Consider the following 57,422-nt stretch of genomic DNA (forward strand, 5'->3'; position numbering starts at 1 on the left):
TTGCGACCGTCTCCACGACCAACATCCCGCGCAAGCCTCCCGTTCGAGCCGGAAGGCATTGTGGATGACTTGTCCTGGGGGTCCCGTTTGGACGCCGATCACCCCGAGAACGGGGTCCTTATTCCACGCCTAATCACAGCCAGCGTCCGCTTAATGGGCGAAGATGGCCTCCTCACCGGCCATGTCGAGAGCGTTGCGGGCGGCATCGAGGACCGCGAGCGTTCCGCAGGGGCGAATTTGCTCGCCAACGTCAACCCGACCTTTGCGTGGGTGCGGCTCGCCCAACGCATCCCCGTGCGGATCAAGTTAGAGCGGGTGGACGACCAGGCGCGATTGGTCTCGGGTCGGACGGCGACGGTGTCTGTCGACGCGCCGGGCACCACCTCGACCTTCCGTTTTCTAGAGGGCTGGCGCCAAGCTGAGGCATTAGCGGACCGCTCGGTGCGGTAGGAATCCCCCTAACTTGCTTTGGTCGATAGCCACAAGCTGGCTTGCCGCTGAAAGGCTTGGGCAACAGAGGGGGTGAAGGGGTATTTCTTGCCTCACCGCCGAACTTACCCGTGGTACGCCGACTCGCCTTTTATACGGACGAGGTAGTCGACGATCACTTTCGCGTCGTCAGGCGTGATTGGCGCCTTATAAGCAGTGATCATTTTGTCCACGACCTTGTGCCATTCCTCCCGAGAGAGGGTCGGCTGGTTAAGGGTATGGTCGGCTGAATGACAGGCCACGCAATTGGATGCGATGACGTCAGAGCCAGGTCCTTCGGGGAAGCCGACATCGTCGCCGAAAGGCAGGTCGACTTCGAGCTTCGAATGAAGGTCCAGTGGTGTCGCGGCCAATGCCGCCGAAAGCCCTGCGGTGATACCAGCCAGTGATGCGGCGAGAAGTACCGTGCGTGTGCGTCGAGTCATGGTGCTCTTCCCTCAAGCCGCGACGAGATCGACGGTCTCGACCTGGTTGGCCAAGTACCCTCCCGGGTTCCAGACGCGCTGCATCGGCTGCATAACCCGATCGGTGTTGGTGCAACGGGTCATCACGGTGCGCGCGCCGCGTCCTGGCAAGCTGATCGTGGTCTGCCACTGTCGAAACCCGTAGGTGCCTTCGTCCCTTCCCAGCATCGTCGGTTGCCAACTCCGACCGCCGTCGAGTGATAGGTCCACCGCTGCGACACCGTGGTCGCCCCCGAACGCGATGCCACGCACGAGCTGCGGCGCACCAACTGGGATGGTCTCGCCGGGCTTGAGATTAGTCACGAACGAGCGGGGCAGGTTCCGGGTAATCGGAATCATGCCGTAGCCCGTCTGCTCGGGCCTGACCGTATAATTGGGGGTGTCCGGTACGCGATAGCTTCGTGTCGTCCAGACGCTGGGATCGGAGTGATCCATCACCTCTATGTCGTTGAGCATCTTGATCCAGTAGACCGCACTCCAGCCGGGTACGATGAGCTTAAGCGGGAAGCCGTTCAGCATCGGAAGCTGTTCGCCGTTCATTGCGAAGGCGAGCATCACCTCGCCGTCGCGAGCGTGATCAAGGCTCAGAGATTTTACGAACTTCGGCGCCTCTGGCAGGACCGGCTCGTCGAGGCCACCGAACAAGACATGCCCGGCGCCGGACTTCACGCCGGCACGGTCAAGGACATCCTTGAGGCGCACGCCGGTATAGAGGGCGTTGCTCATCGAGCCGTTCGCCCATTGCGCACCGGCGGCCCGCGGTCGGGCGTAAAGGCGCGAATTGCCGGCGCACTGGCTGACCGCCGCGATCTCGAAGCGTGGCAGGTCGTACATCAGTTCCTGAAGTGACAAGGATTGCGGCCGCTCAACCAAACCATGGATCTTGAGGGCAAACGTGTTGACGTCGACGCTCGTCGGGAAGGTCGCCCAGTGCCAGCTGACGAAGTGCTGGTTGTTCGGCGTGAACACGCCCTGGTCGAAGACGTCGAACGGCGTCTCCAGCCACGGCGGCCGCGTGCGCTGGACGATCATGCGTCCCTTCTCAGGATAGGTGGTCGTCATGGGCCGGGTGCTGGGACCACCTGGCACGTGGAAGTCGATCGTCTCGCCCATTGCTTGGCGGGTAAGCAGGCCGAGTCCACCCATGGCCGCTGCCGACAACAGGCCACGGCGGCTCAGAGCCGATGACGAAGGGGTGTTTTTCCGCATCACGTCGATGTCCCACTCGGCCGACGGCTGGGCGCTCGGCTGCGGGCATTCGAACCTTTCAGCTTAAGCCAACCTTAAGCGCACTGAGGCCGACCCTGGAGGGTCGAGATCCCTCACCGCCGCACGCTCTCTCCAGCGGCGCCCCGTCAGGGTTGAGCATCATGACGTTGCCCAGTGTCGGGGTTGGAAATGTCCGTTCCAGGTTTGACCCGAAGCCTCCCACTCGCATGAGGTCGTTCTGACCGCTCAGGCAGCCGCGAGCTCCACCTCCAACCCCGAGCGATCTTGGCGATTGCGCAATCGCAACTTGGCACCGCTCCGCCGGGCCGCCATTTCCGAGATCGCCAGTCCGAGCCCGCTACCCGATGTGCTCTTGTGGCGACCGCGGTAGAAGCGCGTCGTCACGTGCGGCATCTCTTCCTCGGGTATGCCCGGCCCTTCGTCCCTGATGAAGAAGGCGGTGCCGCTAGGCCTCACACCCCACTCGACTGTGCCGGTGCTCATGTGGTGAATGGCGTTCTCGTGCAGGTTCCTGATTGCGAGCCGTAGACTTTCCGGATCCCCGCGCATCTTGAAGCCGCGAAGCCGCGGGTCGACGACTGTCCGGATGCCTTCCGAGACGCGCATGCCCTGCACTGTCTCGGCGATTAACGCGCCCACATCGACATCCGTGAGGGGTCCACCATCCACCTCGGCGTCCAGACGAGCGGCATCGAGCAGTTGGCGCACGAGACGAGTGGTCTGGTCCACTGCCGTCAGGATCTGTCGCAGCGCCGCTTTTGCGACACTGGGATCCGGGGTGGCCATCGCGACCTGCGCCTGGGTCTTCAGCCCTGCCAACGGCGTCCGCAACTCGTGCGCGGCGAAAGCCGTGACCGTTCGCTCGTGCCGCCGTGCGGTTTCGACCTTGAGGAACAGTGCGTTTAGGGCGTCTGCGAGAGGGCGCACCTCGGCCGGAGCACGGCCGGCGTCGATGGCGCGCATATCGTCCGCATCGCGAGCCTCCAAGTCACGAGTCATGCGCCGCAGCGGGCGCAGGCCGCGGCCGAGACTGACCCAGATCAGCATGCCCAGCAGCGGAACGACGAAGAGGACCGGGGTCAGGAAGCTTCTCACGAGGTCGGTGACCAAGCGTTCCCGCAATCCGATTCGATCACCGACCATGACGCGGATGCCCTTCTCAGGATCCTCCACCGTGAAGACACGCCAAGTGTCGCCATTGACCTCGCGTTCGGAGAAGCCCGAGGACGCGTCCGACATGCGGTGCGCCGGGGCCTCGCTCGACCGGGCCAGCAGGCTCCCTGACAGGGACCAAATCTGGCAGGCGATCTGACGTTGATAACCTGTCGGAGACCCAAGCGTAGTGGGCGTTCGGCCGGTCGAGGCGTTGTCGACCTTGTCCACGACCGAGACGACCATGCGGGCGGCTTCCTGAAGCTGGGTGTCGACGAAGTGCTCCACCTCCCACTTCGAGCTCAGGTAGATCCACGCGACCGCGCTTAACCAAATCAGGCCGGTTGCGACGAGTAGGATGGCGAACAGCCTGACCCGAAGCGACCTCATGCGACGGCTCTCATCCGGTAGCCGAGACCGCGAACCGTCTCGATCGTGTGCTTGCCGATCTTGGCGCGCAGGTTGTGGATGTGTACCTCCACGGCGTTGCTCTCGACCTCCTCCTGCCAGCCGTAGAGCCGCGCCTCCAACTCAGCCTTCGAGCGCAGGACATTCGGACGTTCCATCAGAGTGATGAGCACCATGAACTCGCGTCGGGAGATCGTGATGGGTTTGTCATCGACCGTGACAATCTGCGAGCCGGGATCGAGCCGGATGCCCCCATGGGTCAGAGTGGACGAGGCTCGGCCGGCGGCACGTCGAACGACGGCACGAATCCGGGCGGAGAGTTCGTCGAGATCGAATGGCTTGCCCAGGTAGTCGTCTGCGCCGCCATCGAGCCCCTCGACTCGGTCGGCGATGGCGTCACGCGCCGTCAGAAGCACGACCGGCGTCAGGTTGCCTCGGGCGCGCAGCGTGCGCAGGACGTCGAAGCCCGACCCGTCTGGCAGCATGAGATCCAGGACGATCGCGGAGAACTCGGTTGTGCGCAGGGCGCAGGCTGCATCCTCGCAGGTCCCGACGCAATCGACGGTGGCACCGGACAGCCCGAGTCCGACCCTGAGACCATCGGACAGGATCGGATCGTCCTCGACCACAAGCAGGCGCACGGCTGTCTCCTCGGCTAACCCGGCACCTGACGATGCTGCCTTAAGCCTGGCTTAAGCTTCGTCTCGGATTGGCCGTGCCCTATTCCAAGAGCCAAACGCGTCATCGATCATGTCGAACGTCACTTATACATTCTTTCTCCGAGAAGATTAACTTATTCTCAGCCACGTGTTCCGCAGCTGCTATGCAAGTGCGACGGCATTGGCGTGATCAAGCGACGGATGGGCTTGTGCCCATAAGGATGCTGGAGGTGGCAACGTTCGACAGCATACGGCGCAGCAGCTCGGATCTGATCCTGGCTTGGCTGCCGGGCACCGTACGGATCAACACCGCAAACCGAACAGATGATTCCGATAAGGCTGTCGCACCCAGGAAGCGCGGTGACGAAATCAGCAAGGCATTGAACTGCTCGTCTGCCTCTATCTCGGCGAGGGCCGCCTCGATCATCCGTGCGGTGACCTCGTAGGGCACGCCGTGGGGCACGTAGATCGGTATCTCCAGACCCGCCCAGTCCCTTGAGAAGTTCGTGACCGCCTTCAACTCGCCGAACGCGACCGTATGCATGTGCCCGTTATCGTCGCGCAAGCGGACAGAGCGCAGGGAGAACGCTTCCACTTGGCCTTGTAGATTGCCGCTCTCGATGGTCTCGCCCACCCGGAAGGCGTCGTCGAGCAGCAGAAAGAAGCCCGCGATGATGTCCCGGACGAGTGCTTGCGCCCCGAAGCCGATTGTAAGGCCGACCACCCCCGCGCCTGCTAGTAGGGGACCGATCTGCAGGCCGAAGGCGGAGGCGATGCTCAGGGCCGCCGTGATCAAGAGCGCGACAAACACAACCGTGCGTACGGCGGGCAGGACGGTCGCGAGGCGGTCCGCGCGCTGCTCGCCCCCGACATGGGCGAGGCCGCGGTCGATGAGGCTGCGGACGATCTGCCAAGCTAAGTCTGTTCCGAGAAGGATCAACAGCGCGGACACAACCTCGGTGGTCATCGTCAGGTCCAGCCCCCGATCGGCCCCGGTGAGCCCCTCGACAAGGAGCAGCAGGGACGCGATTAGGGCGACGTTGCGAGCCGCACGCGCGACGATGCGTTCCTCGCGCGTCAATGTACCGGCGCGGTTCGGCCCGAACGCGACCGTCCGGGCCGCGTCGCCCAAGGCTAGGGACAGGCTCGGCGCGAGGCCCAGCACCAGTACGGCCCAGGCGGCACCGGGGAGACCGGCCTGGGCCAGCAGCCATGAGGCGACTGGAACAAGTCCGAGGGCCACGGCGACCGGACGCGGCGACCGTCGCTCGGTTCCAGGCAGTGACACGACGACGGCGCCGACGACGGCTGGGCATAGCAACGCGCAGAGCAACAGCGTCAGGCTGGTGACCGCATCTGCAAGAGCCGTTTCCGAGCCGCCCAGACGCAGAAGGGCGGTCCACAGGAGCCCCGCTGCTGTGGTAAGGGCCAGAACCGTGACGCCATGCTGTGCGCGCCACGCCGCATTGGTTGGTAGAGCTACAAGACGCAGGCGCGGCCCCCCGGGTGCGAACAGGAAGCGGCCGATCGCTCGTGCGCTGCGCGCGGCAACGATGGCCAGAAGCGCGTCGAGGGCCATGACGCCCGCCAAGCCCGGAGGGGCCGCGATTAGGTAGGCGAGGCAAGCGCCGGCCGCGAAACTCAGGACGAGGCTCTGGGCGAACAAGAGGCGTTGGGCTTGAGCCACAAACCGCTGGCGTGCAGTGGCGAGGGGACTATCCACGATCCGCTGCATCCATGGGGCGGACCAACGCCAGAACACCCGCTCGACGAGCCAACCACCGAACCAGAGCAGAAACAGTCGGGCAACCAGACCAGCCGGCGATGCTGCCTCATCGGCGACAAGCGCCGTGGCCGCCTTCACGGTCGCCGTGGGTAAGATCACTGCTTGCACCAACAGATCGTTCGACCGGTCGCGGATTGTACTGAGGTGCTGGTCTACGTCGCGGCTGAGGGCGGGGCCCGCGAAGCCGAGCGGCGGGGTCTGCGCGCGGGGGGCGGTCGGGAACGTCGAGAAAGCAGCGACGACCAGCAGGCACCCGAACAGTCGGGACCTCACCACGACCGGTTTGCGCGCATGTACCGCGACCTACACACGAGAAGGATGCGACGCCGTCGCTGCCGGGTCGTCACCTCCTCCTACACCACCTCGCGCGTCTTGGCACCAAAACGGTCTAGTGATCAAAATCTGGGTTCATCCGCACTTCTGGTGCTGCGGGGGTCGAACCGTGCTTTTAGACGTTGGTCCTCACCAAGACCGAGGAGGCGTCGGATGCCGATCTCGAACCCGTCGCTGCCGACAGTGCCCGATGGGCTGCACGTCGATGAACTGACCCTCGACCCGTCCGGGCTGTTGCTTCTTGCCAGGACCACCGCTGCGCAGGCTGTCTGCCCCACATGCGGCTACGCCTCGTCCCGGGTCCATAGCCGCTACTGGCGAACGCTTCAGGACCTACCGTGGCAGGACCGGGCCGTCACGTGACGCGTTCAGGTGCGCCGCTTCCGGTGCAGCCATTGCCCGGGCCGGATCTTCGTCGAGCGCATCCCGGGCTTGATGGGATCCAAGGCGCGCCGGACAGAGCGTCTATCCGAGGCGCAGACCGAAATTGGCATGGTGCTGGGCGGCGAGGCCGGAGCCCGTCTTTCGCAACGGCTGTGCATGCCGGTGAGCGGCGATACCGTCCTGCGCCTGATCCGCCGCCACCCACCGCGGGCCTACCCGGCTCCGCGGGTGGTGGGCATCGACGACTGGGCTTGGCGGCGCGGGCGACGTTACGGCACCATCGTCTGCGATCTGGAACGCCGTCGCGTTCTGGCTCTGCTGCCGGGCCGCTCGTCCGCTCCAGTCAGGGACTGGCTCGCGGCGCATCCGGGCATCGCCGTCGTCAGCCGGGACCGGGCAGGCCCCTACGCCGAGGCCGCCCGCAGCGGCGCCCCCGCTGCCATCCAGGTCACCGACCGCTGGCACCTTCTGGTCAACGCCTCCGAAGCCCTCCGTTCCGTCGTTGCGCGCCACCAGAAACAGATCCAGCAGGCAGCCGGACTTCGGTCTTCTTCCGGTAGCATCCCAGCCGTGCCCGCTTCCACGCCGTCTCTCTCGCAACCGAGCGAGAACCGCCGTAGGCGCTTCGACGATGTCCTGCGTCTTCATGCGGAGGGTCTACCGATCCTGCAGATCACGCACCGGACCGGACTGGCCCGCAACACGGTGCGCAGCTACCTGCGGGCCGGCACGTTCGTCCCGTATCGTCGAGCGCCGGGACCGAGTCTGCTCGACCAGCATCGCAGCTTTGCCGAAGCCCGTTGGCAGGAGGGGCTCCGCAGCGGCGCCGCCTTGCACCGGGAACTGCGGGCGCGGGGCTTCTGTGGCGGTGTCGATATTGTTCGACGCTGGATCGCTCATTGCAACAACTCGATACTGGTGTGGCCGCCGCATCGCAGCGGCCTTCGTCGTTACATGCCCGAAACACCTTGGCCATGGATTGGCCTATTCGGACCGGTTTTCTCAGCCCGTGCTCACCGGAAGAGAACCACCGCCGTGAAGAACAACCTCCGAATGACGCTAGCCGCCGGCATGATCACGATTGCCGCTGCGGCTTACGCCCAAGCGCCCGAAGCCACGCCTGCGGCTCCTAGAGCTTCGCCAACCAGCGCGACGTCGGCCCGGTCGGAGTGCCGGACACAAGTCGACGGCAAAAGCCTGACGGGCGACCCGCGCAAAGCCGCGATGCACAACTGCATGAAGTCCCACGCCGATGCGTGTCGAACGCAGGCTGCCGACAAAGGTATGAAGAAGGGGCCTGACCGCAAGTCTTTCATGCACAAGTGCATGCAGGGCGCGGCATAAGCTGACGGCAGCTCAGCCGTGCAATGGCCGCCATGGGTCGAGGCTGTGTCAAAACTCGAATGTTGTCGGTCGTTGTAGAAAAATGTTCTCTCGAAGGAGGATGCACCGGCTTGAAGGACTTCTTATTCCCATCGCCCAGTCGCGTTGGAGATCCCACGCGATTGCTGCGGAGACGTTTGTTCTACGACTTCGCAACACATCCGCGTTTTGACACAGCCTCGGTCGGACCGGCGCCGGGGAGGCGCTTTAATAGCTGCGCAGCTCCCTGGGCGTTCATGTGTGGACACGTCCATATAGCGCGGATCTTTGGAGGCTACATGCGGGCACTTCTCGCTGGCGCTACACTGCTCGTCATGGTCACGGCCGTGGCATCGGCACAGACCTCCGAAGATCGACGCTCCCCGCCACCAAATGAGGAACTCGACCAATCCCTGCCGCACGATCGCTTCCGGCCGGCGCCGGATGACGATGACGACGATGTTGGGGCTCCGCTGCGGCGTGGAGGTCCTCAATCGCCCGACGATGAAGATGCGGATGCGCCTCCCCCATCCACTAAATCCGATCGCCTGTGAACGTCAGAAATCCAGCATTTACGGACCTGTGATGTCCTTCACGGGCTAACGGAGATCAGTATGCGTAAATCTCTTTTGCTAACCGGCGGCAAGGCCGCACTGGCCGCCGTCGCCTTATGCGCCACTCAACCAGCCGCACAGGCTGGTGGCGGTATCGGCGCGGGCGGTGCCTTCGCGCTAGGTGCGGTCGGCGGCGTGGCTGCCGGTGCCGCCATCGCTTCGGCCAATAACGAGTATTATCCCGGCCGCCCAGTCTACGTCGCCCCGGGCCCCTACGGTGCCTGTCACTTCGAGCGGCGCGCCTACATCGATCCATACGGGTACGAGCACATCCGCCGGGTCGAGATCTGCGGGTAGACACTTGGCGCTGTCGAACATTTCGTACCGCCGTGCCTCCGGCGCGGCGGCCTGATATCGGCGCGCCTGCTACGTCGGTGGCGTCTCTGGATGCCGCCGATGTTTTCCCACCCGATCCTTATTCGAACTGCCTTAGCCCTGGTGTTGATGGTGACCTTGGTAGTGTTGGCGGACGGTGTGGCCTATCAGGAAGTGATACAGGCCGCGGGCGCCACGACTTCGCAGCCGGCCGCGGCGGTCGTGCAGACTGCTGGTGCGGCCGAGTAAGCCAACGCATGCGACGCACGCTGCTCCTCGCCATTCTGCTGGCTGGGACCTCGGTTCCAGTCGCGATCGCCGCCAATCCAGCCCGTGACGTGCTTTGGGTGGCGCTACAGGGCTGCATCCTGGCCAAGAAAGCCGCCGACCGAACCTTCCCCTGCTTGGCCGTGGACCTTGGTGATAAGCAACGACCGGGCACAGCGATAATGCGTGCCCCCGCTCAACCGACCCACACCGTCATCATGCCTACCGACAACGTGTCGGGCGTCGAGGCACCCGTGCTCCAGGGCCCGGACGGCATCGCCTACTGGCGCGCTGCCTTGGCGGCGCGGCACTACGTGTCGGACGCGTTGCAGGACAGGCTGCCGATCGAGGCAGTGGGCTTGGAGGTGAACTCCGTGGGCGGCCGTAGCCAGGACCAGCTGCACATTCATCTCGACTGCATGCTGCCGAGCGTCATGAAAGCCCTGAAGCTACACGGCAGCGCTATCGAGGAAGCATGGGCCCCTTTCCCCGTCACGTTCGAAGGCGAGCAATATGTCGCCATGCGCGTCCCGGCAGACGAGGTGGGGCGCTTCAATCCGTTCGAGGCCCTCGCACGCGTGCCGGGTTGGCAGGCCAAACTGCACGATGCGAGCTTCGCCGCGGTTGCAGCCAGCTCAGACGACCCGCGCGGCGGCATGATCGTTCTGGCTTATCGTGCACCAGATGCGAGCGCCGAGGATCTCATGGACCACAGCTGCAGAGTGATACGGAACCCGAGAGGCATTTGACCGCCCGGTTCATCGCTAAGACAATCTCGACCCCGAGGTGCTGGCGCCCTGCAAGCGCGAAGCTTCGCAGAAGAAGCTCAAGGGTGCAGAGCGCGCGACGTTCATGAGCGACTGTATTGAGCCGGAGGATTGAGCTTGATGCACGCCGGGCTCGAACCGACCGTCGAAAATTTGGATCCGCATTGCGCGAGGCGTACGTCATGTCCCGCGCAATCATCAACCGGGCGCCCTGCCTACTAAATCGCGGTCAGCCAGTGCGCCGACGAGCCTGCTCACGTTCGTGGCGACGCAGAGCCAAGAGGAGCTCGACATGCGCTGTAGGCAGCGGCTCGCTGGCGACCGCCGCATAGATTTTCCGTACCCCAGTCCGGATGCCGACCCGAGTGCCGGCTTGAACGTCGGTGAGCGGCCTCCGCTGGGCCTTCGGCATCGTTAAATCCCTGCCTAACGCAGGTTAAATTATCAGAAGTTGTGGTTAATAGATCGTTAACAGCCTATTGGCGGATTGTTTGACAGTGCTCTCGGCCGCGAGTTCGGCCGTTTGGCTCCACAGCCGCCATGGCGCCGCGCTGCTTACCAAATTGGTCTCGTTGAACAGCCAAGCCTCTTGTCCGTCTTGGGCAATCTCCATACGGAACGGCGCCTCGATCGGTGGACCGAACAACACCACGCTGAGCGTGTTTCGACCGGCATACAACCAGCGGGTTACGTCGTAGGTGAAGCCGTCCTCGGATGGATTCACGCCCTCGAACGCGGGCTGGGTCACGGCAAACGTATTGACGCTGACCATAGCGCGGCCCCCCCGCACCCCACAGGGTGAGGCGCAGCCGCTGTCCGGCTCGAATGTGCATGATGGTCCCCTCGACAAGCAGAGAATGGCCAAGCTTGGCGGTTAACTACAAGGGAACATTTAGTGAACAACAACCTTTGATTAACCATGTCGCGGCAGAGTCATAGCTGAACGGTCACCTCCCCAGTTCGCTCTTGGCAGGCCTGGACCGAGCGCGCTACATGCTACGGGATCAAGCAAAGACGGTCGCTAAGTGGCGATAGCGGACCTCGGTCGCTGACCTGCACACGGGGCCGAAGGATCCGCGTTCGACGGCGCTGTCATCGGAGGACGAGGCGGTCATCGTCGCCTTTCGCGGTCTACAACGGTAATACCAAGCCCCGCTGGACCAAGTTGCGCGCGTGGCTGGGTCATGCAGCTTCTGTAGAAACATCCCGACGATGAGGACGCGATGACTGACCTCGCCTTCGTCGTGCAGAAGCACGCTGCGCGCCGGCTGCACTACGACTTCCGGCTTGAGCTCGACGGCGTACTCAAGAGTTGGGCGTTGGCGCGCGGCCCGAGTCTCGTGGCGGGCGAGCGGCGGCTGGCCGTACCGGTGGAGGACCATCGACTGGATTATGCCGGGTTCGAGGGAGTCATCCCGGCGGGCTCGTACGGGGCGGGCGCTGTGCTGGTCTGGGATCGCGGCAGCTGGAAACCGGACGGCGACGCCGTGGCCAGTCTCGCCGCGGGCTCACTTCGATTCTACCTGCACGGTGAGAAACTGACGGGCGCGGGGCGCCTGGTGCGGATGAAGGCCAAGAGGGAGGAGCACCGCACGACATGGCTGCTGATCAAGGGCCTGGACGCTGCCGCTCGGCCGCGCGGGACGTCCGACATCCTGGTCGAGCAACCGCTTTCTGTGATCTCGACTCGCGCCATCGAAGAGGTTTCCGCCGCGGATGACGGATTGAGGTCCCGGGAGTAACCGGAGCCCCACGTTTGCGAAGGCCGTAGGCGAACATCCGAACTTCACGGCGCGGCATTTGATGGCAACCTGCTGCGGCTGCTGTTTGACTTAGCAGCACGCCGTACCCGTAAGGCGGGGATTGCCGCGGCCGCGAAAGCGCACACGCGAGCGCATGCTGTCTGCGCTGCCAGAACGCTGAGGGTGCGTGACGCCGCCACGAGACCCACAATGAACCACTACGAACTTCGCGAGCCGTCGAAGGCTTCACGATCGAGAACTGAAATCCCAACGCTCACGCCCGGGCGATTCAGGCCCGGCGCCGTGTCGTGGCATTTCCATCAGCGCTCCGCATCGGAGCGCATTCTCACGAGATCTCGCTCAGCACTGCCGTACGAAGGGGCGCCAATTATACAAGATAGGGCCTAACGTAGCTTGCCCGCTTTCGGGGAGCGCCAGTCGGAGACTCAGACCGAGCCTGAACGGTCATCGTGAGCATCGAGTGAAAGCTGTCGGCCTGTTTGATCTCAGCCGTGCGGCGTGGGACAAGAACAGTTTCCCGAAAAACAGCTCCCGACGTCTGCTCTAGGGGATCAACGAGAGAGCTTCGAACGACCGCTTCGGGGGAATTACGCGGCGAAGCGGATGTGGGCACGTCCAGACAGATCCGCCGACCGTGTCATCGGCATCGCAGCCCCCTCCGTTTGTAAGAAGCTGCCAGCTCAGGAGGTCGCGAGAAGACCCGCGAGGATAGTCAATCCGACAACCACCCAGGTCACGTAGTCGCCGATCAAGCCGCTATGAACCTGTTCCAAGAGCCGGGTCGGCGCCAATTGCGTGGCGCGGACCGGCCTAGAGAACCAGCGGGGCAGTTTATGGCGGCCGAGCGCGAAGGCCGCGATCACGAGTGCTAGGGCGAGGCTGAGCCAGGGCAGCCACTCGGGTCCGTGCCCGAAGCCGCCGCCCTGGTGCATGAAGGTCGGTGTCGCTTTGGCGGCGAGGCGCGCGACCCCAGCCTCCGGTGCCGAGATGTTCAGGGCTAGCAGGACCAGACAGGGCGCCAACATCAGCCAGAGCGGGCGGTTGGCCTTCTCTCGCTCGGCCTCGCTTGGCGCCTGCGCTTCATTGCCGGGATCCGGCCCAAGTCCAAGAAAGATCCGGCCGGCGGCGCGCAGGACCGCTGCACCGGTGAGCCCCGCCCCGACGACGGTCGCCGCGACTGCGAAGGGGTGGCCGCCGTCGAGGAGGGCGCCCTGGAGCACGCGGGTGCCCTGGTCGAGGAGGCCGAGTGGCAGGCCGCACAGCAGAAGGCCGCCGAGCGCCATCGCGATGCCGGCGGGCCCGATCCCGTGGCCGAGGCCGCGCAGGGCGATCTCGTCGATCCCGGCGCGAGTGGCGAGCAGGATGCCCGCCACCATGAACAGCGCGCCCTTCACCAGCCCGTGGCCGACGAGGTAGAGAAGCAGGCCGCCGGTGCCGCCCTGCGACAGCGCCCCGATGCCGAGCAGCATGATGCCGGCATGGCTGATCGTCGAGAAGGCGAGCAGGCGCTTGAGGTGGCGCTGGAGCACAGCCATCCAGCCGCCCACCAGCGCGGTCGCGCTGCCGGCGCCGATCATGAACAGCGAGACCGCCCCGCGGACCTGATCGGAGCCGGTGAACACCACCGCGGTCAGCTTGGCGAGCCCGAAAAGCCCGAGCGAGACCATGGCGCCGGAGAAGATCACCGAGACCGGGCTCGGGGCCACCGCGTGGGCGTCGGCGAGCCAGAACTGAAACGGGACCACGGCGGCCTTTATCATCAGCGCGGTGGCGACCAGGCAGAAGGCGCCGGCAGTCACCGGATCGCGCCCTGCATGGGCGACCGCGCGGGCCAGTTCCTCGAAGTCGAGCGTGCCCGCACGCGCGTAGATCAGCCCGATGCCGCCGAGCATCAGGAAGCCCGCGAGGCTGTTGGTGACGGTGAAGTTCAGGGCGCCGGCCAGCGCCGATTCGTCGAGATGATAGGCGGTCAGCGCGAAGGCCGCGACGCTCATCACCTCGAACCACACGAACAGATTGAACAGGTCGCGGGTGAAGACGAATCCGACCATGGCCGCCAGGAACAGCAGCATCAGGATCTGAAAATGGCCGTGGGTCTCCTCAAAGAAGCCCCAGGCGAAAACGAAGCTCGCGGCAAACAGCGTCCCAATGAATGCCGCGACCCAGCCGCTCGCGGCATCGACCGAGAAGCCGATGCCGAGCGGCATGCCCGCCCGCGGCGTCCAGCCGCCGAACCAGTAGACCAGCGGCGCGTCCGCCGCCCGCACGGCGATCAGGCCGCAGAGGGCTGCGACCGCGAGCGCGGTCAGGCTCGCGAGGATGTCGGGCCAACGACCGGGCATGAGGTGGGCGGTCGCGAGCAGGGTCGCGCACATCGCCAGCGGCAGCGCCACCGGAAGGGGCGGCAGCACCGCGCTCGGGATCCAGCCGAGCGAGAACCAATCCGGCATCAGAGCTGCGCCTCCGCGCCAGGTTCCTGACGCGCGCCGACGCGTCCGCCTCCGGCATTCTTCCGCATCGGTCGGAGCCGCTCCGGGTCGAGTGTGCCGCTACGCTTGTACACCTGCAGCGTCAGGACCAGCAGCAGAGCGGTCAATGTCGCGCCAACGACGATGTCGGTGAGCACGAGCGCTTGCATCACCGGGTCGACGGCGGGTGTGCCGGGCGGGTGGTCGTAGAAGATCGGAGCGATGGCGTCCCAGCGGTAGCCGATGCCGAGAAGCAGCACGTAGGTGGCCGATTGGCAGACCGAGAGGCAGCCGATCAGATGGATGTAGTTCCGGCTGGTGCTGATCCCGAACAGGCCGATGCCGAACAGCCATGCGGCAACCGCGTAGGGGAGCCAGCTCACGCGTCTTCTCCCTTCGGATCGTCCGATTGGTCGGGTTCCCGGGTCTCCTCCATGAATTCGAGGAAGAGCTGGGTGAAGCCACCCGTGACTGCCGCCGCCACGCCGAGATTCTCCACCAGCATTAGGCCGCCGGAAAAGAGATCGCGAAACGTCCCCAACGGCAGCACGTTCTCCATGAAGGCGGCCCCGACCAGCATCGGTGCGAGGCCGCAGAGCACGAAGAGCAGCGCGCCGCCGCCTTCCATGGCGTCGAGCCACCGGCTGCGGACGCTGTCGCGCCATCCGGCATAGCCTTCGCCGAGGTAGATCAGCAGGGTCGCCGATGCGAGGATCACGCCGCCCTGGAAGCCGCCGCCGGGGGTCACGGTGGCGTGTAGAACCACATAGAGCCCGAACAGGGCGGTGATCGGCCCAGCGATGCGGCAGGCCAGGACGACCACCTCGGCGCGGGGCAGAACCGGCCTGCCGGGGAGCCGAGCCGCGCGATCAGTGATCGCCTCGCCGCGGCTGCCGCGCAAGAGCACGACGGTGCCGGTGATGGCGGCCAGCAGCATGAACTCCTCACCCAGCGTGTCGAGCCCGCGGATGTCGAAGTTGATGGCGCTCACCATGTTGGCGACGTGGCGCTCGGCCGGCGCGATCGCGTTGATCCGCGCACCATAAGCCGCGATGTCGGCGCCGAAATCCGGCATCGCTCGGATCGCCGAGACGGCGCAGGGCATGAGGACGAGGCAGGCGAGCCCGAGCAGGACGAGACGCCATCGTGCGTTCATGCGTCCTCAGGAGACTTCGTGTGGTCACCGGGATCGGCGGATTGGCTCGGCGAGGCGGTCCGTACCGCGCTCAACGCCACGACGAACAGCAACGGTACAGCCGCGGTGCCGACAGCGAGTTCAGACAGTGCCACGTCCGGTGCCTGGAGCGCGGTGAAGAGCACGGTCAGAATGAGTCCGTTCAGCCCGATCGCGAAGACCTGGCGGCGGGGCTCGCGGATCAGGACCACAGCCGTTCCGCTGGCGGCGGTGAGCAGGAGCAACAGGGCGAGGATCGCGCTCACGCCGACGATCCTTCCCGCAACAGCAAGGCGCGGCCGACCACGTGCGAGAGTACCGCGCTCCAGGCGACGAGAAGCGTCATCAGCAGGGCGATCTTCAGGGAGCGGCCCGAAACACCGTCCGCTACGAAGGCTGCCAGCGTAACCGAGAAACCTGCTGCCGCATTGAGGAAGGCGACCGCGTGCAAGCGGTCCAGCGCCCGCGGCAGCCGCAAAACGGCGAGGCAGGCGATCCAGATCGCCGCGACCGCCAGGCTGAGCAGGATTGCGAGGATCGTCGGGCTCACAACCAGCGCTCCACGAACACCGCAAGAAGCAGCGTACCCGGTAGCGTCAGCAGCACAAGGGTGAGGGCGAGGTCGGTCAGTGACGGTTGGTCGGTAGCGAAAGTCAGGAGCGTTAGTAGGATCACCGTAATCGAGCCCGCCAGCTGGTAGGCCGCAAGGCGCTGCCCGATGCGTCCACGCCAGCCGATCGCCGCGGCGATGGCAAGCGCCGGAACGAGAGCCCCCGATGCAAGGATCCATGGGCTCACTTCGGCGTCTTTCGTGCCGGTTGAGTCTCAAAGGCGTGGAGTACCGCTTCGGAGCGCCCGGGATCGAGGCGCAGGACATAGCTACGCGGTGCCAGAGAGGCAGCGAAAACACCGAGTGCTCGTTCGGCCTGCGCCTCCGCGCCGCCATCGGCCTGGGTCACCTGAAACACCGACGCCATCGGTCGGGTCCGGATCGACCCGGCGCTGGTGCCACCTGCGATCGCCCGCATCAGGTCGAATCCGACACGGAGAGTCTGGCCGGGCAGGTTCGCCACTGCGCCCGCCAACGGGCGCAGCATGCCTACCCGTAGCCGGAAGGCCGCGTCGCCGATCCGCCCGACGCGCCGCGCCCAGAGCGTGCCGAGGCTGGCGCAGACCACGCCGGCGAGTCCCTCAGTCGCACTGATCGAACCTGCGAATACACCGTAGAGAGCGGCGAGGAAGATCCAGGTCGCAGCAGTTGCTAAGAAGACGCGCGGCTCCGAACGCCCCAGTCCAACGTCGGAAATTTCTCCCGCCATTGACGGTCCCTCACCGATTCGTTGCGCTGAAAGGTATCCACTTAGGCGTAGACCGCGGCCCATGCGGATACAATGGCGACGGCTAGAGCCGTTCCCTCGCGGCTTGAGTCGTTTGGGGTACGACCAGGCTGCGTCTTTGCCTTCATAGCTTCGGAAAGGCTGCCGCCAGATGGTCAATCAAGGCACGCACGGCCGGCGGCAGCAGGTGACACGTTCCCCCTCCTCGGACGGCGCATCGTCGGTGAGGGGGCGCAGCTCGATGAAGTCAGTGGCGGCCACTTCGGCGAGGCATTGGACGTCACCTCCGCCCGCCAGGCAGTATCTACCCTTGGTTGCATTTCTGACTCGATCGAGCACCGAAATTGTCTATCCCTCTAGACGCAACGGAGAGTAGCAACGGATCGGTTTACAACATGCCTATACTTCGGTGATTGCTCTGCCACCTTGGTACAGCATCGAAGATTTATCTCCGGAACGTCGGCGCTGGGAAACGGAAGCGGGATCAGATGACCAGTCGACTCGGCTCCTCGCCCGACGCGCGCACGAGCTCCGCGAGCTCATAGCGCACGGCAGCTTCAACCTCTGAGAGCCTGTTTGACTATGTGATGTAGTATTGCGTTCGGTGATAGGCTTTGAGGAGGCGGTGGCAGTTTGCGATGTCGATGGCATCTTCTGCTGCTTCGGGCGTCTGCTCCAGATTGCGGGTCAGGCGTCGCGATCTGTTGGTCAGCGTTCCAAACGTCGCCTCGATGCGCCAGCGCAGCGGGAGCGGCTTGAAGCCCTTGGCGTCCCGCTCCCGGGTCGTGACCTGGATGTCCAGGCCGTGAGCCGCGGCTGCCTGTTCCATACGCGCGCCGACATAGATCCCGTCGACCTTGATCCGCTCCGGCGCCCAGCCGTTCCGGGCGGCGCGGTCGAACAGCAGCCCGGCGGCCTGCGTGTCGTGCACGTTGGCCGCCGTGACCAGGCTCGCCAGGACGAAGCCCAGCGAGCAGGTCAGGACATGGCGCTTGATGCCCTTGGTCTTCTTGTTGCCGTCATAGCCGCGCGGTCCCGCCTGCGGACCGGACGTGACGCCCTCATCCTGAGCTTGTCGAAGGATGTGAATCGAGGATCGCCGTCGACGGCTCGGGCTGGCGCCCCCGCCCACGGCGCACCGCCGCCTCAGCAGGCCTGCGATCTCCGACCAGGTCCCGTCAGCCCGGAACCGGTCGTGCCATGTCCGCACCGTCTCCCACGCGCCGAAGTCCTTGGGCAAGTAGCGCCAGGGACAGCCGGTCTTGTCCAGAACAGGCAGGCATCCACCATCGCCCGCAGATCCGCCGTCAGCGGATCATAGACCGACAGCAGCGGGGCGATCGTCGCCCACTCCGCATCGGTCAAATCACTCGGGTAGCGCCGACCGTCGGCTGCGTAGGTCTCCCGATCTGCTTCCGTCCACATCGCGTTATCCTCCTCGAAAGGACAACCCGCAAAAGCAGATCTAGATCAAACAGGCTCTGACAGCTGCACCCAGTTATACCGTAGGTCGGCGGTAGCCATTTCAGGGGTCTGTGCCATCGTCAGGCTACTGCAAGCGCTGCTGCACGGACTTGGCGCGTCGCGGTATCGACCAGCTCGCTCGCCCGGGCGATCGCCTCCATGCCCCCTGCGATCGTCGCCACGCCATGGGCTCCCGTGTGCATGCTGCCCGACATCTCCCGCGTGACTGCGGACTGCTCCACCGCCGCCGCGATCGCGGTCGAGATCTCATCGAGCTTGCCGATCGAGCCGATCGCGTCCACCGCCTCTCGCGTGGCCGCCTGGGTCGCCACGATCTGCCCGCGGATCTGATCGGTGGCCTTTGCTGTCTGCTCGGCCAAGGCCTTTACCTCGGAAGCGACCACCGCAAAACCCTTATGCGAATGGGCCGCCGCCGCTGTCGTCACGGTGAATGTCCGCTATGGAGGAGCGTACGCGGCTCCATAGATGACCGAGACGGGCGCAAAGCCGAACGGCCGGTTTTGCGCCGGTCAGCGATCCGGTATGGCGTAGTCTGGCCGATAGCGGAATGGCTACTCTGTAGAGTCCATGGCGTCCAAGCAGCTATTTCGAAATCAACTCATCACGGGCGCAACAACGGAACTCATCAAAACGGTCAAGTCACTCGCTTCGGCGCCAACTACAAGGCGGGCACATCGTTCGACCTCGCTGAATACACCTCATCTGCCGGTCGTAGAGAACATTCCGCCTACCATCCGTTTCGCGTTCGTACGCGATGGGCGCTGCCATCCCTCCTTCTCGATAAGTGCTATGAGGCGCTGCAAAATCGCATGGGATCAGGCGTCGAGGGCCATCAGGCTCGCATTGCCACCTGCCGCCGCCGTGTTGATCGACACCGACCGTTCTTCGAAGAGATCCGAGAGCTCGTAATCGTCCAGATCGGACGCCGTGAGGATCGACTGGATCGTCAAGATCGGACCGCTCCGTCCGGCGATCCGGCGGGTCAGCCCCACGAGGTCGGCCCGTTCGCCTTCGTAGAGCACGCCGCCAAGTCCGGGGGCGATCGCGGGATCCTCTGCGGGGACGATCTTCCGCAGGACCCCCGCAGGCAAGCCGTCGAACAGGCCTGACGACGCCCTCGCAGCCGTGATCACGGCGCTCTGGCCGGTCACCAGGATCGCGCCGACCTGGAGCAATGTTCCCTCCTCGCCCGAGGCCAAGGCCGCGATTGGGCCGCGAGGACGGAGGCTGTAGATGTTGCGTTCACCGACCGGGCCCGACAACACGCATTCGGTGCCGGCAGGTGCCTGGGCGAAATAATTTTCGACTCGGGTCGCGACGTCGGCGTGGCCCCGCTGCCGGAGCCATCTGATGTAATCCTGAGCGACCGTATCGGCGGAGGACGGAGTTGCGGTCGCACCGGCTGCGGACGGAGCCAGGCGAGTCAGCAGGCGGCGGAGGTAGCGCGGACCGCCGGCCTTCGGCCCTGTCCCGGACAGGCCCGAGCCGCCGAACGGCTGCACGCCGACCACGGCGCCGATGGTGTTGCGATTCACATAGATGTTGCCCGCCTCGATCCGGTCAAGAACGCGCGTAACCGTCTCCTCAATTCGGGTGTGCAGGCCGAAGGTCAGCCCGTAGCCGGTGGCATTGATGGCGTCGATGAGCGCGTCGAGATCATCCCGCCGATAGCGCAGCACGTGGAGCACTGGGCCGAACACTTCGGCCTCCACATCAGAGATTTTGGCAATCTCGATCACCGTGGGAGGGACAAAGGTGCCCGCATCCGTAGCCGGGGTCTTGTCCAATTGCGTAGTCTTATGGCCGCGCATCCGCATCGTCTCGATGTGGCGGGTGATCCCTTCGGCCGCCCCGGAGGTAATCATCGGACCAATATCGACGGACAGGTGCCGGGGGTCGCCCACTTCCAACTCGCACAGGGCGCCGTGCAGCACGGCCAGCGTCTTTTCGGCGATCTCCTCCTGCAGACACAGGATGCGCAGGGCCGAGCAGCGTTGACCGGCCGAATCAAAAGCGGAGGCGAGGACGTCCGTTACAACCTGCTCGGGCAGTGCGGAGGAATCCACGATCATCGCGTTCTGCCCTCCGGTCTCGGCGATGAACGGCACCGGGCGTCTGTCCGTGGTCAGGCGATCCGCGAGGGTCCGCTGGATCAGACGGGCGACGGCGGTCGAGCCGGTGAACATCACGCCTTGAACCCGCGCATCGCCGACGAGCGCGGCGCCGACGTCGCCCGCACCGGGGAGGAGATGCAGCACATCCGGGGGGATCCCGGCTTCGCTCAAGAGCCGCACGGCCTCCGCCGCGACCAGCGGGGTCTCCTCCGCCGGCTTGGCGAGGACTGTGTTGCCCGCTGCGAGCGCGGCTGCGACCTGCCCGGTGAAGATCGCGAGGGGGAAGTTCCAGGGTGAGATGCAGGCGACCGGGCCGAGGGAGCGTACAATATCGGGGCTGCAGACCCGTTCGGCCTCGCCGGCATAGTAGCGCAGGAAGTCCACGGCCTCCCGCACCTCGGCGACGGCATTCGCCAGGGACTTGCCCGCCTCCCGCACGATCAGGCCGAGCAGAACCGGCATCCGCATCTCGAAGGCATCCGCGGCGGCGCGGAGCAGCCCGGCGCGGAGGGCCGGTGGCGTCGCCGCCCAGTCCGGTGCCGCCGCTCGATGCGGCCGCCAAAGCGCGGGCGATGTCTGCGGGTTCCGCGGCGCGCACATGGCCCACCACGTCGACGCAATCGGCAGGGTTGAGGACCGGGTCGCGGGCCTCCGCAGCGGAGCGTCCGGATGGAACAGAGGTCCAGGCCGTGGCGGCTTCTGTGGGCAGGTCGATGGCGAGCTGGGCGAGCACGGCCTCGTCGTTCAGATCAAGGCCGGCCGAGTTCGGTCGCTCTGTGCCGAACAGGTCGCGCGGGGCCGCGATCCGCTCGTGCGCCGCCCCCGGTTCGCGCATCGCCCGCACCGCAGAGACCGGATCGGCGATGAGGTCTTCGATTAGGACGGACTCGTCGGCGATGCGGTTGACGAAGGAGGAGTTTGCGCCGTTCTCCAAGAGGCGCCGGACGAGGTAGGCAAGCAGGGTCTCGTGTGTGCCAACAGGGGCATAGATCCGGCACGGCCGGTCGAGTCCGCCCGGGCCGACGACTGCCTCGTAGAGCGGCTCGCCCATCCCGTGCAGGCACTGAAACTCGTAGTCTCCGAGCCGGAAGCCGGGACCAGCCATCTCCACGATGCTGGCCAGAGTCTGCGCGTTGTGCGTGGCGAATTGCGGAAACACCGCGTCCGGCGCCGCGAGCAGCTTTCGGGCACAGGCGAGGTAGGACACGTCGGTGTGGAGCTTGCGGGTGAAGACCGGGAAGTCGGAAAGCCCCTCGACTTGCGCCCGTTTGATCTCGCTGTCCCAGTAGGCGCCTTTCACCAGCCGTACCATCAGGCGGCGGCCGCTCCGGCGGGCGAGATCGACAAGCCAGTCGATGATGAAGGGGCAACGTCGCCCGTAGGCCTGGATGACGAACCCAAGTCCGTTCCATGCCCCGAGATCCGGATCGGTGGCGAGGGCCTCGAGGATGTCGAGGGACAGGTCGAGCCGGTCGGCTTCCTCGGCGTCGATGTTTAGGCCGATGTCGTATCCCCTAGCCAGCAGGGCCAGCGCCCTCGCCCGGGGAATCAGCTCCGCGAGCACGCGGGCGCGCTTCATCCGGGTGTAGCGCGGGTGCAGCGCCGAGAGCTTGATCGAGATGCCCGGCCCCCCGGTGATGCCCCGACCGGCGGACGCCTGCCCGATGGCATGGATCGCCTGCTCGTAAGAGGCTTGGTAGCGGCCGGCATCCTCGGCCGTGACCGCGGCCTCGCCGAGCATATCGTAGGAATAGGTGAAGCCCTTCGCCTCACGGCGGCGCGCCCGGCGCAGCGCCTCGGCGATGGTCTCACCCATCACGAACTGCTCGCCCATCAGCCGCATGGCGAGGTCCACGCCTCGCCGGATCAACGGCTCCCCACCCCGCCCGATCAGGCGCGTCAGGGCCGAGGACAATCCGCCCTCGCTCGTCGTCGCGGTGAGCTTGCCGGTCACCAGAAGGCCCCAGGTGGCCGCGTTGACGAACGGCGAGGGGCTGTGGCCGAGATGGGCCCGCCAATCACCGGAGGCGATCTTATCGCGGATCAGCGCGTCGCGGGTCGCGGCGTCCGGGATGCGCAGCAAGGCCTCGGCAAGGCACATCAAGGCCACGCCCTCCTGGCTCGACAGGTCGTACTCGTGAATCAGGCCTTCGACGCCGCCCCGCGGTGTGGTCCGCCGCAGGCCCGCGATGAGGCCGCGTGCCGTCGCGGCGACACGGGCCGCCGCCTCTGAAGGAAGCTGTGCGAGATCGAGGAGCGGCGCCAGACACTCCGCCTCAGGGCGCCGGTGAGCCGCAACGATCGCCATGCGCAGCGGCGACAGTGCAGGCAGGTCGTCCTGGAAGTCGGCAAACGACGCGTGAACGTGTGCAACGCGCCGGGCTGAAGACACGATCGACATGGCAGAACCCGTCTCCCTCCGCCGGCCCTTGGCCCGGCACTTAGGATGTTGTAGGGGCGCTAGGGCGGTGGTAACATCCAACAATCGCGCCGAAAGTCGGCGGATTTCTCAATGGAATAACCATCTGGTAGTGAAAAGCACGGACTCGACTGATGCTGCTATCCTGCGCATCCTGCAGCAGGACGGGCGCATATCAACCGTCGACCTCGCCGAGCGGCTGAGGCTCTCGCCCACCGCCACGGCCGAACGTCTGAAGCGGCTGACCCGCGAGGGCTACATCACCGGCTACGGTGCTCGCCTCGATCCGGCGATGCTCGATCTGGGATTGCTGGTGTTCATCGAAGTGTTGCTCGACAAGACCACCGGCACGGTGTTCGACCGCTTCTCAGTGGAGGTCCGCCGCGTGCCCGAGATCTTGGAATGCCACATGGTGGCCGGAGGCTTCGACTACCTGCTCAAGGCCCGGGTGAAGGACATGGCCGCCTACCGCCGCTTTTTGGGGCAGGTCATGGTCGATCTGCCCGGCGTGAAGGAGACACGCACCTACGCGGTGATGGAGGAGGTCAAGACGGACAGCCCGCTGCCCGTGTGAACCTTACCCTTCGACGACGAGCGAGGCAGCGACGAGATCTTCCAGGGACGCGCCGACGGACTTGAACACGGTGATCTCTTCGGCGTCCCTGCGGCCAGCCTTCGCCCCGCTGCATAGGTCGTGCAGGTCGCCCGCGAGCCGGTCCTCCGACCACGTGCCGTCCGCGATCGGCTGCGTCAGGTCGCCGGCCTCGCGCAGGGCCCCGGCATAGGTGTCGACATAGACACGGGCGACGCGAATCAGCGCGTCGTCGCTCTCGCGCATCGCGGGCGTAAAGGCGCCCACGAGGTCTACATGGGTACCGGGGTGGACGTGACAGCCAAGCACCAGCGGCTGCGTCGAGGTCGTGGCGCAGCTGACGATGTCGGCGGCCGAGACCGCCGCCGGAAGATCGGCCGCCGGCTCGGCGGGAAGCCCCTCCTCCCGCAGCCGCGCCGCCAGGGCCTCGGCCTTCGCTGCCGAACGACCCCAGACCAGCACGCGCCGGATCGGCCGGATGGCGACGTGCGCGTGAGCGAGCGCCGGCGAGAGGTGGCCGGTCCCGACCAGAGCGAGCACCGCGCTGTCCGGACGAGAGAGGTACGTCGAGGCGAGCGCCGAGGCGGCGGCGGTGCGGCGGTTCGTCAGCGCCTCGCCGTCGATCATCGCGCGGGGCGCTCCCGTCTTTCCATCGAACAGGACGTACACCGCGTGGACGGCGCCGAGGCCGCGCTCGGCATTGCGGGGGAACACGTTCACCAGCTTGACGCCGACCACGTCACCCCGGCGCCAGGCCGGCATGGCCAGGAGGCGACCGGGCGCCTCCGCCGCGCCGACCTCGTGGGCGGTCCGGACGGGGGCCTCGATATCGGCGGCGGCGAAGGCGCCGCGCAGAGCTTCGATCAGGCGCGGATGGTCAAGGGCGGCATGAACCGCATCGTGATCGAAGAACGGAATCAAGGGATCACCTTTGAGCGCAGTCCGAGCGCGGCGGCGCCGGGCGCGGCCGTCACGGCACGATCGGGGGATGATAGGTGAAGGTCGTCATCAGGACCGCCGCCAGCACCAGCATGATCGGCAGGTGGATCATGAACTGCACCGCCGTATAGCCGATGAGATCGCGGGATTTCAGCCCGAGCACGCCGAGCAGCGGGAGCATCCAGAACGGATTGATGAAGTTCGGCAGCGTCTCGGCGATGTTGTAGACCATCACCGTCCAGCCGAGATGGGCGCCGACCTCATTGGCCGCCTTCATCACGTAGGGGGCTTCGATCACCCACTTGCCGCCGGCCGAGGGGATGAAGAAGCCCAGCACCGCCGAGTAGATCCCGACGAGGACCGAGAAGGCCCCTGATCCGTGGGCGAGGCTGACGAACCCGTAGGCGATGGCGTCCGACAGGGTCGAGCCGTCCGCCGCCTTCACCTTGGTCAGCATGTAGGCGATGCCGCCGTAGAAGGGGAACTGGAGCAGCACGCCGGAGACGCTCGGCATCGCCTTGGCGAAGGACGCGATGAAGCCCCGCGGCCGCCAGTGCAGCAGGGCGCCGAGCAGCAGGAACACGAAGTTGTAGGTGTTGAGGCCCGACATCGTGATCAGCGGGTTGCCCGCCTTGAAGGCATCGTAGAGCCACCCGGATGCGAGAACGAGGACGAGGATCGTCAGAAGCGGGCTGTGCTCCAGCCATTCGCCCGGACGGCTCGCGCGGATCAACTTGGGCTGGGCGTCGACGAGGTCGATCCCAAGATCTGCGGCCGTTCGGGCATTCGCATCAGAGGGGGTGGTCAGGTAGCAGATCGCGGCCGAGAGCAGCGTGCCAAAGGCGACGACGACGAGGTTCTGCCACGTCAGGATGGTCTGCTCGAAGCCGATCACGCCCGTGATCGGCAGGAGCGAGGCCGGAATGCTGGCGGCATTGGCTTGCAGCTGTGCCGGCCCCGAGCTGATGCCGAGGGTGAAGCCGAAGCCGAGGCCGAGGTAGCCCGCCGCGCCGGCGGCCCGGTAATCGAGGCGCAGATCCTGCCGGCGGGCGATTTGGCGCACCAGCAGGCCGGAGAAAATCAGGCTGACGCCCCAATTGAGCAGAGACAGCAAGATGCTGGTGATGCCAACGAACACCACGGCCCCGCGCCCGGTGCGCGGCAGGGCGGCGGCCCTGCGCATCAACCCGGCCACGGGGGGCGAGACGGCAACGACGTAGCCGCCGACCGCCACCAGCGCCATCTGCATGGTGAAGGGGATCAGGCTCCAGAAGCCGTCGCCGAACGACTTGCTGATCGCAAGCGGTTCGCTCCCGTGGGCGAATACTCCCAGGGCGACGATGCAAGCTGCAATAAGAACGAAGACGTAGCTGTCGGGGAACCAACGCTCGGCGAAGGCCACGATCGCCTGCGAGACGCGCACGAGACGCCCCTCCCGGGCTAGATCCGGGCTGGGCGTGGCGATGGGCGTCAAGGTAGCCGTATCGCTCATCGGTCGTGTCTTCCTTTCAGGCGTCGAGGACGAGGTCGCTGACCGGCACAGCGCGGCAGGTCAGGCAATGGTCGGGCTCGCCGTCGTAGGGGCCGAGGTGGGCGACCGACCCAGACGCGACGGGCACGCTGCAGCTTTCGCACTGGCCCGCCCGACAGCCGCTCGGCAGCCCGAGCCCCGCCGCGTCGGCCGCGTCGAGCAGGGTTCCGGCGGAGGGCGTCCAGGTGAAGCCCGTTCCGCTGCGGGCAAGGCGCACGGTTCGCGGTGCAAGGTCAGAAGGCACGGCCATGGCCGACGCAAAGCTCTCGCTGAACACGTCGAAGCGCGGGACGCCGAGTCTCGTCAGGGCCGCCTTCCCGTCGCGGAGGAAGGCATCCGGCCCGCACAGGTACACGAGGGGGCGGCACGCCGGATCCGGCAGGGCCAGCTCGGACATGGCCGGCCGGCCGGCCCGCTCGTAATCGACCCCGAGCCGATCCTCCGGGCGCGGGCGCGTGAACACGCGGGTGATCCGCAGGCGTGGGAGGGCCGCCGCGGCCTCGCGGAGGCGGGCCCCGAAGGCCTCCTCCGCGCCGTTGCGGGAGATCGCGACCAGATGCACCTCGGGCGCGGAGTCCGGGCGCGCGGCAAGCGCGGCGAGGTAGCCTACGAACGGGGTGATGCCGATCCCGGCCGCCAGCAGGACGATGGGGCGATCCCCCCCAAGCGGCGGAGTGAACGTGCCTGCCGGCATTTCGAGCTCGACCGGATCGCCGGACTTCAGCCCGTGGACGAGGCTCGACATTCGTCCGGCCGGCCGGCCTTCCTGCGCGGCGTGGTGCTTGACGCCGATCTCGTAGGTCTCCGGCGTCAGGGCGTCACCCGTCAGGGAATAGGCGCGGCTGAGGCCCGGGACTGTGGCGTGGAGGATGGCGTATTGGCCGGGAAGGTAGGCGAGAACCGGACCGTCATCCGCAGGCGCGAGAGTGAACGCGGCGATGTCCGCCCCCTCGCGCCGCAGCGACGCGACGCGGAACGAGCGCCGGCCTTGCCAACGTCCGCGATTGGCCCCGACGGCGCGGACAAGCTCGCAAGCCACCGCCCGCAGGGGCACGGAACCACTTACCGGATCGCGGGCCGCGTCGGACAGGGCGGCATTGACGTTGGCGCTCGTCGACCCGGCAACCGGCGAGCCCTCACGCCCCATGGGCGGGCAATCCTCCCACCAGCCAAACTCCGTGATCACCGTCCCGCTCGGCAGCGTCGCGTCGATGCGCGCCTGCAGGTGGGCCTCGCCGTGAGCGGTCCGCACGATGACGGCATCGCCCTCGGCGATCCCGCGGAGGCGGGCGTCGTCGGGCGCCACCTCGACGGTCGGCGCTGCCGCGCGCTTCCGCAGAGAGGCGATGTGTCGGTAGGCACTGTGCACATACCAACCGGTCTTGGCGGTCGACATCACCAGCGGCAGGCCGGGCTCGTCGAGTCCTGCGGGCTCGACATGGTGGGCGAGAGGGTGCTGCCCATGCGCGAGCAGATCCTCGGAGTAGAGCGTGATCCGCCCCGTCGCCGTGGGAAAACCGGCGACCGACCCGTCCTGGCGGAGGGCTTCGTATTTGCGCCGGGCCGTCGGCTGAGGCAAGCGGATGCCCCCGGGGCATGCCCGTAGGTCGTCTACCGTGAGCCCGACGGGCGCGAGCTGGTAATTCCAGCCGGCTTCGATCGAGCCGCCGAAGAACTGTTCGCCATGCCCGAGGCGACAAGCGAGATCGAAGGCGATGGCGTAGTCGGAGCGGGTGCCGCCCAGGGGCGGCACCATGGCTTGGCGCAGCTGCACCAGTTCCACCGCTTCCTGCGTGATCTCGAACCCGACCTTCAGCGCCTCGCGCTCCCAGGGCAGACTCGCCGGCAGGACGATGTCGGCATTCGCGGCGGTCGGATTCAGGAACATGTCGACGTGGACGTGGAAGTCCAGCGCTTCCAGAGCGGCTTGGTTGCGGCCCGTATCCCCCTGCGAGACCACGAAGTTCGTGCCGAAGCTCATCAAGCCGCGCACGCGGTAGGGCACGCTCTCGAGCACGGCGCGGGTGAAATCGCGAGCGGTGATCCATCCCCGGCTCGGCGGCCCTAGGGGCAATTCGGCCAAGCCGAGGGCCTTTGCCCGCTGCGCCGGGGCCAGCAGATCGTAGGCATTCACCGATCGGGTCGGAGGGGCGGTCGTCCAGAGGTTGCCGCCATCGCGGTCAACGGCTCCCGTAAGGGCGTAGAGCGTCGCGATCGCACGCTCGGTGGTGGTGGCGTTGGTGTGTTGCCCCACCCCCGTCCAGGAATGGTAGGCGAGCCGTGGCGCGCCCGCGAAGAGCGCGTTGAAGCGCGCGATCGCCGCAGGATCGAGTTGGGTGATCGCAGCGACACGGGCCGGATCGTAAATGTCGGCCTCTTCGGTCAGCAGGCGCAGGACACTGGCACACGCGCGCCTGTTGCCCGCGGCGTCCATCAGGCGGACCTGTGTGTCGAGTTGCGCGGCAGCACCGGCAGTCGGGTCGCGTGGGTCGCGCGGCTGCGGCCGCCCCGCTTCGTCGAGCACGACAAAGCCGCTGGCGCCGGGCCACAACTCGGCGGCCTTCAGAAGACGTTCAGTGGCACGATCGACGAGGAACGCCGCGTCCGTCCAGTCGTGGACGAAGGCCCTGTCGTAGCTTCCCTCCCGCAGGAGGTGGCGGATCGCCCCCATCGCCAGGGCTCCGTCCGCCCCCGGGCGGATCGGTAGCCAGAGGTCGGCCGTCTCGCCGGAGCCGCCGCGCTTGGGATCGACCACCACGACGGTCGCTCCGCGCCTGCGGGCGTCCGCGATGCGTGTCGCTTGGGCGAGCCACGTGCGGGTCGGGTTGTGGCCCCACAGCACGATGGTATCGGCCGTCTCGTAATCGGGGGTGCCGATCCCGCGGCCGAAGGTCAGGGCGTGGGCGAAATCCTTGTGCCAGCCGCAGATCTCGACGGCGTAGATCAGATTGGGGCTGCCGAAGACCCGGACGAACCGCTCCACCCATTCGAAGCTGTCGACCATCGGCGTGCCGCTCGGCGTGGTGACCGCGAAGGCGACCGTCTCAGCGCCGTGCCGTGCACGCAGATCCCCGAGACGGGCGGCAATGTCTGTCATTGCCTCGTCCCAGCCGATCTCGACCCAGCCCGGATCCGCACTGCCGCGCTCCCGGGTGCGACGAAGGGGCGTCGTCAAGCGGCGGGGGCTACCAAGAAGTTCCGGTGCAGCCCGTCCCTTGGCGCAGAGCGCTGCGCCGGTCGGATGCGCGGGATTCGGTGCGACGGAAACGAGCCGTCCGCCCTCGATCCTGTTGAGCGATCCGCAACGCGATCGGCACAGGGTGCAATAGCCTTCCTTGATGTCAGCAGACATGGAAGCAGCCTCAGTAGCGCGTCACGCATTACCATTGGGTTGGTGGTAGTTCAAGCGAGGGCCGAAACACGCTATTGGTCCTGCCGGGAGAAGGCGTGCCGTGCTGGATCGCAAAGATCGAACCAATCCGCTCGCGACGGAGGAGAACCTGCGGGAGCGAGTCGAGCGCCAGTTACGCCTCGACATACTCGCCGGTACGATCGAGCCGGGTACGGTATTCTCAGTCCCCTCGCTCTCCCGTTCTCTCGGGATCTCGACGACGCCGGTTCGGGAGGCGCTTCTCCAGCTTGCCGCCGATGATTTGCTGCAGCCAATCCGCAATCGCGGTTTCCGAGTTGTCGATCCGACGCTCGACGAGCTGCGCAACCTGTTCGAGGTTCGCGTGCAGCTTGAAGCTCAGGCCTTCGCGAAGGTCGTGCGGGCCGGAGCTGTCGACGTTGACGACCTCATGAATTGGGCTGACGAGATTGCGAGGGCTGTGCGGGATCGTGATGTGCCGGCCTATCTCGTGGCGGACCGGTCCTTCCACGAAGCGCTCTTGTCCCGTGCGGGCAACCCAATCCTTACCGGCATCGTCATGAAGCTGCGCGACAAGATGCGGCTTTACGGCATACGCTCGAAGGCTGGGCGGACGAGACAGGACGCGTCTGTGGCAGAGCACTACCGCATCGTCGACCTCGTTACAGGGCGGGTCAAGGACGATGCGATGACCCTGATGACGGACCACATTATGGCCTGGGAGCCGGTCTTTACGGAAGCAGTGCTGATGCGGCCAATCAACTGAGTTCCGCTTATTGCTGCTTGCGCTCTATTAAAAGGGCCATTTTTCCGGAATGTATTGATTACAATCCTCAACTCACCACTCAGTGTGTAGGCGTTTCAGTGTCGAAGGGCGTCCGCTTCGGGGGATGTGAGCAGGCCCCTCGAATGACTGAGATGGGCGCGAAGCGGACGCTGTGCAATCACGGGTGTAGAACCAGCTTCTGCGGACGCCAGTTCAGCAGTTCGCCGACGTAAATTTCGTTCTCGGACGGGCAGGCGATCTCGTGGATCCAGCCAAACTGCTTGAGCTGCTTGCCCGTCTCGCCGAGCACGCCCAGCACCTTGCCGTCGAGTGACAGCTTGTAAATCCGCCCCGGGAAGGCATCGGCAACGAAGAGCACTTGCTTGGGCCCGGGCGTGATGCACAAAGCCCAGGGCGCGCCCGGCGTGAACAGATCGACCGTGGTGCGGTCCCTTACCGGTTTGCCGCGGATGATGGCGCGTGCCTTGTCATAGTCGAACGGCACGTCGATTTTGATGATCCGCTGGATGCGGCCAGCGGTGTCCATCACCTGGATGCGGGCATTGCCACGATCGGCGACGTAGATGTTGTCGTTCGCGTCCGAAGCGATCGAGTGCAGGGTGCGGAACTGCCCCGGTTCGGTGCCGTAACTGCCGTATGAATCAACCCAGTTGCCGTCCTTGTCGATCTTGGCGACGCGCGAGTTGATGTAACCGTCGCTGATGTAGGCGTTGCCAGCCGTGTCCCAGGCCACATCAGTGACCTGCCGAAACTGGCCCTGCACAGGCGGCAGCGGCGGCATGGGGTGCTTCCAAGGCTCCGCAGCATCGTCGGCAGCCTCGGTCTTGCGGCCCCAGACCATGGCGACGCGGCCCTCTGGGGTGAACTTCACCACCATGTCCGAGCCCTTGTCCATGACCCAGATGTTGTCCTCCCGATCGACGCGCACGACATGGGCGTAGGACCAAGCGTAAAGGCCGTGGCCGATTTCCCGGATGAAGGTGCCGTCCGGGTTGAATTCCAAGAGTTGGGCGGCGGCGGCGCCGTAGGCTGGCCCCTGTGTCGCCCCGCGCGACAGGATGAAGATGTGGCCCTTCGAGTTCAGGGCGATGCCCGCCACCTCGCCGAAGTGGATGTCCGGCGGCAGCTTCAGGAAGTCCGGAATTGAGTCGAACGCGATCTCAGGGACCTGCGTCGCGGGTGCTGAGGATATCGCCACTGACGAAGCGGGTGCTTCACCCGGCTTGATCTCGTCGGCGCGTACGGCGGGGAGCGTCAGGGCGAGCGCGCCGACAGCAACGCACAGCGAGCGGATCATCTCGGGCTTCCTCACGGGCCAGCTGGTTCGAACGCCGAGCTTGGTCACACCGGTTTAGCCCGAAACGACACAGCCAGAAAGCCTTCGCTCGGTGATCAGTCCGGATCGGCCCCGATCTCACGGAGGTACGCCGCAGTCGCCGGATGCAGCCATGTGGTCGGTACGTTTGAGACCAGGTTGCGCGGGTCGCTCTCGCGGCCCTGAGGATAGAGCTGGGCCAAGGTGTTCCGGCCACGATCGATCGCGCGCACGAGTCGGGTGACGGCTGTCCCGTCGAGCCCTGGTCGAGCGAGGATGAAGCTCCAAGACCCGACGGTCTCGATTGGTGCATCCTGTCCTCGGAAGGAGCCGGCTGGGACGGTTAGGCGGCGCATCGAGGCGCGCAGGGCCAGGATCTTCGGGATCGCCTCCGGTCCCGGGCCGAAGAAGCGGGCGCCGCCGGGCGCATCCGCGAGGGTCTTGAAGCCCGGCCAACCGAGGCTCGCACCCCACAAGGCAGCCGCGCGACCGTCGAGGACTTGTGTGGCGCCGTCGCCGGCATCGTCGAGAAGGATCGGCGTGATGTCGTGGTCAGGATCGATGCCGGAGCCCTTGAGCACGGTTCGACCCATCATCGTAAAGCCGGAGCCGCGCGTGCCGAGCGCGACGGCACGGCCGCGCAGATCCGGGATGCTCCGAACCGGACTGGTGGCCGGTACCACGAACATGCCTGGCGAGGCATCGATGGGGGCTACGACCTTCAAGCCACCGCCGTCGGCACTCGGGTCAGATAAAGCCTCGTAGGCATACTCACCCTGCACAAGGGCGAGGTCGAGCTCATCCGATTTGAGCAGGGTCAGGTTCTCCGTCGAGCCCTTCGTGATCCTCGGCTCGATCATCACCCCCGGGTCGACCTCATGGACCGCTGCGATGAGCGCTCGGCCGAAGGCGGGGAACGAGCCGCCTGGCGTGGCAGTCCCCAGAGTCAGGCGACGAATAGATTCAGGCTGTTGAGCCCGTGCGGACGAGGTCGAGGCGAGGCTCACAATGCCCAGGAGCAGTTCACGCCGCCGCATCATGATCTCCCTTACCGCGATGTTTGTCACAGACCAGCGACGCTAGAGCTGAGCGGCTCATCTCGACAACCGTGCCGGAAAGCCCTCACATCGACGCTTGGAACATACGCAGGATCCGAGGCCGTACGCCAAACATAGCGACAGAGGATGTGACCGGTAGCGTCCGCTTACGATGCGTCGTCACGACCAATTAGATGGCAGGAATGGGCGCCAAGCAGGCCAGTCGGAGCTGATGAATTTCAGTCTAGCCACTTTTGGACCAGACTGGCAGTAGATCGGACGTCGTTTTCGTCTCCGATTGCCGTGTGGCGGTCCCCTGTCGTCTCAGCCACGCTCCAATCGATCGAAGCCGAATCACGCCTGCGGAGGCTCACCGTAGCCGTGTCGCGTCGATGACCAGGAAATACTGACACGCGTCCGTCCCGAGATTGGTGAAAGCGTGTCCGGCATCGGCCTCGAAATACAGGCTATCGCCCTCCTCGACGACCACCGCGCGGTCGCCGATCGTGGCGCGCAGGCGCCCCTTCAGCACGAAGATGTACTCTGACACGCCGCGGCGGTGGGCGACGAACTCTCCTGTGGTGGCACCCGGCGGGAGCGTATTGAGGACCCAGTCGATCCCGCGCCCGGGCAGCACCGGAGAGAGGCATCGGCGCAGGAAGCCCGAAGCCTCGTCGCGCAGCACCGGCTGGCGGGAGGCTGGGATCAGCAGCACCTCCAGTTCTGTGGCTGGAGCCATCAGTCGGGAAAAGGTCACGCCCAGCGCTTCGGCGAGGCGCGAGAGGACCGCCGTCGACGGGACGGCCTCGCCGCGCTCGATCTTCGAGATCATCGAGCGGCTGACCCCCGACAGTGCAGCCAAGGCCTCGAGGGAGAGGTCGCGCTCCCGCCGTCTGCGTCGAATTTCCTCGGCGAGCACCTGGATCTGAGAGCGGGCCTCGGCCTCGATCTGAACCCGCCGTACCTCTGTCGTGACCGTCATTCGCGTTTCGTCCTGGCCCTCCGGCTGACGCGTCATCCTTGAGCGTCTGGGGCTGAAGGCGGGGTGATTAGCACAGGTCGCGTAGCGGCGCCCGTGCGACCCGCACCCCGGTTGGCACGCCACTTGTATCAGGCAGAGTGGAAATTCATCTTGAAAAGTGGATGCCCGCGAATGCTCGACGCCGCACTGCCGTTGGATACGACACGGATCGCCGAGCCAGATGCGGTGGCGCTTGCGGACAGGCGCCAGATCGTCTGGTCGAGCGTCATCGGCACCACCGTCGAATGGTATGACTTCCTGATCTACGGTACGGCCAGCGCGCTTGTCTTCAACAAGCTATTCTTCCCCAGCATCGACCCCGTGGTCGGCACCATCGCAGCGTTCGGATCCTACGCCGTCGGGTTCCTCGCCCGTCCGCTGGGCGGGGCGGTCTTCGGGCATTTCGGCGACCGGATCGGGCGCAAGGCCATGCTGTCGCTGACCCTGATGATTATGGGTATCGGTACTTTCCTGATCGGATGCCTGCCGACCTACGGACAGATCGGCATCCTGGCGCCGATCCTTCTAGTGGCCCTACGCCTCGTCCAGGGCATCGGCATCGGCGGCGAGTGGGGTGGGGCCGTGCTGATGGTGGTGGAGAGCGTCCCGCCGGAACGGCGCGGGTTCTTTGGGAGCGTCGTCCAGCTCGGCTACCCGATCGGAGTCATCCTCTCGATCGGCGCGTTCGCGCTGACCGGCCTGATGCCCGAGGCGGCGTTCCTGTCGTGGGGCTGGCGCATCCCGTTCCTGGCGAGCGCCCCCCTCGTCGGGGTCGGCCTGTTCATCCGCCTGCGGCTCCATGAAACGCCCGCGTTCCGGCAAATCAAGGAACAGGCGGTGACGGCGCGGCTGCCGGTCATGGAGATCCTCACCGAGCATCCCGGCATGTTCCTGAAGGCTGTCGGGCTCAAGGTCTCCGAGATCGCTTACGTGAGCGTCGTCACCGTATTCTCGATCTCTTACGTCACCGGTCAGCTTGGCCTTTCACGGGGTGTAATCCTAAACGGCATCCTGGTCGCCGCCGTCATCGAACTCTTCACGATCCCCGTCTTCGGCTATCTGTCTGACCGCTACGGGCGCAAGACGTTGTTCATCGCCGCCTGCCTGTTCTCGATCGCCTTCGCGTTCCCAATGTTCAGGCTCCTCGACACGCGCGATCCGACAATAATCACCCTGACCGTCGCGGTGGCCCTGAGCTTCGGCCAGGGCATCATGTTCGGGACTGGGGCGGCCTGGATGTCCGAACTGTTCGATGCCCGCTTGCGCTACAGCGGGGCCTCCCTCGGCTTCCAGGTGGGCGCAGCGTTGAGCGGCGGCTTCACACCGCTGATCGCCGCGGCCTTGCTGGCCTGGAGCGGCGGAGCGACTTGGCCAATTTCCGCCTACCTGATCGCGCTCGCGTGCGTGACGCTCGTGGCGACTTTCGCGGCACCGGAAACAGCGCGGCGGCGGATCGACTGAACGGTCCTGCACGGTCGAAAAACACGCTTTAACCAGTGGACGTGCGTCCACTACAATGGAATGATGTCGGACGCCTGACGCAATAGGAAGACGAATTTGGACAGGATCATCATCGCCACGAAAGCGGCGGCTCCGGCCGTCGGCCCATACGCCCAGGCGACTCGCGTCGGCGACCTCGTCTTCGCCTCGGGACAACTGCCGATCAATCCGGAAACCGGGGCATTTCCGGAGGGCATAGAGGCGCAGACGCGCCGCTCGCTGGCTAACCTCGCAGCCGTGCTGGAAGCTGGAGGTGCCAGCCTCGCGAGCGTCGCCAAGACCACCGTGTTCCTGAAGGACATGAACGATTTCGCCGCGATGAACGCGGTTTATGCCGAACACTTCCCCGGCGCGGCGCCGGCGCGCTCGACAGTCGAGGTCGCGCGCCTGCCCCGCGACGCGCTGGTCGAAGTCGAGGCGATCGCGCTGGCGACGGGGCCGGCGCGATGAGCGCGACATCCGCACCCCGCCATGTCGAAGCCTTCGCGCACGCGGCCGGCTCGGTGGCGACCGGCGTGCCCGGAGGGGCGACCGGCTGGCACGGCACGCTGCTCAACATCCACATTGCGCCGGCGGCGAGCTACGAGATGGAGGAGTTGGCCGAGGCCTACTGCGTCGCTGGCCGCGGCATCGAGGGCGATCGCTACTTTCTCGGGACGGGGACCTACTCGCCCAAGCCGGACACTCGCGAGGTGACACTCATCGAGCAAGAGGCGCTCGATGCTCTCGCGCGCAACGATCCGCCGCTTCAGGGCGGCCCGATCCATCTCGCGCCCGTCGATCACCGCCGGAATCTCACCGTGCGCGGCGTACCGCTCAATCATCTCGTCGGCCGCAGATTTCAGGTCGGTGAGGTGATCCTGCGCGGCGGTCGCCTGAACTTCCCATGCAAGTATCTAGAGGAACTGCTGGGGCAGCCGGTCTACCTGCCGCTCTACAATCGCTCCGGCCTGAATTGCGGGATCGAGCGCGGCGGGATCATCCGCCCGGGCGACCCGATCACCTTGTTGGATTGAGGCCATGTCCGCCCGCATCGTCATGAGGCTGACGGTCGTAGAGGCCGTAGCCACAACGCCGGAGGTGGTGCGGCTGACCTTCGCCCACCCACAGCGTCCCGAACTGCCTGCTTGGGAACCCGGCGCGCATGTCGACCTTCGTCTGCCGGACGGGCGCACGCGCCAGTACTCGCTGTGTGGCGATCCGGCTGATCGGAGCCGGTACGTCCTGGCGATCAAGCGCGAGGATGCGGGCCGTGGCGGCTCGCTGTGGACACATGACAACCTCACCCCGGGCGCCGTCGCGCACGTGTCCCATCCGCGCAACAACTTCGGCCTGGCCGTCGAGGCACGGCGCCATGTCCTGATCGGCGGCGGAATCGGTGTGACGCCGCTCGCCGCCATGGCCTGGTATCTCGCCGCGCGCGGTGCCGATTTCGTCATTCATCTGTGCGCCCGTTCCGCCGAGAATGCCCCGCTGTTGGCCGAGTTGCAGGCGCTCTGCGGCGAGCGGCTCCACTGCTGGTTCTCCTCGGAAGGTTCGCGCTTCGACCCCGCGGCGCTCGGTGCGCCGGAGGACGGCGTTCATATCTATGCCTGTGGGCCTCAAAGGCTCATCGATGCCGTACAGGTCACGCTGGAAACCGCCGGCTGGCCGGTAGAGCAGGTGCATGTCGAGCACTTCGCGCCGATGGCCGACGAGAACTACAAACCGGAACCCTTCGACGCGCTGATCGCCTCGACAGGGGCGGTCGTTCACGTTCCGGCGGATGTCTCGCTGCTCGACGTCCTGCGCCGTCACGGCTTTGCGATGCCCTCGTCCTGCGAGATCGGCGTGTGTGGCTCCTGCGAGTGCGGATACCGGGACGGCACCGTGATCCACCGCGACGTCGTGCTGCCGGTCGCCAAGCGCCAGGACCGGATGATGCCCTGCGTCTCCCGCGCCCGGGTAAACATCACGCTCGAACTCTGAGGGTGGGCTGCCGATGACGTCGAGCCCCACGCGTCGCACCCTGATCGCAGGCGCTGCCGCTGTGCTCGCCGCGCCGCGGTTGGCTCTGGGGGCAGACGCGAAGACTCTACGCTTCGTGCCGCGCACGGATCTCGGCGTGCTCGACCCGATCTGGAGTTCGGCGATCATCACGCGCAACCACGCGTTCATGGTTTACGACACGCTCTACGGCCAGGATTCCAATTTCGAGCCGAGCCCGCAGATGGTGGCGGGTCACCGGATCGAGGCCGACGGACGCCTCTGGCGCCTCACCCTGCGTGATGATCTCCTGTGGCACGACGGAGAGCGCGTGCTGGCGCGCGACTGCGTCGCCAGCATCCGTCGGTGGGGGGCGAAGGATGCCTTCGGCCAGGCGCTGATGGCCGCCACCGACGAACTCGCAGCGCCGGACGACCGCACCATCGTGTTCCGGTTGAAGGCGCCGTTTCCCTTCCTGCCCCACGCGCTCGGCAAGTCCGCCGCCTTCTTTCCGGCGATGATGCCAGAGCGGTTGGCGACCGTCGGCCCGTCCAAGCAGATCACGGAGATCGTCGGTTCAGGACCGTTCCGTTACCGCCCCGACGAGCGAGTGCCCGGAGCACGCAACGTCTACGAGCGGTTTGCCCCCTACAAGCCCCGGGACGACGGCACGGTCTCACGTACCGCGGGGCCGAAGCGTGTGCATTTCGACCGCGTCGAGTGGATCACGATGTCCGATCCGGGCACGGCGGCATCGGCGCTTCGGGCCGGCGAAGTCGATTGGATCGATTACCCCGTGATCGACCTGCTGCCGATGCTGAGATCGAGCCCGGGCGTAGGCGTGAAGATCCTCGATCCGAAGGGCCTGATCGGCGTCTTCCGGATGAACCATCTGCAACCGCCCTTCGACAATCCGAAGATCCGCCGCGCCGTACTCGCGGCATTCGATCAGTCGGAGTTCATGCAGGCGGTGGCGGGTGACGACCGGAGCCTGTGGCGGGACGGCGTCGGCTTCTTCTGCCCGGATACCCCGCTCGCCTCCGCTGCGGGGATGGAGGCGGTGACCGGCCCACGCAACCTCGCAGCCGCCAAGCGGGCGATCGTCGAGGCCGGCTACAAAGGCGAGCCCGTCGCGCTGATCGTATCCAGCGACTTCCCTGCTCTTAAGGCGATGTCGGATGTCGCCGCCGAGACGTTGCAGAAGATCGGGCTGAACGTCGATTACCAGTCCCTTGACTGGGGCACGGTGCAGCAGCGTCGCTACAAGCGCGACCCAGTGGACAAGGGCGGGTGGAGCGCGTTCTGCACGAACTACGAGGGTGCCGATCTTGCCGATCCGGCCGGCCACCTCGCTCTGCGTACCAACGGGGCGCAGGCATGGTTCGGCTGGCCGAGCGACCCTAAAATCGAGGAGCTGCGGGATCGCTGGTTCTTGGCCGGGGATCTTGCCGAGCAGAAGGCCCTCGCCGCCGAGATCCAGCGCGCGGCTTTCGTGAGCGTACCCTACATCCCACTCGGCCAGTTCTTCGCGCCGACGGCCTTATCGCTCGAACATCAAGGACCTCGTCGACGGGTTCGCGATCTTCTGGAATGTGCGCCGTGGCTGAGGATCCGATGGAGGCCGATGGGCTACTGTTGTCGGCTCAGGAGCGCGAGGCGGTCCGGCGTGGCCGCGCACTGGCGCTGTCCGAGATCGCTCCGCACGCCGCCGCCTGGGAGCACGCCGGCTCAGCGCTGCCGCGCCCGGTCTTCCGGGCCTATGCTGAAGCCGGCCTAATAGGGCTTGAGGTCTCCCGCCAACGTGGAGGATCCGGTCTCGGCTACCTGTGCAAGATCGGCCTCGCCGAAGCTATGGCTCGGACCTGCCTGCCAAGCACCTTCGCGCTGAATCTCGCACAGGGGATGGCGACGCGGATCGAACGCGAGGGTTCGGAGAGCCAGGTCCGGCGCCACCTACCGAGCCTTATCTGCGGCGAGCGGATCGCCGCGGTCTCCCTGAGCGAACCGGGTGCAGGCAGCGATTTCTCAGCGATCGCGACGTGGGCAGAGCGCGCGGCCGGGGGCTGGCGCCTGCACGGAACCAAGGCTTGGGTCACGAACGGCGCGCACGCCGATCTCGCCCTGGTCTACGCGCAGACCGAGCCCGGCAGCGGGGCAGCTGGGATCGCCAGCTTTCTGGTCGAGCTGCACGCGGATGGCGTCTCGCGCGCAGCCGACGTTCCGCTGATCGGCGGCCACGCGATCGGTGCTGCGACGATCGTGCTCGACGGCGTATTCGTGGCCGACGACGACCTGTTCGCGCCACCCGGGCAGGCGTTCAAGCGGGCGCTGACAGGCATCACCGGTGCGCGTATCCACGTCTCCGCCATGGCCTGCGGCATCGTCGCCGATAGTCTAGCGCGTGCTGTAGACCACGGGCGGGTTCGGCACAGCTTCGGTCGCCCGCTCATCGAGCACCAAGGCTTGCGCTGGAGCCTCGCCGACGTCGCCACCGGCCTGGAGGCAGCGCGTGCTCTGACCTACAGCGCCGCGCAGCGGATTGCCGCGGGCGCCGATGCTACGCTCGCGGCAGCGCACGCCAAGCGGTTTTCCGCCGATATGGCGCTCTCGGGCGTGGCCGCCTGCATGCAGGCGATGGGAGGCGTCGGGCTGCGCGCCGACTTGCCGTTCGGCCGCCACCTCGCTGCGGCGCGAATCGTGGCCTACGTCGATGGGACCACCGAGATGATGCGTGACAGGATCGGCGCGGACTTGGCCCGGCGTCGAGGTGGTCGACCGAACCCGGAGGCGCCGCGATGATCGACAAGCGCGCGGCCGGATTTCATGAGGCGGTCGAGGGAATCGAGACCGGCCACACGGTGATGGTCGGCGGTTTCGGAGACGCGGGCGTCCCCATCGGCCTAGTCGCGGCCGTGCTTGAACGCGGGCCGCGCGACCTCACCGTAATCGCCAATAACGCCGGCTTCCACACGGGGGACATCAGCGACTGGCTGAGCGCAGGCCTCGTGCGCAAGGTGATCTGCAGCTATCCGCGCACCTCGCCGACCTTCGTCGCGCTCTACCGTCAAGGCAGGGTCGAGCTGGAGCTGGTACCGCAGGGGACCCTCGTCGAGCGCATGCGCTGCGCCGGGGCCGGGCTCGGCGGCTACTTCTCTCCGGTCTCGGTAGGGACACTCCTCGCGGCGGGCAAGGAGGTCCGCACGATCGGGGAACGCGACTATGTGCTGGAGGTGCCATTGACTGCCGACTTCGCCCTGATCCGGGCGCGGCAGGCCGATTTGATGGGCAACCTCACCTACAACAAGACCGCGCGCAACTTCGCGCCGGTCATGGCGACGGCCGCCCGCATGGTCGTGGCCGAGGCGAGCGAGATCGTGGACGTCGGCGGCATTGATCCAGAGGCCGTGATCACGCCCGGCATCCTCGTCGATCGGATCGTTCAGCAGAGGCTTCGCGTATGACGCCACTCAGCCGCGACGACATCGCCCGCCGCGTCGCACGGGCTCTCCCACATGGGGCCGTGGTTAATCTCGGAATCGGCCTGCCTGGCCTCGTCAGTCGCTATGTGGAGCCAGCCCAGGACATCGTCCTGCACAGCGAGAACGGGATCATCAACTTCGCCGCTTTACCGGACAGCGGCGCGGCAGATCACGACAGCATCGACGCCAGCAAACGGCCGGTCACGGTCCTTCCGGGCGGCAGCTACCTCGACGTCGCTCTCTCCTTCGGCCTCATGCGCGGCGGCCATTTGGATGTAGCGGTGCTCGGCGCCTTCGAAGTGTCGGCCCGGGGTGATCTCGCGAACTGGTGGACGGGCAAGCCCGGTGATGTGCCCGGCGTCGGTGGCGCGATGGATCTCGCCTGTGGCGCCAAGTCGATCTGGGTGATGATGGAGCACACGACGCGGGACGGCCAGCCTAAGCTCGTGGATTGCTGCAGCTATCCGCTCACGGCACCAGCCGTAGTCGACCGCATCTTTACGGATCTTGCCATCCTCGACGTCACGCCCGATGGGCTGTCTGTCCGCGAGCTCCTGACGGGTCTCGAGCCGGACGAACTTCAGGCCCGAACCGCGACGCGCCTCATCTTCTCTGATACAAACCGGATCGATGCTCGCATCCTCGATCAAAGGGCACGCTAATCCCGGCATTGTCCGCTTTGTAGACGAGCCCCAAGCGGACTGAACGGCTGATATGGGCGCTTTTCTGCCGGGCTGCTCTGAAAGCCCCTCGACACTGAAGCCGAGGGGCCGAACGCTCAAATCTCCGTGCCTTCGGCCAGGGTCAAGGCACCTTCGACGTCGACACCGAGGTACCTGACCGTGCTCTCGATCTTGGTATGGCCGAGCAGGATTTGGACGGCACGAAGGTTGCCGGTCCGTTTGTAGATCAACGACGCCTTTGTGCGACGGAGGGAGTGGGTCCCGTAATCCTCGCTCCGCAGCCCGATGCCAGTCACCCACTCATCGACCAACCGCGCATACTGCCTGGTGCTGATGTGCATGACGCCGTCGAGCCTGCTTGGGAAGGCATAGTCGTCGAGCGTTCCGCCTCTGGCCTCCAGCCATGTCAGGATGCTGGTACGAGCGGGTTCGAGTAATTCGAACTGCACTGGTCGGCCGGTCTTGCGCTGGATGACGATGACCCGGCTACGGACGCGACCGCCGCTGACGAGGTCGCCAATCTTGAGCTTAACGATGTCGCAGCCGCGCAGCTTGCTGTCGATGGCGAGGTCGAACATCGCACGGTCGCGCACGCGCCGTTCGCGGTCGAGCCAGAAGCGGATGGCCCAGACCTGCTGAGGTTTGAGGGCCCGCTTGGCGCCGAGCTTGCGGCCGGCGTTCCAGGCCGGTCGCCCTTTCGTAGCCGGATCCTGTGCAGAGTGTCCCATCGTCTGTCTCCTTGCCGGCCCATGCCGACAGGGCGAGGAGACACCCGAACCGAGGCTCTGGAGATGGAAGGCAGATGCCGACGTTCCGCTGGCGACCCAACCCAGCCATCGCAAGCGCTGTCGGTGTTCCCCAGAAGCGGACGTTCGTCCGCCGTGCGGCAATTTCAGCTCGGGGTGGCAACCGGACTTTAGCTCTTTGGCCGGAAGCGGAATAGCCGCTTTGGAGCGGGACTGCCGCAAAAGCGGACGGCCTCCTGCCAAAACGCCTTAGCCGTTCAGCTCGTCGACGCAATCTTCCAGAGACGGACCCCTGTGTCCTGCTCACACGATCATCGACTGGCTGGCGGCAGAGACGAGCCGCGGAGGACCGAACCTAGATGTGTCCGGTCCTCCGCGCCCGGCGATCCTGCATCACGTCCCGATCGGTAGGGTGGATACGTGGGCGGACACCACCTTCCATCCGAGACCGGGCAAGCGCATCCAGGTCTGGCTCTGACGCCCGATGCCGGGCTTGCCGCGCGGCTTGAACTCCAGATTGACGGTGGCGAAGTCGCTTCCGAGGGTCAGAATCTCCAGCCGGATCCGCGCCTCCTTGGTCCCGCCCGGCGGCGGATCGGCAGCGACGCGGGCGGCGTGGATCTCGGCGAAGCCGTAGCAATTCTCGGCCAGCGCGTAGCGGATCGTGTGCGGGCTGTCCCAGAAGGTCGCGTCGAGGACGGCGACATCCTTCTCGACGAGCGCCTGCTCGTAGCGCTCGAACAAAGCTGCGATCTCGGCCACGATCTCCGGGCGGTTCACCGTCACGTCCATTCAACCCTCCAGGGCGACCGCGGTGCGGATCAGGTCGAGGTCGGCCCCGCGCGCGCCGATGATCGACAGGCCGACCGGAGCGCCATCGACGCGGGCACCCGGGATATTGACCTGCGGGGCGCCGGTCAGGCCGCCGTGGCTCGTCAGGCAGGCGATACGCTCGCGCAGGGGATGCAGCGCGCCGAGCGGCAGCCCGCGCAGGGGCGCCGGAAACGGCGTGGTCGGGAGGCACAGGATCGTGCCGGGCGGCAGGAGTCGCGCGAGACGCGCCCTGGCCTCGATCCGCATCAGGCTCGCGGCGCTGCGTTCGGCATCGGTCATCATCGAGCCCTGGATCAGCGAGCGGGCGACCGAGAAGGCCATGCGTGGATTGCAGGCATCGAGCCAGGGCTCGAAGGTCAGCCAGGCCTCGCTGCTTTGAAGCACGCGCTGCGCCCGCTGCCAGACGGACAGGCCCTGCGGCGCCAGCGTCACGTCGCGGCGATTGCCGATCAGGGTGGCCAAGCGGTCGATCTGCGGGGCCAGCGCCTCCTGGACTGCCGCGTCGGCGAAGCCGAGCGCATCGGCGGCCACAAGGAGCGTGCGCGGCAGGCGGTCCGGCATCGCCTGACCGAACAGGACTTCGCCGACCCGCGCGAAGGTCACCGCGTCCCGGGTGAACCAGCCGCAGGTATCCGAACCAGGTGCCTGGACGCAGATCCCCGAGAAGTCGATGCGGCCGTGCGTCGGCCGGATGCCGTAGAGGCCGCAGAAGCTCGCCGGCACGCGCACGGAGCCGCCGGTATCGGTTCCCAGGGCGAAATCGCAGGCGCCCGAGGCCACCGCGGAGGCCGAGCCGCTGGACGAGCCGCCGGGTACCCGATCGGGCGCCGCGGGATTGAGCGGCGTGCCGTCATGGGCGTTCTCGCCGAGGATCCCTAGGGAGACCTCGTCGGTCACGGTCTTGCCGACGATGGAGGCGCCCGCATCGAGCAGCCTCTGAACCACGCCGGCATGGCGGGCCGGCGTCGGATAGACGCGCGGCCAGTCCGGGTTTCCGCCCCCCGTGGGGGTATCGGCGACATCGATCAGGTCCTTGACCGCGAAGGCAAGGCCGGCGAGCGGCCCCGTGGCGGATCCGGCGACGCGTACGCGCGGCCCAGGGAGGAACGGGTCCGTCGAGAGGAGCTGTTCGGCTGTCATGCGGGGATCGGTTCCTGCCATTGGGCACCGGGCACGGCGGCGAACAGAGCCCGGGTGTAGGGATGCTTCGGCGCGAAGAAGATCTCCGACGTCGGCGCGACCTCGACCACCTGACCGGACCGCATCACCGCGATCCGGTCGCAGACCTGCAGCGCGACCCGGAGATCGTGGGTCACGAACAGCATGCTAAGGTGCAGCCGCGCCTTGATGTCGGCGAGCAGCGCCAGGACCTGCGCCTGCACCGAGACGTCCAGGGCCGAGACCGGCTCGTCGGCCACCAGAATCTCGGGCTTCATGGCGAGCGCCCGGGCGATGCCGATCCGCTGGCGCTGGCCGCCGCTGAACTCGTGCGGGAAGCGCTGCGCCGCCGCGGGATCGAGGCCGACCAGCGCCAGCATCTCGCAGGCCTGGACCCGCGCGATCCCCGGTTCGGTGCCGTGGATGATCGGCCCCTCGGCGACGATGTCGACCACGCGCTGGCGCGGATCGAGGGAGCCGTAGGGATCCTGGAACACCATCTGCACGCGCCGGCGATGCGGACGCATCTGGCGGCGGCTCAGGTCGGCGACGCTGTGCCCGGCCAGCAGGATCTCGCCGCCATCGACCGGCATCAGCCGGGTGAGCGCCCGCGCCAGCGTGCTCTTGCCCGAGCCGCTCTCGCCGACGAGGCCCAGGGTCTCGCCCCGCCGCAGCGAAACGTCCACGCCGTCGAGGGCCCGGGTGACGCGGCCCCCGAACAGGCCGCGGGCCCCGTAGGTCTTCTCGACCCGCTTGGCCTCCACCACCAGGGGTGCTGTGCTGGCGGCCCGGCGCGGCGGCGGCACGAGCTTCGGCACGGCGGCGATGAGCGCGCGCGTGTAGGGATGCTTCGGCGCGCCGAGCACCGAGGCCGCCGGCCCCTGCTCGACCAGGACGCCCTTCTGCAAGACCGCGACCGTGTCGGCGATGTCGGCCACGACGCCGAAATCGTGCGTGATGAACAGGACGCTCGTGCCGTGCTCGCGCTGCAGGTCGTGGATCAGGGAGAGGATCTGCGCCTGCGTGGTGACGTCGAGCGCCGTGGTCGGCTCGTCGGCGATGAGCAGCCGCGGATTCAGCGCCAGCGCCATGGCGATCATCGCCCGCTGGCGCTGGCCGCCCGAGAGCTGATGCGGATAGGAGCGCAGGAGCTGGGCCGGGTCCGGCAGGTGGACGCTCTCAAGGAGCGCGAGGATGCGCGCCCGGCGGTCGGCGCGCCCGAGCGTGGTGTGGATGCGCAGGACCTCGTCGATCTGCCGCCCGATCGTGTGGAGCGGGTTCAGGGCCGTCATCGGCTCCTGGAAGATCATCGCGATGCGGGCACCCCGGACCTTGCGCATCTGACGCGGGGTGATCGCGGCGAGATCCGCGCCCTCGAACTGGATGCGCCCGCCCGAGACGCACACGCGCGGCCCCGGGAGCAGCCCCAGAATGGCGCGCGCAACCATCGACTTGCCCGATCCGCTCTCGCCGATCAGGCAGGTGACCGCACCGGGCCGCAGGACGAGATTCAGATCGGTGACGGCATTCGGACGGTCCGCGCCGGGCGGCAGCGTGATCGTCAGCGTCTCGATCTCGAGGACGGCGTCGCTCATCGCTCTCGGAGCCTCGGATTCAGGACCTCGTTCAGGCCGTCCCCGACGAGGTTGATGGCGAGGACGGTCAGCAGGATCGCCAGTCCGGGGAAGGTGCAGATCCACCACGCCGATCGGAGGACCGCGCGGCCCGAGCTGATGATCAGGCCCCAGCTCATCACGTTGGGATCGCCGAGGCCCAGGAAGGCGAGCCCCGCCTCGATCAGGATCGCCGTGCCGATCAGGAGCGTGCCGACCGCGATGATCGCCGCGGTGCAGTTCGGCAGCATGTGGCGGAAGACGATGCGCGCGTCGCCTGCCCCCAGGCCGTCGCAGGCCAGTACGAACTCGCGGCCGCCGAGCGCCACGAACTCGCCCCGCACGAGCCGGGCGATGCCCGGCCAGGAGACGGCCACGATGGCGACGACTTCGCTGAACAGCGACGGCGACAGGATCGCCACGATCAGGATCGCGAGCACGAAGGCGGGGATCGTCTGGAAGAACTCCGTGAGCCGCATCAGCGCGACCTCGACGCCGCCCCGATAGTAGCCGGCGAGCCCCCCGATCAGGGTCCCGAGCAGGATCGCGGCCCCGGTGGCGCTGAGGCCGATGATCAGGGAGGTGCGGGCGCCGTACGCGATCTCGGCGGCCACGTCCCGGCCCAGCGTGTCGGTGCCGAGTGGGAACGGACCGCCCGGCGGCTGGAGGGCGGGGCCGACGAGCGCGAACGGATCGCCCGGATAGAGCAGCGGGGTGAGCGCCACGAGGACGACCAGCCCGAGGAGAACCACCGCCCCCGCGAGCGCGAGGCGGTTGCGCGCGAACCGCGCCAGGGCCGTGCGCATCGCTACAGCTCCATCCGCGGATCGAGGCAGACATAGACGAGGTCGATCGCGAGATTGATCACGACCACAAGGCAGGCCGAGACGAAGAAGATGCCGAGGAGCAGGTTCAGGTCGCGCGACTGGAGCGCGTTGAAGGCCAGCGTGCCGACCCCCGGCCAGCCGAACACCGTCTCGACCACGATTGAGCCGCCGATCAGGTTGCCGGCCTGCACGCCCGCCATGGTGACCACCGGCAGCAGTGCGTTGCGCAGGACGTGCCCGGTCATCACCCGGGCCTCGGTCTGGCCCTTGGCCCGGGCGGTGGTGACGTAGTCCATGCCGACCTGCTCCAGCACGGAGGCGCGCATCACCCGGGCGTAGACCGCGAGGTAGAACAGCGCGAGCGCGACCGCCGGCATGACGAGGTGGCGGCCGACATCCCAGACCTCGTCCCAGCCCTCGTTGTCGGCGCCGACCGTGTCGTAGCCGCTGGTCGGCAGCCAGCCGAGCCGGATGGCGAAGACCACGATCATCATCAGCCCGAGCCAGAAGCCCGGGGTCGCGTAGGCCACGAGGCTGACGAGGGAGATGATCGCGTCGCGCCAGGCATTGCGCCCGGTCGCCGCCACGAGGCCCAGCAGCGTGCCGATCAGCAACGCGGCTGCGAAGGCGGTCAGCATCAGCAGCCCGGTGGGCCCGAGCCGGTCGACGATCAGGCTCCCGACTGGGCTGTCGTTGCGGAACGAGTAGCCGAGATCGAGGTGGAGCATGTTCAGCAGGTAGACGCCGAACTGCGTGGCGAGCGGCTGGTCGAGGCCGAACTTGTGGCGCAGCTGCTCCATGTATTCGGGGCTCGCCGCCCCGCTCTCGCCCGCCAGCACGGAGGCCGCGTCGCCGGGGGCGAGGTGGATCAGGAAGAAGTTGAGCACGACGATGCCGAGCACCACCGGGATCGCCAGCAGCAGCCGGCAACCGAGGAAACGCGCGAGCCGCACGGGACTACTTGTCCATCCAGGCCCGCTCGAAGGCTTGCTGGGTTCCGAGGGGGCCGGTCGTGTGATCCTTGAGGCGCCGGTTGAAGACGCTGACGTATTGGACGTCGATGAGCCAGATCATCGGGCTGTCCTCCGCCAGGACTTGCTGGACCGTCTTGTAGAGCGCGGCGCGCTTCTCCGGGTCCGGCTCGCGCGCGCCCTCGCCGAGCATCCGATCGACCTCGGGGTTCGAATAGAAGGTGTCGTTGACGAAGGTCACGCCCTTGCGGATCTGGCTGGTGAGGAACTGCTTGTTCAGCCCGTAGACCGGGTCGACGCCCTGGCTGAGGAACGGCTCGTTTAGGTCGTAGTCGTAGTTGGTGTAGACACGCCGCAGCCAGGTGGCGGTGTCCTCCGAGCGGAGCGTCACGGCGATGCCGACGACGGCGAGGGCCTGCTTCAGGTACTCGGCCTGCCGCAGCCACTGCTCGCCGAAGGAATTCACCTCCAGGTGCAGGGCGAAGCGGGTCCCGTCCGCGCCGCGCGGGGCGCCGGCCTTGTCGAGCAGCGTGTTGGCGATGTCCAGCCGGTCCGGCACGTCGTACTGGCGCACGTCATCGGTGTAGAGGCCGGCGGTCTTGAACTTGCGGCTGAGCGGGCCGGTGGCGGGCAGGCCATAGCCGAACATCACGTCCTTGAGGATGACCTTGCGGTCGATGGCGTAGGCGATCGCTTGGCGCACTTCCTTTTTCTGGAGATGCGGGTGACGGCCGTTCAGCTCCAGGACGCTCTGGGCCGGCGTCATCTCGTAACCCTTGGTCGTCAGATCGAGGATCGGGTTGGTCTTCATCCGCGCGAGGTCGGCGTAGTTCACCGCGCTGTACCCGGCGAAATGCGCCTCCCCCGCCTCCATGGCGGCCGAGCGCGTGGCCGCGTCCGGGATGAACCGGGCGATGATCCGATTGAGATACGGCAGGCCGGGCTTCCAGTAGGTCTCGTTGCGGTCCAGGCGCACAGACTGGCCCCGCTCCCAGCTCGCGAACTTGAACGGACCGGTCCCAATCGGCTTGTTGGCGCTCGGGTTCTGGAGGACGTCCGTGCCCTCGAAGACCGAGCGGCACAGGATCGGCAGGTCCCGCCCGGAGAGCGCCTTCATAAGGTAGGGGGCCGGATTGGCGAGCCGCAGGATGGCGGTCATGGGGTCCGGCGTGTCGACGGCGACCAGCTCCGCGAGCATAACCGGTGCAATCGGATTGTATTTCTTCAGGATTTCCAGAAAAGAATACTGCACGTCGGCACTGGTGAACGGCTTACCGTTGTGGAAGGTCACGCCCTCCTGAAGCTTAAACGTGATGGTCTTGCCGTCGGGCGCGATCTCCCACGATTTCGCGAGGTTCGGCTGCGGGTTCTGGTCCCAATCGTAGGTGCACAACCCCTCGTAGACCTGCGTGGCGATCGGCGGGATGTTGCCCGCCGAAACTGCGTAATGGGCCAGGGTCGAGGGCTCGGGATGAACGATCATCACCATCGTGCCCCCGCGCTTCGGCTCGGCGGCGCGCGCGCCGCTCGCGGCCGCTGCGAGGCCGAGAGGAAGCGCTAGAACCGTGCGGCGGGAGAGATCAGTCGCGTCGAACGTGCGGGACAAGCCAGAGGACTCCTGAAGCGTCCAGCCCGTTCGCAACACGCGTGCCATATAGAGGCGATGGAGACGGATCCATTACCCCGCATGATTGAGGGTAATATTTCGCACAACCAACCGCTTGCGCCGAAAGATCAAGCACATCATCGAGCCGACTTCGCCCGATACGGGCATCATGAGGGCCAATTCCCCTGACCAGTGGGGGGCCCGGCACACCGCCATCACGACAGGGTCGCGGCGATCAGGCGGCACGCACCAGAATGCGAGACAGGCGCATGCCTAAGAACCGGGGATACGCCACCGCGACGCGTTCGACACGATCACGTCCGCTCCTCACGCATCCGCCGCGCAAGGTTCTCGCCGATCATCACGCAGGTGAAGTGTAGGTTGGCCCGGCAATCGCTCGGCATGATCGAGGCGTCGCAGACCCGCAGCCCATCGAGTCCTCGGACCTTGAGATCGGGATCGACGACCCCGGACGCGTCCTGCCAGCCGGTCATCCGGCACGTGCCGGCGGCGTGTTGGATGTCGCCGGCCTCGGCGAGCATCAGGGCATCGAGGTCCTCGTCCGGGAGGCGCGCGGCGTCGCCGATCGAAAGCGGCCTCTCGCCGAACCGGATCGCCGTGGCGAGATCGGCCAGGGCCGGATGCGCCGCGAGGCCCGCGAGGCGGCGCACCGCGTCGCGCATTCGAAGGCGATCGCGCGGGTCATCGAGCATGTTCTCGTCGATGACCGGGTTGGCCTCCGGATCGGCCGCGGTGAGGTGCAGAGTCCCGCGCGAGAACACGTCGTAGAGGCCGACGCCGATCGCGCCCTGCGGCGTCGGCTCCGGCCCGGTCAGGGTCCGATGATTGTAGGCGACGAAGATCATGTCGCGCTCCCCGCCGCCCGCGAGGCCGCTCGAATAGGTGACGCAGCAATTGGTGTGGCGCGCATCCGGACCGAGGGCCCGGTGTTGCGGCTTCAGATCGATGGTCGCCCGCAGGATCGGATGGTCCATGAAGTTGCGGCCGACCGCCTCGTGCGCCTGCCGGACGGGGATGCCGAGGGCGTGCAGCGGCTCGGCCGGGCCGATCCCGGAACGCATCAGGATGGCCGGGCTGTGGACGGCGCCGGCGCAGAGCACGATTTCGCGGCCCTGGATCTCGGTCCAGGGCTCCGCACCGAAGCGCACGCGCAGGCCGATGGCCCGTCGCCCCTCGAACAGAACACGGTCGACCAGGGCCTCGCCGCGGATCGCGAGATTCGGCCGGTCGCGCGCCGGTTCCAGGTAGCCGTCATTGGTGGTGACCCGGTGGCCGTCGCGGCTGTTGATCGGGTTGCACGAGACGCCCTCGCCCGTGGGCGCGTTGAGGTCCGCCTTCCAAGGGTGGCCGGCCGCGAGGGCGGCCGCGCGAAGCCCCAGATCCACCGCGCCCCAGGCCTCCGGCTTCGCGCGGTAGACAGGCAGCGGACCGCCGCGCCGGGCACCGCCCTCCGCGCCGAAATCGGCATCGTCCTCGATCCGGTCGAACAGGGGCAGCACATCCGCGGCCGACCAGCCGGTACAGCCCTGCGCCGCCCAGGCGTCGAAGGCCGCGGGCACGCCGCGGATCGCGATCTGCGCGTTGACCGTTGAACTGCCGCCGAGCGCGCGACCGCGCCAGTAGAAGTGGGGCTCCTGCACACGGGTCCGCCGGCTCATCAGCCCCGGCCACTGCCAGTCCGCCTGATGGGCCAGGTCATACATGAACGGGATGATGTTGGCCGAGCGCAGCGCCGGTGGCGCATCCGTGGAGCGCCAGTCGCGTCCGGCCTCCAGCAGGAGCACCCGGCGGCGCGGATCCTCCGAGAGGCGGGCCGCCAGAGCCGCCCCGGCGGAGCCGGCGCCGACCACGATGACATCGTACGGGGCTGCACTCATGGCTTCGCGACGTTCCAGAAGAGTGGGATGGCGGAGGGGATCAGACCGGTGAGCGCGGTCCGGTAGGCCGCGGGCTGCGCGAACTGGCCGAAGGGGGCGACCAGCCCCTCGCCGTACACGATGGTCTGGATCTCGCCCGCGATGGCGCGCCGTTTGTCCAGATCAGGCTCGCGGGCGAAGCGGTCGAACAGGGCGACCATGCGCGGGTCGCACATGAACCCGGAACTCGCCGCGTCCTTGCAGTTGAAGTTGATCGCGGAATTCGTCAGCGGCGAGCTCAGATCGAGGCCCAGCGCATGGATGCCGAAGAGGCTCCAGCCGACCTTCTTGGTGCGCCGGGCGAGCAGGGCTGCCCAATCCATGACCTGCAGGTCCACGGTGAAGCCGGCCTGCTTCAGCCGGTCGGCCAGGATGGTCGAGGACACGCGCGCCGCCTCGAGATCGTTGGCCACCATCACGGTCACCGGCTCGCCCTTGTAGGCGGTCGCCTTCAGGGCAGCCCGGGCCGCCGCCACCGAGGGGTCGTGCAGGAGGTCCGTCCCGACATGCGTCTCGTAGGGCGAGCCGCAGATGAAGAAGGCGTTGCAGGTCTGCGAGAAGCGCGGCTCGAGGCCGAACCCGTCCAGAACCTCGCGCTGATCGACGAGCCGCAGCAGGACGCGCCGGATCGCCGGGTCGTCGAAGGGCTTGGACGCCGTGTTGATGCGATAGTGGCCCGTGAACCTGTGCGGGCCGGTGAAGTTCATCACCGCCAAGCTCGTGTTGGCCTCGATCTGACCGATCAGGTCGAAGGGCGCGTACTGCATGTAGTCGATCTCGCCCGCGCCGAGGGCGCCCGTCGCCGTCGCCCCATCGGGGATGACGCGGATGTCGAGGGCGTCGACCTTCACGACCTTGCCGCCGGCCAGGAAGTCGGCCGGCTCGGGACGCGGCCGGTAATCGGGGTTCCGGCGCAGCAGCATGTGGTCGCCGGGGATGTGCGCGGCGCGGTCGTAGATGAACGGACCGGATCCCACGACCTCCGTGAGCTGCGTCGTGGGGGGCGTCGCGGCGAGCCGGGCCGGCATGATGAAGGGCGTGGGGCTCGACGTCGTGCCGAGCGTGTCGAGGACGAGACCGTAGGGCTCCCGCAGCGTCAGCACGACAGTCCGGTCGTCCACGGCCTCGAGGCCGGCGGTCACGTCCATGAGCCGGCCACCCAGCGCGCTGCGGGCCGCCCAGCGCTTCAGCGAGGCGACGCAGTCGGCGGCCCGGACCGGCGCGCCGTCGTGGAAGCGCAGCCCGTCGCGCAGGGTGAAGCGCCAGGTCAGCCGATCATCCGATACCGACCACGTGTCGACCATCTGCGGCCGGAACACGCCCGTCGCGTCCGGCGCGAACAGCGTGTCGTAGACCATGTAGCCGAAGGTCCGCGTGATGTAGGCCGTGGTGAAGTAGGGGTCGAGGGTGACGATCTCGGCCTCAAGCACCGCCTTCACCGTCGTTTCCGCGCGGCCGGAGATCGGCGCAAGCAGCGCCGCGGCCGCGAGCAGGCCGGAAAACCAGAATCGTCTCATTGTCGCATTCACCCTTTGCCCGGCCCCGCTAGGCAAACGGGATACCAAGCAGGACGCCAAGCCGATCGCACGCGCCTGGGGCCTGATCCGAGACACCGGCATGGATGCTGCAAAGCCCATGGATCTCCAAGGCGCTCAAACGGTCCAGGGAAACGCATGGCCTCCGCAGGCGGACGTGTCCTCACAGGTGCCGAAGTGAAGGCGCTGTCGCAGCGTTCGGACGGGCGCGGTGCCGTCCGCCTCCTCACGCATCTGCTGATGCTGGCCGGGGCCGGCTGGCTGGTCTGGCGGTCGGGCCCCTGGACGCTGCTGCCCGCCATGCTGCTGCTGGGGATCGCGCAATCGGCCCTGTTCGCGCCCATCCACGAAACCGTCCACCTGACCGCGTTCCGCTCGCGCAGGGCCAATGCGGTCGTCGGCTGGCTGGCGGCCTGCCCGTCGCTGCTGAACTGGCACTTCTACACGGCCTTCCATCTCGCCCACCATCGCCACACCCAGGATCCCGAGCGGGATCCGGAACTCGCGCTGATGCCGCCCTCCACCCTGGACGCCTATGTCTGGCGCGTGCTGGCGCTACCCTACTGGCGAACCCGCCTGCAGGTGGCCTCAGCCGGCCTGCGCGGCGATCTCTCTGCCTACCCGTTCATCACCGATCGCGCCGCGCCCCGCATCATCCGCTCGATCCGGTCGATGTGTGCAGTCCTGCTCGCCGGGGCAGCCCTTGCCGTGGTTCTGGTCGGCTGGTGGGCGCCCCTGATCTTCTGGATCGGGCCGCAGCTCCTCGGGCAACCGTTCCTTCGGCTCTACCTCCTCACCGAGCACACGCTCTGCACGATGGACGACAACGGCCTGACCAACACGCGCACGACCTTGACCAACGGCCTCATGCGGCTCCTCATGTGGAACATGCCCTTCCACACCGAGCACCATCTCTACCCGTCGATCCCGTTCCACCGGCTCCCGGACGCCCATACCGCGATGCGTGCGCGTCTCGGCGTGCTGCAGCGGGGCTACGCCCGCTGGCATGTCGGCTTCGTGCGGACGCTGCGCCCGTGAGCGGCTGGGCGACGACCACCGGAATCTTCGAACTCGGCGACCTGACGCTTCAGTCGGGGGCGGTGCTGCCGGGCGCGCAGCTGCGCTGGAAGACGCACGGCACCCTGTCGCCCGGGCGCGACAATGTCGTGCTCTACCCGACCAGCTACGGGGCCCAGCATCCGGACCTCGAATGGCTGATCGGCCCCGATGGGGTGCTGGATCCCAGTCGCTGGTTCATCGTCATCCCCGACATGTTCGGCAACGGCCTGTCGTCGAGCCCATCGAACACACCGGTCTGGCCCGGCCTCGTCACCGCCTGGGACAACGTCCACGCGCAGCGCCGTCTGCTCGCCGAGGTGTGGGGGATCGAGCGCCTGCACGCCGTGTACGGCTGGTCCATGGGGGCGCAGCAGGCCTATCACTGGGCAGCCCTGTTCCCCAATCACGTGGAACGCGCTGTGATCAATTGTGGCAGCGCCCGCACCGCCACCCACAACCGCGTGTTCCTGAAGGGTCTCATGGCAGTGCTGGAGGCGGCGCCGGAGCATTGCGGCGCGGGCCGCTTCTCGGCCGAGCCGGCCGCCGCCCTCCGGGCCTTCGGGCGCATCTATGCGGGCTGGGCGCTCAGCCAGGACTTCTACCGGGCGGACCTCCACCGCACCGCGCTCGGCGCCCCGGACCTCGACAGCTTCCTGCGCACCGACTGGGAGGAGCGCTTCGCCCGCCGCCCCGCGGCCGATCTCTACGCGCAGCTCTGCACCTGGGAGGCGGGCGACATCAGCCGCGATCCGCGCACCGGCGGCGACCTCATCCGGGCGCTCAACGCGATCACGGCCCGGCTGCTGCTGATGCCGGGCGAGACGGACCTCTACTTCCGCGTCGCCGACAACACCGCCGAACTGCCGCACCTGCGCGATGCCGTCCTGCAGCCGATCCCGAGCATCTGGGGCCATCGCGCCGGCAACCCATCGACCAACCCAGCCGACGCCGCCTTTCTTCGCGACACCGTGCGGGCCTTCCTCGACACGGCCGAAGCGGGCGCGCCCTGACCGGCCCCGTCTCCGTCATCCTCGCGCGTCGAGCAGCGCAGGATCACGGGCACCGGTTGCGACCGGCATCCATGCCCGGACGCGCCGGGCGGTGACCAGGCCGGCATCCGAATGCCAGCCGCGTCAGACCGCGTCCCGGTTGAGCCGGACCACAAGCTGATCGGCGAATTTCGCTGCTGCGACCCGATCGGCCCGAACAGCGAGCTCGGCACCTACACCAACTTCGTCCACCTGCTCGACCGGTGCGCCCTCGCGGTCCCGGGGCGGCCTCCCCCCGCGTCGACGGCTTCCCCTCCGGGCTAACCCTGCTCGCACCGCGCAGGTCCGACGAGCTCCTCGCTGCCCTGGGCGCACCTGTCGGGTCTGCCGCTGAACCGCGAACTCGCCGCGCACGGCGCCCGGTATCTGCGGACGGCGGCCACCCGACCGGAGTACCGTTTCTACGCCCTGCCCGGCGGACCGCCGCATCGTCCCTCCCTCCTCCGGGTGGCGGCCGACGAAGGGGGTGCGATCGAGACGGAGGTCTGGGCCCTGCCGCCAGCCGCCAGCCGCCTTCGGGGCCTTCGGTGCCGCGATCCCGTCCCCCACGGGATCAGCACCCTGCGGCTCGCCGACGGGACCGCGCCGAAGGGCTTTTTGGTGGAGGCGGCGGGCGTCACCGGGGCCGCCGACATCACGCGGTTCGGCGGCTGGTGCGGCTACGTGGCCAGCCGTGCCGCGGCATAGTCAGTTTGGCGATGCCAAAAATCCACTTTGATTCGGTCGCAGCGCTGATTCACACCCCCGCAACAAGCGCTCGCAAATCCAGGCGCACGGAGACCGCAGAACCGAGCGCCTGTTATGCGAATTGGCGGCCGCCAGCTCGGATCGCGGGCAGTGCAGCACGAAAGTGTCGCGGTTGGCCCGTCGCGGCCGGTCCGCTTCTTGCCCACCCATCGGCCGAAAAGAGCCCCCGAGGCCGCCGAACCGGGAGACCCTGCATGCGTCGATCCCTGCATACGGACGAGGAGATCGCCTTCCTGCTGGACGAGGCCGCGCGGGGTATACCGATCGCCGCGATCTGCGCGAGCGCCCATGTCTCGCTCGGCACCTTCTATCGCTGGCGGCGACGGCTCGGCGGACTGAAGCCCGCCGGTGTGGCCCAGCTCGATCGCGTCGAGCGGGAGAATGCCGGTCTCCGTGCGGAGGTTCAGCGGCTCCGGGCTGCCCTGCTCGTACAACCCGCACGGGCAGAGCGTACGCGGCCGATCCAGACCGGGCATGCAGGCGTGCATCCTGCACCGCGCCATCGCGGCGCCGACGCCTGTGTCGGCCGGTTCGCCTTCGGACGAAGCGCGAACTGAGGCACCGAGTTCGACGCGGTGCGACCGCATATCAACCGGGTGTCCCATACCTCAGACCGATTTGGCCGACGCCGATGCGAGGGCCGATTTCGGCAAGAGCATGTGCACGCCCTTGTTGCCGTCCACGGTCTGGGTGATGCGCAGGTTCCCGGCGAGCGAGCACAGCATGTAGGCCTGGTTGCGGGTGAGGCCGGTGCGCGCGCAGACGAGGCGCACCATCTCGCGCACGGCCTGGCGCATCGCCTCGTCGAGGCTCTCGTGCAGGCCGATCGACATCAGGTCGGTGGGGGTCTCGGCGAAGGGCCACGCGCCCGGGATGTCCTTGCGCACGGTGAGCCGAAAGGTGCCGGTCAGCCCGGTCTCCAGGGCGGTGATGCAGACCTCGCCGTCGCCCTGCACGCCGTGGCCGTCGCCCGCGTAGAAGCCGCCGCCGGGGTTGAACACCGGCAGGTAGAGGGTCGTGCCGACGCGCATCTCCTTGTTGTCCATGTTGCCGCCGAAGGCCCGGGGCACCGGCGTACCGACGCGGCCCCAGGTGGCGGGTGGGGCGGTGCCCAGGATGCCGAAGAACGGATCGAGGGGCAGCTCCGTGCCCCAGGGCAGGCGGCAGACGCCCCGGGTGGTGTCGATGTCGGCGTGGATCGTCTCGTACTCGGTGAACTCGTCCGGCAGGGTGCCGAGCAGCGGCAGGATCGCCACGAAGCCCCAGTCGAGGCGGAACTTCAGGTCGAGGATATCGATCTGCAGCATGTCGCCGGGCTCGGCGCCCTCCACGTGGACCGGGCCGGTGACGAAATGCGGGCCGGGACCGCACTCCAGGGTGTCGAGGGCGTGGAGCAGGTCGGCCGGCACCCGGGCGGGGTCGGGGTGGAGCGACTCGCGGCCGCCCGCCGGGTGCGAGTGCAGGGTGACGGTATCGCCAGACGCGACGGTCAGGACCGGCGGCAGAGCGGCATCGAAATAGCCGAGCACCATCGTCTCGGGCGTGGCGGGGATCTCATGGTGGCTCGGCACGGCGGCTCCTTTTGCGGATGTCAGACGGCGATGTGACGGGTCAGGGCTTCGTGGCTCAGTGCCCCGGGATCGCCGCGCTCGACGACGCTGCCGCGGGACAGCACCACCACGGAATCGGCGATCCGGAGAGCGAAATCGAGATACTGCTCCACGAGCAGCACGGTGATCCGCCCCTTCAGCCCGGCGATCACCGCCTCGATCGCGGCGACGATCGAAGGCTGGATGCCCTCGGTCGGCTCGTCGAGCAGGATGGCACGGGGCCGGGTGGCGAGCGCCCGGGCGATGGCGAGCTGCTGCTGCTGGCCGCCCGAGAGGTTGCCCCCCGGCCGGTGCCAAAGGCCCCGGAGCGCGGGGAACAGGGCGACGGCCTCGTCGACCGCCTCGGTCCGCTCCAGCCCGTGCGCCCGGGCCGCGACACGCAGATTCTCGGCGACCGTCAGATCCGAAAAGATCTCGCGGCCCTGCGGCACGTAGGCGAGCCCGGAGCGGGCGCGCCGGTCGGAGGACAGGCGTGTCAGCTCGGTCCCGTCGAGGGCGATCCGGCCGCGGCTTTCCGGGAT

The 57,422-nt window shown here is 67.1% G+C and carries 49 protein-coding genes and 6 pseudogenes (1 of these 55 running past the window's edge); 22 read left to right on the forward strand and 33 right to left on the reverse strand.

All coding sequences use genetic code 11. From position 1 onward, the window contains the following. A pseudogene (locus MKL11_RS31050) lies at positions 1–450 on the forward strand (hypothetical protein); the annotation flags it as partial. 104 nt (positions 451–554) lie between these two features. On the opposite strand, the gene MKL11_RS31055 reads toward MKL11_RS31050, so the two are convergent. The 5 genes from MKL11_RS31055 to MKL11_RS33470 form a co-directional block, all read right to left on the reverse strand. Further along, positions 555–914 (reverse strand): c-type cytochrome, encoded by a 360-nt coding sequence (locus MKL11_RS31055; RefSeq protein WP_243950867.1) that lies wholly within the window; start codon positions 912–914, stop codon positions 555–557. 12 nt (positions 915–926) lie between these two features. Next, positions 927–2,162 carry a molybdopterin-dependent oxidoreductase gene (locus MKL11_RS31060; RefSeq protein ID WP_243950869.1) on the reverse strand — a complete coding sequence of 412 codons (1,236 nt, stop codon included), beginning with the start codon at positions 2,160–2,162 and terminating at the stop codon, positions 927–929. A 246-nt stretch (positions 2,163–2,408) separates the two neighbouring features. After that, on the reverse strand, positions 2,409–3,725 hold the full coding sequence (locus MKL11_RS31065; protein ID WP_243950871.1) for an ATP-binding protein: 1,317 nt from the start codon (positions 3,723–3,725) through the stop codon (positions 2,409–2,411). Then, entirely contained in the window at positions 3,722–4,384 is a 663-nt protein-coding gene (locus MKL11_RS31070) for a response regulator (RefSeq protein ID WP_243950873.1), read from the reverse strand. The genes MKL11_RS31065 and MKL11_RS31070 overlap by 4 nt, the downstream gene beginning before the upstream one ends. Positions 4,385–4,592: 208 nt before the next feature. Continuing rightward, complete coding sequence (locus tag MKL11_RS33470) at positions 4,593–6,461, reverse strand: mechanosensitive ion channel domain-containing protein (RefSeq protein WP_243950875.1); 1,869 nt, start codon at positions 6,459–6,461, stop codon at positions 4,593–4,595. Positions 6,462–6,695: 234 nt separating this feature from the next. On the opposite strand from MKL11_RS33470, the pseudogene MKL11_RS31080 reads away from it, so the two are divergent. The 5 genes and pseudogenes from MKL11_RS31080 to MKL11_RS31100 all read left to right on the forward strand — a co-directional run. After that, positions 6,696–7,835: pseudogene (locus MKL11_RS31080) on the forward strand (ISL3 family transposase); the annotation flags it as partial. Between the two features lie 1,046 nt (positions 7,836–8,881). Beyond that, positions 8,882–9,178 (forward strand): hypothetical protein, encoded by a 297-nt coding sequence (locus tag MKL11_RS31085; RefSeq protein WP_243950877.1) that lies wholly within the window; start codon positions 8,882–8,884, stop codon positions 9,176–9,178. A 99-nt stretch (positions 9,179–9,277) separates the two neighbouring features. Beyond that, on the forward strand, positions 9,278–9,445 hold the full coding sequence (locus tag MKL11_RS31090; protein WP_243950880.1) for a hypothetical protein: 168 nt from the start codon (positions 9,278–9,280) through the stop codon (positions 9,443–9,445). An 8-nt stretch (positions 9,446–9,453) separates the two neighbouring features. Next, positions 9,454–10,212, forward strand: a complete 759-nt coding sequence (locus MKL11_RS31095; RefSeq protein WP_243950881.1) for a CDP-diacylglycerol diphosphatase — start codon at positions 9,454–9,456, stop codon at positions 10,210–10,212. A gap of 37 nt (positions 10,213–10,249) precedes the next feature. After that, positions 10,250–10,345, forward strand: a complete 96-nt coding sequence (locus tag MKL11_RS31100) for a PsiF family protein (protein WP_243950883.1) — start codon at positions 10,250–10,252, stop codon at positions 10,343–10,345. A gap of 342 nt (positions 10,346–10,687) precedes the next feature. Here the strand turns inward: MKL11_RS31100 and MKL11_RS31105 are convergent, their stop codons facing one another. Continuing rightward, on the reverse strand, positions 10,688–11,002 hold the full coding sequence (locus MKL11_RS31105) for a hypothetical protein (protein ID WP_243950885.1): 315 nt from the start codon (positions 11,000–11,002) through the stop codon (positions 10,688–10,690). A gap of 239 nt (positions 11,003–11,241) precedes the next feature. Here MKL11_RS31105 and MKL11_RS31110 point away from each other — a divergent pair. Both MKL11_RS31110 and MKL11_RS31115 read left to right on the forward strand, forming a co-directional pair. Further along, positions 11,242–11,358, forward strand: a pseudogene (locus tag MKL11_RS31110) (IS481 family transposase); the annotation flags it as partial. 95 nt (positions 11,359–11,453) lie between these two features. Further along, entirely contained in the window at positions 11,454–11,972 is a 519-nt protein-coding gene (locus MKL11_RS31115) for a DNA polymerase ligase N-terminal domain-containing protein (protein ID WP_313900798.1), read from the forward strand. A gap of 701 nt (positions 11,973–12,673) precedes the next feature. Here the strand turns inward: MKL11_RS31115 and MKL11_RS31120 are convergent. From MKL11_RS31120 to putA, 10 genes and pseudogenes are all read right to left on the reverse strand, one after another. Next, complete coding sequence (locus MKL11_RS31120) at positions 12,674–14,443, reverse strand: complex I subunit 5 family protein (protein WP_243950887.1); 1,770 nt, start codon at positions 14,441–14,443, stop codon at positions 12,674–12,676. Then, entirely contained in the window at positions 14,443–14,844 is a 402-nt protein-coding gene (locus MKL11_RS31125; RefSeq protein WP_147941602.1) for a sodium:proton antiporter, read from the reverse strand. The genes MKL11_RS31120 and MKL11_RS31125 overlap by 1 nt, the downstream gene beginning before the upstream one ends. Then, entirely contained in the window at positions 14,841–15,617 is a 777-nt protein-coding gene (locus MKL11_RS31130) for an MnhB domain-containing protein (protein WP_243950889.1), read from the reverse strand. Before MKL11_RS31130 ends, MKL11_RS31125 begins: the two co-directional genes overlap by 4 nt. Then, the gene (locus MKL11_RS31135; protein WP_092047316.1) at positions 15,614–15,901 is read right to left on the reverse strand and encodes a Na(+)/H(+) antiporter subunit B; all 288 of its coding nucleotides are present in this window, start codon (positions 15,899–15,901) and stop codon (positions 15,614–15,616) included. Before MKL11_RS31135 ends, MKL11_RS31130 begins: the two co-directional genes overlap by 4 nt. After that, the gene (locus MKL11_RS31140; RefSeq protein WP_243950891.1) at positions 15,898–16,185 is read right to left on the reverse strand and encodes a monovalent cation/H(+) antiporter subunit G; all 288 of its coding nucleotides are present in this window, start codon (positions 16,183–16,185) and stop codon (positions 15,898–15,900) included. The genes MKL11_RS31135 and MKL11_RS31140 overlap by 4 nt, the downstream gene beginning before the upstream one ends. Then, positions 16,182–16,433, reverse strand: a complete 252-nt coding sequence (locus MKL11_RS33475) for a monovalent cation/H+ antiporter complex subunit F (RefSeq protein ID WP_092047314.1) — start codon at positions 16,431–16,433, stop codon at positions 16,182–16,184. Before MKL11_RS33475 ends, MKL11_RS31140 begins: the two co-directional genes overlap by 4 nt. Then, positions 16,430–16,954 carry a hypothetical protein gene (locus tag MKL11_RS31150; RefSeq protein WP_243950893.1) on the reverse strand — a complete coding sequence of 175 codons (525 nt, stop codon included), beginning with the start codon at positions 16,952–16,954 and terminating at the stop codon, positions 16,430–16,432. Before MKL11_RS31150 ends, MKL11_RS33475 begins: the two co-directional genes overlap by 4 nt. Positions 16,955–17,552: 598 nt before the next feature. Then, positions 17,553–18,212: a transposase gene (locus tag MKL11_RS31155; RefSeq protein WP_243950895.1), complete on the reverse strand. Its 660-nt coding sequence runs from the start codon at positions 18,210–18,212 to the stop codon at positions 17,553–17,555. 304 nt (positions 18,213–18,516) lie between these two features. Beyond that, positions 18,517–18,882: a methyl-accepting chemotaxis protein gene (locus MKL11_RS31160; RefSeq protein WP_313900799.1), complete on the reverse strand. Its 366-nt coding sequence runs from the start codon at positions 18,880–18,882 to the stop codon at positions 18,517–18,519. A gap of 390 nt (positions 18,883–19,272) precedes the next feature. Continuing rightward, a pseudogene (gene putA / locus MKL11_RS31165) lies at positions 19,273–22,972 on the reverse strand (trifunctional transcriptional regulator/proline dehydrogenase/L-glutamate gamma-semialdehyde dehydrogenase). A 130-nt stretch (positions 22,973–23,102) separates the two neighbouring features. Here putA and MKL11_RS31170 point away from each other — a divergent pair. Further along, positions 23,103–23,564 carry an Lrp/AsnC ligand binding domain-containing protein gene (locus MKL11_RS31170; RefSeq protein WP_243950897.1) on the forward strand — a complete coding sequence of 154 codons (462 nt, stop codon included), beginning with the start codon at positions 23,103–23,105 and terminating at the stop codon, positions 23,562–23,564. A gap of 3 nt (positions 23,565–23,567) precedes the next feature. Here the strand turns inward: MKL11_RS31170 and MKL11_RS31175 are convergent, their stop codons facing one another. The 3 genes from MKL11_RS31175 to MKL11_RS31185 are packed head-to-tail and all read right to left on the reverse strand — an operon-like array spanning position 23,568 to position 29,404. Further along, positions 23,568–24,503 carry an ornithine cyclodeaminase family protein gene (locus tag MKL11_RS31175; RefSeq protein ID WP_243950899.1) on the reverse strand — a complete coding sequence of 312 codons (936 nt, stop codon included), beginning with the start codon at positions 24,501–24,503 and terminating at the stop codon, positions 23,568–23,570. Between the two features lie 49 nt (positions 24,504–24,552). Then, positions 24,553–26,013 (reverse strand): short-chain fatty acid transporter, encoded by a 1,461-nt coding sequence (locus tag MKL11_RS31180; protein WP_243950901.1) that lies wholly within the window; start codon positions 26,011–26,013, stop codon positions 24,553–24,555. A gap of 16 nt (positions 26,014–26,029) precedes the next feature. After that, complete coding sequence (locus tag MKL11_RS31185) at positions 26,030–29,404, reverse strand: molybdopterin-dependent oxidoreductase (protein WP_243950903.1); 3,375 nt, start codon at positions 29,402–29,404, stop codon at positions 26,030–26,032. A gap of 100 nt (positions 29,405–29,504) precedes the next feature. Between MKL11_RS31185 and MKL11_RS31190 the strand changes: the two genes are divergently transcribed. Beyond that, positions 29,505–30,188, forward strand: coding sequence for a GntR family transcriptional regulator (locus MKL11_RS31190; RefSeq protein WP_243950905.1), 684 nt, complete (start codon positions 29,505–29,507; stop codon positions 30,186–30,188). Positions 30,189–30,366: 178 nt separating this feature from the next. On the opposite strand, the gene MKL11_RS31195 is transcribed toward MKL11_RS31190, so the two are convergent. From MKL11_RS31195 to MKL11_RS31205, 3 genes are all read right to left on the reverse strand, one after another. Further along, positions 30,367–31,506 carry a peptidyl-alpha-hydroxyglycine alpha-amidating lyase family protein gene (locus MKL11_RS31195; RefSeq protein WP_243950907.1) on the reverse strand — a complete coding sequence of 380 codons (1,140 nt, stop codon included), beginning with the start codon at positions 31,504–31,506 and terminating at the stop codon, positions 30,367–30,369. Positions 31,507–31,601: 95 nt separating this feature from the next. Then, positions 31,602–32,564 carry a TAXI family TRAP transporter solute-binding subunit gene (locus tag MKL11_RS31200; RefSeq protein ID WP_313900800.1) on the reverse strand — a complete coding sequence of 321 codons (963 nt, stop codon included), beginning with the start codon at positions 32,562–32,564 and terminating at the stop codon, positions 31,602–31,604. 367 nt (positions 32,565–32,931) lie between these two features. Then, positions 32,932–33,579 carry a helix-turn-helix domain-containing protein gene (locus MKL11_RS31205; RefSeq protein WP_243950909.1) on the reverse strand — a complete coding sequence of 216 codons (648 nt, stop codon included), beginning with the start codon at positions 33,577–33,579 and terminating at the stop codon, positions 32,932–32,934. A 135-nt stretch (positions 33,580–33,714) separates the two neighbouring features. Here MKL11_RS31205 and MKL11_RS31210 point away from each other — a divergent pair, with 135 nt between their 5' ends. From MKL11_RS31210 to MKL11_RS31245, 8 genes and pseudogenes are all read left to right on the forward strand, one after another. After that, positions 33,715–35,043: an MFS transporter gene (locus MKL11_RS31210; RefSeq protein WP_243950912.1), complete on the forward strand. Its 1,329-nt coding sequence runs from the start codon at positions 33,715–33,717 to the stop codon at positions 35,041–35,043. A gap of 96 nt (positions 35,044–35,139) precedes the next feature. Continuing rightward, entirely contained in the window at positions 35,140–35,532 is a 393-nt protein-coding gene (locus MKL11_RS31215) for a Rid family detoxifying hydrolase (RefSeq protein WP_243950914.1), read from the forward strand. After that, positions 35,529–36,098, forward strand: a complete 570-nt coding sequence (locus MKL11_RS31220; protein WP_243950916.1) for an MOSC domain-containing protein — start codon at positions 35,529–35,531, stop codon at positions 36,096–36,098. Before MKL11_RS31215 ends, MKL11_RS31220 begins: the two co-directional genes overlap by 4 nt. A 4-nt stretch (positions 36,099–36,102) precedes the next feature. Beyond that, positions 36,103–37,050 (forward strand): PDR/VanB family oxidoreductase, encoded by a 948-nt coding sequence (locus MKL11_RS31225; RefSeq protein WP_243950918.1) that lies wholly within the window; start codon positions 36,103–36,105, stop codon positions 37,048–37,050. Between the two features lie 13 nt (positions 37,051–37,063). Continuing rightward, positions 37,064–38,654, forward strand: a pseudogene (locus MKL11_RS31230) (ABC transporter substrate-binding protein). Positions 38,655–38,661: 7 nt separating this feature from the next. After that, complete coding sequence (locus MKL11_RS31235; RefSeq protein WP_243951077.1) at positions 38,662–39,846, forward strand: acyl-CoA dehydrogenase family protein; 1,185 nt, start codon at positions 38,662–38,664, stop codon at positions 39,844–39,846. Beyond that, complete coding sequence (locus tag MKL11_RS31240; RefSeq protein ID WP_243950920.1) at positions 39,843–40,508, forward strand: 3-oxoacid CoA-transferase subunit A; 666 nt, start codon at positions 39,843–39,845, stop codon at positions 40,506–40,508. Before MKL11_RS31235 ends, MKL11_RS31240 begins: the two co-directional genes overlap by 4 nt. Next, positions 40,505–41,188 carry a 3-oxoacid CoA-transferase subunit B gene (locus MKL11_RS31245; RefSeq protein WP_243950922.1) on the forward strand — a complete coding sequence of 228 codons (684 nt, stop codon included), beginning with the start codon at positions 40,505–40,507 and terminating at the stop codon, positions 41,186–41,188. The genes MKL11_RS31240 and MKL11_RS31245 overlap by 4 nt, the downstream gene beginning before the upstream one ends. A 116-nt stretch (positions 41,189–41,304) precedes the next feature. Here the strand turns inward: MKL11_RS31245 and MKL11_RS31250 are convergent, their stop codons facing one another. The 9 genes from MKL11_RS31250 to MKL11_RS31290 form a co-directional block, all read right to left on the reverse strand. Further along, positions 41,305–41,937, reverse strand: coding sequence for a tyrosine-type recombinase/integrase (locus MKL11_RS31250; RefSeq protein ID WP_243950924.1), 633 nt, complete (start codon positions 41,935–41,937; stop codon positions 41,305–41,307). A gap of 411 nt (positions 41,938–42,348) precedes the next feature. Beyond that, positions 42,349–42,747 carry an oxalurate catabolism protein HpxZ gene (gene hpxZ / locus MKL11_RS31255; RefSeq protein WP_243950927.1) on the reverse strand — a complete coding sequence of 133 codons (399 nt, stop codon included), beginning with the start codon at positions 42,745–42,747 and terminating at the stop codon, positions 42,349–42,351. Further along, positions 42,748–43,929: an amidase gene (locus MKL11_RS31260; protein WP_243950930.1), complete on the reverse strand. Its 1,182-nt coding sequence runs from the start codon at positions 43,927–43,929 to the stop codon at positions 42,748–42,750. It lies immediately after the preceding gene. Next, on the reverse strand, positions 43,926–45,542 hold the full coding sequence (locus MKL11_RS31265) for an ABC transporter ATP-binding protein (protein ID WP_243950932.1): 1,617 nt from the start codon (positions 45,540–45,542) through the stop codon (positions 43,926–43,928). Before MKL11_RS31265 ends, MKL11_RS31260 begins: the two co-directional genes overlap by 4 nt. Then, positions 45,539–46,366, reverse strand: coding sequence for an ABC transporter permease (locus tag MKL11_RS31270; RefSeq protein ID WP_243950934.1), 828 nt, complete (start codon positions 46,364–46,366; stop codon positions 45,539–45,541). Before MKL11_RS31270 ends, MKL11_RS31265 begins: the two co-directional genes overlap by 4 nt. A 2-nt stretch (positions 46,367–46,368) precedes the next feature. Further along, a complete protein-coding gene (locus tag MKL11_RS31275; protein ID WP_243950936.1) occupies positions 46,369–47,340 on the reverse strand; it encodes an ABC transporter permease in 972 nt (323 codons plus the stop codon). Positions 47,341–47,344: 4 nt separating this feature from the next. Next, entirely contained in the window at positions 47,345–48,964 is a 1,620-nt protein-coding gene (locus MKL11_RS31280; protein WP_243950938.1) for an ABC transporter substrate-binding protein, read from the reverse strand. Positions 48,965–49,278: 314 nt separating this feature from the next. Next, the gene (locus MKL11_RS31285; RefSeq protein ID WP_243950939.1) at positions 49,279–50,862 is read right to left on the reverse strand and encodes a GMC family oxidoreductase; all 1,584 of its coding nucleotides are present in this window, start codon (positions 50,860–50,862) and stop codon (positions 49,279–49,281) included. Further along, a complete protein-coding gene (locus tag MKL11_RS31290) occupies positions 50,859–52,418 on the reverse strand; it encodes an ABC transporter substrate-binding protein (RefSeq protein ID WP_243950941.1) in 1,560 nt (519 codons plus the stop codon). Before MKL11_RS31290 ends, MKL11_RS31285 begins: the two co-directional genes overlap by 4 nt. 156 nt (positions 52,419–52,574) lie before the next feature. On the opposite strand from MKL11_RS31290, the gene MKL11_RS31295 reads away from it, so the two are divergent. The 4 genes and pseudogenes from MKL11_RS31295 (at position 52,575) to MKL11_RS31310 (ending at position 55,848) form a co-directional block, all read left to right on the forward strand. Continuing rightward, complete coding sequence (locus MKL11_RS31295) at positions 52,575–53,474, forward strand: fatty acid desaturase (protein WP_243950944.1); 900 nt, start codon at positions 52,575–52,577, stop codon at positions 53,472–53,474. Next, positions 53,471–54,505, forward strand: coding sequence for an alpha/beta fold hydrolase (locus MKL11_RS31300; protein WP_243950946.1), 1,035 nt, complete (start codon positions 53,471–53,473; stop codon positions 54,503–54,505). The genes MKL11_RS31295 and MKL11_RS31300 overlap by 4 nt, the downstream gene beginning before the upstream one ends. A 132-nt stretch (positions 54,506–54,637) precedes the next feature. After that, positions 54,638–55,231, forward strand: a pseudogene (locus tag MKL11_RS31305) (allophanate hydrolase); the annotation flags it as partial. Between the two features lie 254 nt (positions 55,232–55,485). After that, the gene (locus MKL11_RS31310) at positions 55,486–55,848 is read left to right on the forward strand and encodes a transposase (RefSeq protein ID WP_243950948.1); all 363 of its coding nucleotides are present in this window, start codon (positions 55,486–55,488) and stop codon (positions 55,846–55,848) included. 51 nt (positions 55,849–55,899) lie between these two features. On the opposite strand, the gene MKL11_RS31315 is transcribed toward MKL11_RS31310, so the two are convergent. Beyond that, positions 55,900–56,862, reverse strand: coding sequence for an acetamidase/formamidase family protein (locus tag MKL11_RS31315; protein WP_243950951.1), 963 nt, complete (start codon positions 56,860–56,862; stop codon positions 55,900–55,902). A 20-nt stretch (positions 56,863–56,882) separates the two neighbouring features. Continuing rightward, a protein-coding gene (gene urtE / locus MKL11_RS31320) for an urea ABC transporter ATP-binding subunit UrtE (RefSeq protein WP_243950954.1) crosses the window boundary here: on the reverse strand, positions 56,883–57,422 show its 3' portion. 174 nt of this gene lie beyond the right edge of the window; only the last 540 of its 714 coding nucleotides appear in the window; its start codon lies beyond the right edge, outside the window; the stop codon is at positions 56,883–56,885.

The sequence above is a fragment of the Methylobacterium sp. J-077 genome (genome assembly GCF_022829365.1).
Taxonomy (GTDB): domain Bacteria; phylum Pseudomonadota; class Alphaproteobacteria; order Rhizobiales; family Beijerinckiaceae; genus Methylobacterium.

Excerpts from the sequence above, each read along its gene's own strand:
- MKL11_RS31270 (WP_243950934.1), bottom strand. The coding sequence starts at position 46,366 with ATGCGCACGGCCCTGGCGCGGTTCGCGCGCAACCGCCTCGCGCTCGCG.
- MKL11_RS31285 (WP_243950939.1), bottom strand. The coding sequence starts at position 50,862 with ATGAGTGCAGCCCCGTACGATGTCATCGTGGTCGGCGCCGGCTCCGCC.
- MKL11_RS31240 (WP_243950920.1), top strand. The coding sequence starts at position 39,843 with ATGATCGACAAGCGCGCGGCCGGATTTCATGAGGCGGTCGAGGGAATC.
- MKL11_RS31185 (WP_243950903.1), bottom strand. The coding sequence starts at position 29,404 with ATGTCTGCTGACATCAAGGAAGGCTATTGCACCCTGTGCCGATCGCGT.
- MKL11_RS31150 (WP_243950893.1), bottom strand. The coding sequence starts at position 16,954 with ATGGCGGGAGAAATTTCCGACGTTGGACTGGGGCGTTCGGAGCCGCGC.
- MKL11_RS31090 (WP_243950880.1), top strand. The coding sequence starts at position 9,278 with ATGTTTTCCCACCCGATCCTTATTCGAACTGCCTTAGCCCTGGTGTTG.
- MKL11_RS31210 (WP_243950912.1), top strand. The coding sequence starts at position 33,715 with ATGCTCGACGCCGCACTGCCGTTGGATACGACACGGATCGCCGAGCCA.
- MKL11_RS31065 (WP_243950871.1), bottom strand. The coding sequence starts at position 3,725 with ATGAGGTCGCTTCGGGTCAGGCTGTTCGCCATCCTACTCGTCGCAACC.
- MKL11_RS31225 (WP_243950918.1), top strand. The coding sequence starts at position 36,103 with ATGTCCGCCCGCATCGTCATGAGGCTGACGGTCGTAGAGGCCGTAGCC.
- MKL11_RS31120 (WP_243950887.1), bottom strand. The coding sequence starts at position 14,443 with ATGCCGGATTGGTTCTCGCTCGGCTGGATCCCGAGCGCGGTGCTGCCG.
- MKL11_RS31250 (WP_243950924.1), bottom strand. The coding sequence starts at position 41,937 with ATGGGACACTCTGCACAGGATCCGGCTACGAAAGGGCGACCGGCCTGG.
- MKL11_RS31205 (WP_243950909.1), bottom strand. The coding sequence starts at position 33,579 with ATGACGCGTCAGCCGGAGGGCCAGGACGAAACGCGAATGACGGTCACG.
- MKL11_RS31265 (WP_243950932.1), bottom strand. The coding sequence starts at position 45,542 with ATGAGCGACGCCGTCCTCGAGATCGAGACGCTGACGATCACGCTGCCG.
- MKL11_RS31055 (WP_243950867.1), bottom strand. The coding sequence starts at position 914 with ATGACTCGACGCACACGCACGGTACTTCTCGCCGCATCACTGGCTGGT.
- MKL11_RS31130 (WP_243950889.1), bottom strand. The coding sequence starts at position 15,617 with ATGAACGCACGATGGCGTCTCGTCCTGCTCGGGCTCGCCTGCCTCGTC.
- MKL11_RS31180 (WP_243950901.1), bottom strand. The coding sequence starts at position 26,013 with ATGAGCGATACGGCTACCTTGACGCCCATCGCCACGCCCAGCCCGGAT.
- MKL11_RS31290 (WP_243950941.1), bottom strand. The coding sequence starts at position 52,418 with ATGAGACGATTCTGGTTTTCCGGCCTGCTCGCGGCCGCGGCGCTGCTT.
- MKL11_RS31310 (WP_243950948.1), top strand. The coding sequence starts at position 55,486 with ATGCGTCGATCCCTGCATACGGACGAGGAGATCGCCTTCCTGCTGGAC.
- hpxZ (WP_243950927.1), bottom strand. The coding sequence starts at position 42,747 with ATGGACGTGACGGTGAACCGCCCGGAGATCGTGGCCGAGATCGCAGCT.
- MKL11_RS31245 (WP_243950922.1), top strand. The coding sequence starts at position 40,505 with ATGACGCCACTCAGCCGCGACGACATCGCCCGCCGCGTCGCACGGGCT.
- MKL11_RS31220 (WP_243950916.1), top strand. The coding sequence starts at position 35,529 with ATGAGCGCGACATCCGCACCCCGCCATGTCGAAGCCTTCGCGCACGCG.
- MKL11_RS31095 (WP_243950881.1), top strand. The coding sequence starts at position 9,454 with ATGCGACGCACGCTGCTCCTCGCCATTCTGCTGGCTGGGACCTCGGTT.
- MKL11_RS31235 (WP_243951077.1), top strand. The coding sequence starts at position 38,662 with ATGGAGGCCGATGGGCTACTGTTGTCGGCTCAGGAGCGCGAGGCGGTC.
- MKL11_RS31105 (WP_243950885.1), bottom strand. The coding sequence starts at position 11,002 with ATGGTCAGCGTCAATACGTTTGCCGTGACCCAGCCCGCGTTCGAGGGC.
- MKL11_RS31200 (WP_313900800.1), bottom strand. The coding sequence starts at position 32,564 with ATGATGCGGCGGCGTGAACTGCTCCTGGGCATTGTGAGCCTCGCCTCG.
- MKL11_RS31085 (WP_243950877.1), top strand. The coding sequence starts at position 8,882 with ATGCGTAAATCTCTTTTGCTAACCGGCGGCAAGGCCGCACTGGCCGCC.
- MKL11_RS31195 (WP_243950907.1), bottom strand. The coding sequence starts at position 31,506 with ATGATCCGCTCGCTGTGCGTTGCTGTCGGCGCGCTCGCCCTGACGCTC.
- MKL11_RS31060 (WP_243950869.1), bottom strand. The coding sequence starts at position 2,162 with ATGCGGAAAAACACCCCTTCGTCATCGGCTCTGAGCCGCCGTGGCCTG.
- MKL11_RS31260 (WP_243950930.1), bottom strand. The coding sequence starts at position 43,929 with ATGACAGCCGAACAGCTCCTCTCGACGGACCCGTTCCTCCCTGGGCCG.
- MKL11_RS31295 (WP_243950944.1), top strand. The coding sequence starts at position 52,575 with ATGGCCTCCGCAGGCGGACGTGTCCTCACAGGTGCCGAAGTGAAGGCG.
- MKL11_RS31115 (WP_313900798.1), top strand. The coding sequence starts at position 11,454 with ATGACTGACCTCGCCTTCGTCGTGCAGAAGCACGCTGCGCGCCGGCTG.